Below are 57,671 nucleotides of genomic sequence, written 5' to 3'. Positions count from 1 at the left end.
AGCCAGGCAAGTAAATCTTGCCAGAGAGTGTCCATGTCCCACTCGTAGCGGCGTGCCAGCACTGTGAGATCCCCCTCGCCCTGCTCAAGAAGTTTCAGCAGCCAGTGCTCTGGCAAAATTTCCGCATGCGCGCGAATCTGACAGAGTGAAGCCGCGCCTTCCATCGCACGGGCGCAATAAGGATTCAGACGTCGCAGCAAAATGGCTGGATTTTCCATGAATATCTCTCTTTGTCGGTTTCTGAACACACTACCGCCCCTCGCTGTTTTCCGTGAGGAAGACCAAAGCGCATACGGTCGTGCTGACAGATTGTGGAGTTTTTGCTGAAAGCCCGTTGGCTTCAGACGTTCAGCAAAAACAAAAAACGGACAGAGAAACTCTGTCCGCTCGTGGCTTAGGCGGTGGCGCGTTCGTTCCAGGAATCGGAATGAATGATGTTGCCGTCTTTGTAGGTCCAGGTGATTTTTTCGTAACGCAGTTCAATGCGCTCAAGGTGGTTGTGCTTCTCTTTAGAAGGATCCTTGATGTCATACATTTCAGGATTCACCTTCACCACTTTCACGTTCTCAAGTTTGGTGTTGAAGTACTCCACTTCCTGGCCTGCGTCGTTGATTTTGTACCACTTGAATTCGGCAGACTTGAGGGTCTGACCGGTGGTCACTGCCTTGTACAAGTACGGGCTGGAGGAGTCGATTTCCTTGGTGAACAGGAACGGGGTATGGATACGGGTGCCGGTCAGTTTGCCTGTGTTGTTATCAGTCGGGATGTACAGGTTGTGTTCCTGAGCCACGACTTCGATGCTGCCTTCACGATCCTGAACGTCAACAGACCCTTTGATGTCCGCGCCGCCATCGTCCTTCAGCCAAAGATAAACAGGTATTGCCATGGAATTACTCTCCATTATGTTGTGATGCGCCATCATCCTGCGATGACGCCAGGGTGTGTCCAGGTATCTGACAGGCATTAGCCTGCGGTACCAGACTGATTTCGACACGCCGGTTGAGCGCACGGCCCTCTGGGGTGTCATTGGTTGCGACCGGACGGCTTTCGCCATAGCCCTGTACCGCAAAACAGCTTTCCGGTACGTCACCGGTTTCATGCATCCAGACGCGCACCGCTTCGGCACGTTTCTGAGAAAGCGTCTGGTTTAGTTGTGCGTTCCCGGTGTTATCCGTGTGGCCAGCGACCACAATCAACCAGCCCGGTTTTGCTCTGACTCCCACCAGTGAATTAACCAACATTCTGGTGGACCCGGCCTTCAGCACCGATTTGCCGGAATCAAATAGCGACATACTGTCGAGGCGGATAATCTTCTGCCCCGGGACGATTTTTTGGATAACAGGTGAAGAGAACGACGGTGGTGCCAGGTCATCCATGACGGCTTCAATAACAGGTACAAGACGCAGTCCCTGATACAGTCCGAGGCGATAACGCACAGGCTCACCGCGACGATGCCAGTCATCCAGCAGTGCACCATCAGCGCGCAGACGCTGTTGGGCCTGGAGTTTAGGTTCTGCCGGTGTGTCAGTAAGATGGTGGTATAAGGCAAGGTGGTCGCCGACATTGCGACGGATAAATCACAAACCGGAGGAAGATTATCCGCCAGGTCGGTATCAACGATCGTGCCATCCTGGAAACGTACCACCAGACGGGTAGCATTTAGCCGTGACAGCGCCAGGGCGGCGGTGTCAAATTCAGCATTCACCACGCCCCAGGGATGGGAAATCCCCATCCTTGCAACGGTATCGGCAATGTGCGCATTCCAGCGGGCCTGCTGCTGGAACTGTTGCGGGGCCAGCGCAGCCCCGTCCTCCCAAAGTGGGCGAAAAATTTTCATCCTTGATTTCCCCTCGCCTTACGACTTGGCTTTTGGCATCTGGGAAACCAGTGATAGGTTGATGTCCATCCCTTCCACCTGGAAGTGGGGGATAGCAAAGAGTTTCACGCGGAAGAAGCCTGGGTTATCCCCGATATCTTCCACCAGCACTTTCGCGTCACGCAGCGGGTGAGAAGCCTGCAAGTCATCGCCCGGATCGGTCATTTCTGTCACAAGACCACGAACCCAGGTATTAAGCTCCAGTTCCAGCAGACGACGATCCTTGGTTGTACCAATGTTTTCCCGTTGAATCAGCTTCAGGTAATGAGCGATTCGCGACAGCAGGAAGATGTACGGCAAACGCGCATTGATGCGGCTATTAGCAGTGGCATCAGCAGTGTCGTAGAGCGCAGGTTTTTGCGTGGAGTTCGCCGAGAAGAAACAGGCATAATCGCGGTTTTTGTAGTACGACAGGGGAATAAATCCAAGATTTGCGAATTCAAATTCGCGGGTTTCCGGGATCATCACCTCTGACGGAATTTTGACCTGATTACCCGTGCCGAGATCATACAGATGAATGGGCAAGTCCTGCACTGCACCACCGGCCTGTGGGCCACGGATTTGCACGCACCAGCCGTTGTTGATGAAGCTTTTCACCATGTTGGCCGCAAAAGCGAAGGAGGCATTGGTCCACAGGTATTTATCGTGATCCGGGCCTTTCACTTCTTCAACATAGTTAAAACTACGTACCGGTACTGTGTCCGGGCCATACGGCAAACGGCCGAGCACGCGAGGCATGACCAGCCCCATGTATCGGGAGTCGTCCGTATCCCTGAAACTTTTCCATTTAATGTACTCGGCGCGGTCAAAGTAGTTACCAATATCTTTGATGGCTGCGACCTCTTCCATTGACTCTTTCAGGAAAAATTTCGGCCCCGCAGAACCGATAAAGGGCATATGTGCCGCAGCAGACACTTTTGACAAATTACGCATCAGCGCCACGTCCTGCGCAGAAGCATCAAACTCGTAAGAGGAAATCAGCGCGGCAATCGGCTCGCCGCCCGGCGTGTCATACTCATCGATGTATGTGTGTTTGTACAAACCACTCTGGATAATTTCCGGGCTATCTTCAAAATCCTGGCGCAGGTCTTCTTTAGAGATATCCAGCAGTTCAACTTTCACGTTCTGGCGGAAATCGGTTTTATCAACCAACGATTTCACGCCCCGCCACAGGCTTTCTACCGCCTGAAAGGCCTCGTGATGCATAACTGCATCAAGTTGACGACTTATCTGGAAATCCAGTTCAGCGATATGGTGGTCAATCAAATTTTTGTCGAGCTTTTCAACTTTAGAGCCGGATTTAGTCAGACATTCCAGGAACACTTGCATCCCGGCCGTTAAACGTTCATCCGCGGTTGCATCCGACATCGCCTGTGCATCCTGCCAGATATCCAGTGCACTCAACTCTGAGACTGGGCTCAGATTAATTTTTTCAAACAGGGACGCATAAACTCCATTTGCCACAGGACGTTCAAGGACCACACTCTCGCCAGCAGTGGCATTCTCATTATTTACAGACATCAACATATTCCTTATTAATCCGTTAAATCGTCATGATCGTTATGGCTGTTTTGGGGCCAGGGCTGAGAGTTCGGCTCTGAGTTCTGCGCTTAATGCCGGGTCCAGCAGAATATTTTCCAGTTCTTTGCGGAAAGCCTGGTTATCCAGAAGATTTGCTTTTAAATCACGAAGTAAATTACGCATGGAAAGCATGGCCTTCAGCTGTGGTATTTGCCGGGAGACTTGTTCCGGGGAAAAATCCTTTATACTGCGGAATGTCAGTTTGATGCTGTCTTCGCTATCGTCATCAGCAAGCGTATTTTTAACGATAAGATTTACTTTTGGGGAATAATCAAAAAGGACTGCGTCAAAGTTATTTTTGTTAAGATTAACTTTTTTACGCTCTGATAATGGCGCGGATTCCTGACCATTACTAAAATCACCCGCAATAAGTAGCTTAAGGGGTAATTCCATTTTTTTGCTTGCGCCACCTGTATGCAGTTCTAATTTTAGATTAATACGGGCCTTCGGGATCTCCCGCTGGAAGCTGTCACTCATAGTTCCCTCACGTAATTCAGTTAAAGTCAAATTAACAACAATATTTCCTTAACCGAATACTAGGGCAATATCAATTTCAAAAAAACAATATAGATCAATAAATTGAATATAAAAAACAATAAGAAATATGCCAAAAAACAAGAATAATTTTAGACATATCAAGCAATTAAAAAACGACTTTATACATGTTCTGAATTATATTTTCATTACGTAACTACATTATTTTTTATACCCTAACCCAGATTATACGAAGTGCGAAATGCTGACTTATTATATAACAACATTCTTCATGATCCTCAGGCGGCAGCCCTGAGTGTTTTTGCGATGTAATATCGAAGTAATTCGTTTGTATATAAAATCTATTACTATAGTAAACCGTGAATATTCACCATGCACTGGCATTTCCTCTTTGCACGCTCCAGCTTAAAGTCAAACCAGTTTCTATTATGTTAAATACCGTAGAAAGAAGATTTACTTATTAATATTTTTATTTCAGGTAATCGGAATTTTGCATTTTTGCATGCAGAAGCACCTTCAGGAATACTCTGATTAAGCATAAACATTGATGCAGCGCAGCAAATTATTTATTTTCACCACTTATATTCACATAGACATTGTAATTGCACAGTAAAAGTAGGTACTTATGCGTAATGGAGTATTTCGGATTAGTAAGTATTTGGTTGTTATTACTGCGATATCCTGTATGTATACCGGATTTGCATTTGCAACGAACGTCACATTGAACTCTGTCCAGGTAAAACATCTGAATAGCGTTATCAATCGTGAGGTAAAAGGGAAGAATGACCGTAATTTTGTCAATAACAACTGGACTGAAGCTCAGCGCGTAGCCGAATTTATTTGCCGACCGCTCGCACTAAAAGAGCTGCAGAAGCAGTACCCCGACGTAGATAAGGTTATTTTCGATCAGGGAAAACATAATATGCAGCGACTGCTCTCACCTGCACTACTGACAGGCAATGGCCAGTACCGCAGGGGGATTAGCTGGACGCCGTTTCACTACGAATGTCAACTGTCAGTAAAAACCGGGGAAGCAACAGGATTCAGGCTGACGAGAAACAGAGCCCTGACCATGGCTCCTGGGCCAGTTATCCGATCTGAAGGAGCCAACCAGTGAAAAATATACTTACGGCATTTCTCATCATTACGTTGCCTGTTTTCTCTGTCACGGCAGCCAGTTTTGACTGTCGGCTGGCCCGCAGTGCGGATGAAAAAGCGATTTGTGCATCGCGTACCCTCAATGATATGGATGTGGAGATGAGCGTTAAATACAAATTTCTCCACGGGCTTTACGCAATGGGTGCCGCCGGGGAACTAAAAGAATCACAGGCACAGTGGCTGGCAGAACGACGCCGTTGTGGCAGTGACAAACCCTGCCTGAGAGAAATATACAGAAAGCGATTAACAACGTTGAACCATCTTTATGACGCGATTAACAAACCACTCTGAATCCAGAGTGGGCTCGTTGGTTGTTGGAAGTGCCTTCATGCGAGGCACTTCCTTATCAGTCTGCACAGTTATTGGTTAGCGAATGATAATCCCCGTCATTATTTTTTAATTTAATAATAGTTTCCACGGAAAATATATACGGTGATAAATGCGTCTCTGTTTGATTTAAAAACATATTTATCGCCATAAATAATCAAGCGCAAAACTATCATGCTAGTCAATATTCACCGCAAAAAATTTGTCATTCTCTTCTGCTTTACAGGGGGATTGTCAATCTGTTTATTAACTCAACTTAAATAGTTAATCACAAAATATCATCGCCATTACTGACGTGTTTTATTTATTGATAACAGTGACATACGTTCTTTTTTTATAAGCAAACAATCAATCACTAAATTGTTTTTCGACTTAATAGTTAATCGCGAAACATTTTAATGATTGATAAAAATCCTAAATTCCTTGTTCATAATGTAGGTGTGTGTTAAATAGGTGGGCAAAATTTGGTTCCCCCTTCTCGCCTGTAATATTGCAGCATCTTCGCACTTCCACGAGACATTGCGACTTAATAAGAAGGTGATAAGCCCTACATAAGCACATGGGCTGACCATGGTTTTATATTCATTAAAACACTTTGTTATAACCAATTGATTTAACATCAATAATTTATTGTTGGTTCGGGTTTGTTGTGACTATGGCATTATTTCCGAGCAAAGGAGTTGATATGTCTGAAAGACATTTACCTGATGACCAGAGCAGTACTATCGATCCATATTTAATTACCTCGGTTTGCCAGACTCTGGCAGAACAAGGTGCTGCATTACAAAATTTGTCCAAACAGCTGGATTCCACTCAATACCAACGTGCTCTTGAATTGATAATTAATTGTAAAGGACACGTTATTCTTTCGGGAATGGGTAAATCAGGGCATGTTGGTCGAAAAATGTCTGCGACTCTGGCCTCTACGGGTACGCCGAGTTTCTTTATTCATCCCGCAGAAGCTTTCCATGGCGATCTGGGCATGATTACGCCTTACGATCTTCTGATCCTTATTTCTGCCAGCGGTGAAACAGACGAAATCCTGAAGCTCGTCCCGTCACTGAAGAATTTCGGCAACCGAATTATCGCCATTACCAATAATGGAAATTCCACGCTGGCGAAAAATGCCGATGCCGTGCTGGAACTCCACATGGCGAATGAAACCTGCCCGAATAATCTTGCACCAACAACGTCTACCACGCTGACTATGGCGATCGGCGATGCGTTGGCGATTGCCATGATCCACCAACGCAAATTTATGCCGAATGATTTTGCACGCTATCACCCGGGCGGTTCATTAGGCCGTCGCCTGCTGACCCGCGTTGCGGATGTCATGCAACATGATGTCCCTTCGGTTCATCTGGATGCACCCTTTAAAACGGTGATTCAACGTATCACCAGCGGTTGCCAGGGAATGGTGATGGTAGAAGACGCAGAAGGCGAGCTGGCGGGCATTATCACCGACGGTGACCTGCGTCGCTTTATGGAAAAAGAAGATTCTCTGACATCCGCCACGGCGGCGCAGATGATGACGCGTGAACCGCTGACGTTGCCAGAAGAAACCATGATCATCGAAGCGGAAGAAAAGATGCAAAAACACCGCGTCTCGACGTTATTGGTGACCAACAAGGCGAACAAAGTCACTGGTCTTGTGCGCATTTTCGACTAATTAAGCAACAGGGCGCGAGAGTTAACTCTCTCATTGAATTTGCGCCCCACTGAAACTCTGATAATCGTTACATGTTGATGAAAGTGAAGTCTGCCGTATCCTGGATGCGTGCTCGTTTGTCTGCCATCTCACTGGCAGATATCCAAAAACACCTGGCGAAAATCATCATTCTGGCACCGATGGCAGTGCTGCTGATCTATCTGGCTATTTTCAGCCAGCCTCGCTATATGAGCGAGTCGAAAGTCGCCATTAAACGCTCAGATGATTTAAACAGTGGCAGCTTAAATTTTGGTCTGCTATTGGGTGCCTCTAACCCGAGTTCCGCAGAGGATGCGTTATATCTGAAAGAGTACATCAACTCTCCAGATATGCTGGCAGCGTTAGATAAGCAACTGAATTTTCGCGAAGCGTTTAGCCACAGCGGGCTCGATTTTCTTAATCATCTTAGCAAGGATGAAACCGCAGAAGGCTTCCTGAAGTACTACAAGGACCGTATCAACGTCTCGTATGACGATAAAACCGGATTGCTCAATATTCAGACGCAGGGCTTTAGCCCGGAGTTTGCGCTTAAGTTTAACCAGACCGTGCTGAAAGAGTCAGAGCGCTTTATCAATGAGATGTCACATCGCATCGCGCGTGACCAGCTTGCCTTTGCGGAAACGGAAATGGAAAAGGCACGCCAGCGTCTGGACGCCAGCAAAGCGGAACTGCTCTCTTATCAGGACAACAACAACGTTCTGGATCCACAGGCACAGGCACAGGCAGCGAGCACGTTAGTGAATACGCTGATGGGCCAGAAGATCCAGATGGAAGCGGACCTGCGGAACTTGCTGACGTATCTGCGCGAGGACGCCCCGCAAGTTGTGAGTGCGCGTAATGCGATTCAGTCATTGCAGGCACAAATCGATGAAGAAAAAAGCAAAATCACAGCGCCACAGGGTGACAAGCTAAACCGTATGGCGGTGGATTTTGAGGAAATTAAATCAAAAGTAGAGTTCAACACCGAGCTCTACAAACTGACGCTGACCTCCATTGAAAAGACCCGTGTAGAAGCGGCTCGTAAGCTCAAGGTGCTGTCTGTGATCAGTTCGCCACAGTTGCCGCAGGAATCCTCTTTTCCAAACATCCCTTATTTGATCGCCTGTTGGTTACTGGTGTGCTGCCTGCTGTTCGGCACCCTGAAACTGTTGCTGGCTGTTATTGAAGATCACCGAGATTAACGCTGTCGCTGAATGAGTTTGTGATGAAATTATTTAAATCAATTTTACTGATTGCCGCCTGTCACGCGGCGCAGGCCAGCGCGGCCATTGATATTAACGCTGACCCAAACCTGACAGGAGCCGCACCACTGCCCGGTATTCTGAGCGGACAAAAGTCGGATACGCAAAACATGAGCGGCTTCGACAATACCCCGCCGCCCGCACCGCCGGTGGTAATGAGCCGTATGTTTGGTGCTCAACTTTTCAACGGCACCAGCGCGGATAGCGGTGCGACGGTAGGATTCAACCCTGACTATATTCTGAATCCGGGCGATAGCATTCAGGTTCGCTTGTGGGGTGCGTTCACCTTTGATGGTGCGTTACAGGTTGATCCCAAAGGTAATATTTTCCTGCCGAACGTTGGTCCGGTGAAAGTTGCTGGCGTCAGTAACAGTCAGTTAAATACCCTGGTCACATCCAAAGTGAAGGAAGTGTACCAGTCCAACGTCAACGTCTACGCCTCCTTATTACAGGCGCAGCCAGTAAAAGTGTACGTGACCGGATTTGTGCGTAATCCTGGTCTGTATGGCGGTGTGACGTCTGATTCGTTACTCAATTATCTGATCAAGGCTGGCGGCGTTGATCCAGAGCGCGGAAGTTACGTTGATATTGTGGTCAAGCGCGGCAACCGCGTGCGTTCCAATGTCAACCTGTATGACTTCCTGCTGAACGGTAAACTGGGGCTTTCGCAGTTCGCCGATGGTGACACCATCATCGTTGGGCCTCGTCAACATACGTTCAGCGTCCAGGGCGATGTCTTTAACAGCTACGACTTTGAGTTCCGCGAAAGCAGCATTCCCGTAACGGAAGCGTTGAGCTGGGCGCGCCCTAAGCCTGGGGCGACTCACATTACGATTATGCGTAAACAGGGACTGCAAAAACGTAGCGAATACTATCCGATAAGCTCAGCGCCAGGCCGTATGTTGCAAAATGGCGATACCTTAATCGTCAGCACTGACCGCTATGCCGGCACCATTCAGGTGCGGGTTGAAGGCGCGCACTCTGGCGAACATGCCATGGTGCTGCCATATGGCTCCACCATGCGTGCGGTTCTGGAAAAAGTCCGTCCGAACAGTATGTCGCAGATGAACGCGGTTCAGCTTTATCGCCCATCAGTGGCCCAGCGTCAGAAAGAGATGCTGAATCTCTCGCTGCAAAAGCTGGAGGAAGCATCTCTTTCCGCCCAGTCCTCCACCAAAGAAGAAGCCAGCCTGCGAATGCAGGAAGCGCAACTGATCAGCCGCTTTGTGGCGAAAGCGCGCACCGTGGTTCCGAAAGGTGAAGTGATCCTCAACGAATCCAATATTGATTCTGTTCTGCTTGAAGATGGCGACGTCATCAATATTCCGGAGAAAACATCGCTGGTTATGGTTCATGGCGAGGTGCTGTTCCCGAACGCGGTGAGCTGGCAGAAGGGAATGACCACCGAGGATTACATCGAGAAATGTGGTGGCCTGACGCAAAAATCGGGTAACGCCAGAATTATCGTCATTCGTCAGAACGGTGCGGCAGTCAACGCTGAAGATGTGGATTCACTCAAGCCGGGCGATGAGATTATGGTTCTGCCGAAATATGAATCGAAAAACATTGAAGTTACCCGTGGTATTTCCACCATCCTCTATCAGCTGGCGGTGGGTGCAAAAGTGATTCTGTCTTTGTAAGGAATTGAAATGAGCAAAGCAGTTATTGTCATTCCGGCCCGCTACGGCTCCTCGCGCCTGCCGGGTAAGCCACTGCTCGATATTGTTGGCAAACCGATGATCCAGCATGTTTACGAGCGTGCGTTACAGGTGGCGGGCGTTGCGGAAGTTTGGGTGGCAACAGACGACCCGCGCGTTGAACAGGCCGTGCAGGCGTTTGGCGGGAAAGCCATCATGACGCGCAACGATCATGAATCCGGCACCGATCGGCTGGTCGAGGTAATGCATACGGTGGAAGCAGATATCTACATTAACTTGCAGGGCGATGAACCCATGATTCGCCCACGGGATGTAGAAACGCTGCTACAAGGAATGCGTGACGATCCCGCGTTGCCAGTGGCAACGCTATGCCACACGATTTCTGCCGAAGAAGCGACCGAGCCAAGCACGGTAAAAGTGGTGGTAAATACCCGCCAGGATGCACTTTATTTCAGCCGTTCGCCGATTCCGTATCCGCGTAATGCTGAAAAAGCGCGCTACCTGAAACACGTCGGTATTTACGCTTATCGTCGCGATGTGCTGCAAAACTACAGTCAATTGCCAGAGTCCATGCCGGAACAGACGGAATCACTGGAGCAGCTACGGTTGATGAACGCGGGGATCAACATTCGCACATTTGAGGTTGCCGCAACCGGTCCGGGCGTCGACACCCCGGCATGCCTTGAAAAGGTGCGCGCTCTGATGGCGCAGGAACTGGCCGAAAACGCATGATTGGCATTTACTCGTCTGGCATCTGGCGTATTCCGCATCTGGAGAAATTTCTGGCGCAACCGTGCCAGAAACTTTCTCTGCTGCGTCCTGTTCCGCAAAACGTCGATGCTATCGCCGTGTGGGGGCATCGCCCCAGCGCGGCGAAACCAGTCGCCATCGCCAAAGCCGCGGGAAAACCCATCATTCGTCTGGAAGATGGATTTGTGCGTTCGCTGGATCTTGGCGTCAATGGCGCGCCGCCGCTTTCTTTGGTGGTGGATGATTGCGGCATTTACTACGATGCCAGCAAGCCTTCGGCGCTGGAGAAACTGGTACAGGATAAAGCCGGAAATGCGGCATTGGCTGATCAGGCCAGAGAAGCGATGCACACCATCGTGACCGATGATTTGTCGAAATATAACCTGGCGCCTGCGTTTGTGGCTGATGAGTCAGAACGTACAAACATCGTTCTGGTTGTCGATCAGACATTTAATGATATGTCAGTGACGTATGGTAATGCGGGTCAGAATGAGTTTGCCGCCATGCTGGAAGCCGCGATTACGGAAAATCCTCAAGCCGAAATTTGGGTGAAGGTGCACCCAGATGTACTTGAAGGAAAGAAAACAGGTTATTTCGCCGATCTGCGCGCCACGCAACGAGTACGTTTGATTGCCGAGAATGTCAGCCCGCAGTCGCTGTTGCGACACGTTTCCCGGGTTTACGTCGTGACCTCCCAATACGGCTTTGAAGCCTTGCTGGCAGGAAAACCAGTGACATGCTTCGGTCAGCCCTGGTATGCAGGCTGGGGCTTAACCGACGATCGTCATCCGCAATCCGCTTTGTTATCTGCCCGACGCGGTTCTGCCACGCGGGAAGAACTTTTTGCCGCAGCATACCTGCGTTACTGTCGCTATATCGACCCGCAAACGGGGGCCGCGAGCGATCTGTTTACCGTGCTGCAATGGCTACAATTACAACGTCGACATCTGCAACAGCGTAACGGCAATTTATGGGCGCCAGGCTTAACGCTGTGGAAGTCGGCAATCCTGAAACCTTTCTTGCGAACGGCGACAAACCGGCTGAGTTTTTCACGTCGCTGTACTGCGGCCACCGCTTGCGTGGTATGGGGTGTAAAGGGAGAACAGCAATGGCAAGCCGAAGCGCAACAAAAATCACTGCCGTTATGGCGAATGGAAGATGGTTTTCTGCGTTCATCCGGGCTTGGCTCTGACCTGTTGCCGCCGCTATCGTTGGTGCTGGATAAACGCGGGATCTACTATGACGCCACGCGCCCCAGCGATCTGGAAGTGCTGCTGAATCATAGCCAGCTAACGCTGGCGCAGCAGATGCGAGCTGAGAAGTTGCGGCAACGACTGGTTGAAAGCAAACTGAGCAAGTACAACCTGGGGGCCGATTTCTCTCTGCCTGCCGAGTCCAAAGGTAAAAAAATCATCCTGGTACCGGGTCAGGTAGAGGACGATGCCTCTATTAAAACAGGCACTGTCTCGATTAAGAGCAACCTTGAGTTATTACGCACCGTACGTGAACGTAATCCGCACGCCTACATTATTTATAAACCGCACCCGGATGTACTGGTGGGGAATCGTAAGGGCAATATTCCGGCTAAATTGATCGCTGAACTTGCTGATTATCAGGCACTGGACGCAGATATTATTCAATGCATCCAGCGCGCAGATGAAGTGCACACCATGACATCATTGTCCGGGTTTGAAGCGTTATTACATGGCAAGCAAGTTCATTGTTACGGCCTGCCCTTCTATGCCGGTTGGGGGTTAACCGTTGATGAACATCACTGCCCGCGCCGCGAGCGCAGATTAACGATAGCAGACTTGATCTATCAGGCGTTGATTGTTTATCCAACCTATATCCACCCAACACGGCTACAACCTATTACGGTTGAAGAAGCTGCGGAATATTTAATCCAGACGCCGCGCAAGCCGATGTTTATTACCCGAAAAAAAACGGGGCGAGTCATACGCTATTACCGCAAATTAATTATGTTCTGCAAAGTCAGATTTGGCTAAACAATTTCATAGTTGACTATTATGCAAATTATTTATGCAAGACAACGCACTAACCATTTTATTATCGGGTAAAAAATATCTGCTTTTGCAGGGACCGATGGGACCTTTTTTCAATGACGTCGCCGAATGCTTAGAGTCATTAGGCCGTAACGCTGTGAATGTTGTGTTCAACGGCGGGGATCGTTTTTACTGCCGCAATCGACAATACCTGGCTTACTACCAGACGCCGAAAGAGTTTCCCGGTTGGTTGCGAGATCTCCACCGACAATATGACTTTGATACCATCCTCTGCTTTGGTGACTGCCGCCCATTGCACAAAGAAGCAAAACGCTGGGCAAAGTCGAAAGGGATCCGCTTTCTGGCATTTGAAGAAGGATATTTACGCCCGCAATTTATAACCGTGGAAGAAGGCGGTGTAAACGCATATTCATCGCTACCGCGCGACCCAGATTTTTATCGTAAGTTGCCAGATATGCCTGCGCCGCACGTTGAGAACTTAAAACCTTCAACGATGAAACGTATTGGCCATGCGATGTGGTATTACCTGATGGGCTGGCATTACCGTCATGAGTTCCCTCGCTACCGCCACCACAAATCGTTTTCCCCCTGGTATGAGGCTCGTTGCTGGGTTCGTGCATACTGGCGCAAGCAACTTTACAAGGTAACACAGCGTAAGGTATTGCCGAGGTTAATGAACGAGCTGGACCAGCGTTATTATCTTGCCGTTTTGCAGGTGTATAACGATAGCCAGATTCGCAACCACAGCAATTATAACGATGTGCGTGACTATATTAATGAAGTCATGTACTCATTTTCGCGTAAAGCGCCGAAAGAGAGTTATTTGGTGATCAAACATCATCCGATGGATCGTGGTCACAGACTCTATCGACCATTAATTAAGCGGTTGAGTAAGGAATATGGCTTAGGTGAGAGAGTCATATACGTGCACGATCTCCCGATGCCGGAATTATTACGCCACGCAAAAGCGGTGGTGACAATTAACAGTACGGCGGGGATCTCTGCGCTGATTCATAACAAACCACTCAAAGTGATGGGCAATGCCCTGTACGACATCAAAGGCTTGACGTATCAAGGGCATTTGCACCAGTTCTGGCTGGCCGATTTTAAACCGGATATGAAACTGTTTGAGAAGTTTCGTGGGTATTTATTGGTGAAGACGCAGGTTAATGGGGTTTATTATGGGAAATGGGTTTTTAATAAGATAAAAACAGAAAAAAAAGATTGTATTATGATATCAAAAAGAACATTACAATGAGTTGTATTAACATAAATACTTATTAATACTCACCCATAGTATAAGGCTCAATAAGTTATAATTAGAAAATGCAGGTGATTATAAAAAATAAATGGCATAGGTTATACATGAAGTAATAGGTTATATACTGGCAAGATTAATATGAGCACATCGTAATGCAGACTTGATGGCATTAGTATCAACTAATATTGAGTCAGGTGCAGGGAATGGTCTGTTATCATTAGTAAAATAAGAATTTCCTATGTAAAGACTTTCTTTATTTCTTAACGAGTTTATGTGCCATCGTGACCAGGAATCCCAATATTTCTGGCGATCCGGTGAAATTCCCTGAGAGGAATAACCTGTTGTAGGTGAATTCATTAACGAGTCGGTACGATGACTTCCTAGTGTCAAAGGCAATTTAATACGATGTATAGAGGAGGCACCAAAAATTAGCTGAAGTCGAGCAATAAATTCACTATCAGCACCCGTTTTAACGCAGTCCCAAACGCCCGCTTTTTGCAATACCTCCGCCCTTCTAAACAGCAAAGAAGAAGGATTCAGTCGTTTTAGTGGATAAACCGCACGCGCATAGAAAATCCCATTATCTTGTAACCTTACCCAATCAGAAATTGAACAAATTAGTTTAGGGTTTAACAATAAAGGTGATATCTGTCTAAATAATTTTTCAGGATGGGACCAGTCATCTGAGTCATGGCATGTCACAAACTCTCCCTTAGCTTGTATTAAACCTATTCGTTTTGCAGCATATGTTCCAACATTTTGTGGCAGGCTAATAATTTTTATTCGACTATCTTTGAGTGCTAATCTCTGAAGACGAAATAGCGTATCATCAGTGCTGGCATCATCAACAATAATTAGTTCAAATGAACGATATGTTTGATTAAGCAATGATATTACTGCATTTTCTACCCGCCTGTCGGTATTGTATGTTGTCATTAAAATAGAAACCAGGGGGCCCGTTTGGACAGTATAAGGAACCGATGTAACAATATTACAAGGTGACAAAGGAGATGAGTTATCTGCAAGTGCGACCTGAGATAAACCAAAGTACGTATAGTATGCGTTAAGTCTATTTAAAGAGGTTTTTGGTGTTTCTCTCAAAGCATTATTTTGTAAGAGCAATATATCAGGGGAAGAAATAAGACTACTGGAATCAATCTGAGAAAGTGTTGATATGGCTTTTTGAGTTAACCCAACTCTTAACTGAAGAGCTGCATATAAATCTAAAGGATAATTATCTATATTATCTAATAATGATAATGAAAACGTAGGAGAGTATGATGCCAGGGCCTTTGCCAACTCAATCTTTTGATGTGTGTCCGTGAACTCATCTTTGAACTCCGTAAGTAATTCTGGAGTTAAACTTATGTCACCACAAGCAATTTTAGCTATTTTAATCGCTAATTTACACCGCCAATCTGGCGGTGTATCAGTGAGATTACACAATGACCAATACATATTAAGCTTATACATTGCCAATATACGTTTTGACTGCCAAAATCGGCAGTCATCTTGTATTGCAGCTAAAGCATGTACATATCTATTTTTCTTTAATAGCCATAAAAATTTTAAATTATTGAACATAATTAAGAGTCGACACCAAATAAATCTCGCGTATAAACCTTTTCACTTACATCTTCTAATTCTGACGTGCGGCGATTGGCTACTATAACATCAACACGTTCTTTAAAAGCATTAATATCGCGCTCAACATAAGAACCAAAGAAATAAGGCTCTTTTAGTACAGGTTCATATACAATTATCTCAATTCCTTTGGCTTTGAGTCGTTTCATTACACCCTGAATACTACTTGCTCTAAAGTTATCACTACCTGCTTTCATTATGAGGCGATAGATTCCTACAACTTTTGGCTTAAGACTTAATATATCCTCCGCAACAAAGTCTTTTCGGGTAGTATTGGCATCGACAATAGCCTGGATTAAGTTCTGCGGAACATCACGATAATTTGCGAGTAATTGCTTGGTATCCTTAGGTAAGCAATAACCTCCATAACCAAAAGAAGGATTATTATAATGTTGACCAATTCTAGGATCTAAACCAACACCCTCTATAATTTGCTTTGTATCTAAACCATGAACGGAGGCATAAGTATCCAATTCATTGAAATAAGCAATCCGCATTGCAAGGTAAGTATTTGCAAAAAGTTTAATGGCTTCAGCTTCAGTGCTATCCGTTAACAATATTGGAATATCTTTTTTTATAGCACCTTCACAGAGAAGCTCAGCGAACTTTCTTGCTCGTTCGCTACGCTCTCCGACAACTATGCGAGATGGATATAGATTGTCATAAAGAGCTTTACCTTCACGTAAAAATTCTGGGGAAAAGATAATATTATTCGTGTTTAGATCGCGTTTTAGTCGTTCAGTAAATCCGACGGGGACTGTAGATTTAATTATGATAGTTGCATTAGGATTTATACTTAGTACGTCACATGCTACTGATTCTACTGAGAGTGTATCGAAGTTATTATTAATGGGATCATAATTGGTTGGTGTTGCGATTATAACATAATCAGCATCTCTATAGGCTTCGTATTTTTCTGTTGTAGCATATAGGTTTAATTTTCTATTTGATAAAAAATTTTGTATTTCAGGATCACATATTGGTGACAACCTTTCATTAATTAATGAAACTTTATCAAGATCTATATCTAGAGCAATAACATCGTGTTTTTGTGAAAGCAATGTAGCAATTGACATGCCAACATAACCAACACCGGAGATTGTAATTTTCACAATTAACTCACAATTTTATTATTTATATTGCCTTTTGTTGACATTATATCAAGAAAAAGCTTAGGATTATGATAAATAATAGAATAATATACGTCAATTTTACCAAAACAAAAACATAATTTTTATATCTTACATTAAACTTCTTGAAATGTTTTGATTTTTGGCAATCCATTGACTTCAAGATACTCGTTGAAATTATTAAATAATTTATTTATGTTCTTGAAAAATTTGTCATAACTTATATATGACTTAATTTGACTTAATGACATGGAATTAATAGCATCTAAGTCAATACTTGGCAGATTAAAAAACTCAGTCAATTCTAGCGTTCTCGCATCGTGTGTTAGCCATAATGCAGGAACACCACTAAGAACAGAGGCCATATTCACATGGAATCTAGTTCCGAATGTATAATCTACACATTCTCGATTGAACTCATACCACGTTTTTGTATTTCTAAATAATCTATATTTTGTTTTTATATACAAATCTAATTGTTCTTTATTAAGTGAAGACTCATTATTATTAACCATTGATTTAAAGTAATATGGTAACTCAGCGTCTTTTTTCTCTTTAATGAGATCAATATAATATTGATGAGTGCGTTTATTTACTGGCTCAATAAAAAATGAATTGCTTAGTACTGCTCTTTCAAAAAGTTGTCTCTCTGATACTCGTGACAAATTTGTCACATTTATAGACGCTACATTAAAATCTCTTTTAGAATATTTTTCATAAAGGACGCGTAATGCTATTGGATCAGAAAATAAAGATGGACAGCCGGTAACAAACACATTTTTTATATTGGTGCACTTTTCTATTACTTTCTTTGTAAACTCACCTCTTACGCCCAGATACATTGATTTAAAAGACAAAAAATCCAATAATTCAATAGCCTCCTTACAAAGTTCTGCTTTATTTATATCCCGAACACTTGATTGAATACCAAGTCCAAAAACAATAATAGGCACATCATACTGCTTAAGAGAGTCAAGAAGCCTTTTGTATTTATCTGGACTTGGTTTTTCTAATGAAAGAGAGTTAGCAAGGGTAATAATCAAATGAGAGCATGTTTTATTTACAAAATCCTTAAAATTTGTTTCACCTGATAAAATAAAACTACTATCTTTGTAATGTACTGCCCTTGAAAACATCCTTAATGGTGCTTCAGCATGAACCATGTTCCCAGAGTTTTCTGGAATTAAAAGTGGAAAATCGACAGGAAGTTCAGGTAAGCAGCCTATAACGCCTATATTTTTCATTCTAACTTATCCGCCATATTAATTTTTACAATTGAATATTCCCTACTTGAATCATCACTATTAACGGGCTTAAAGAAATATGAATTTATACCTTGACGAGTCAAAGATTCATTTATAACTTTAAAGTGATTATTTTTTTGTGCACCTATTTTTTTTATAGATGTATTATCTCCATGCAATACCCTGTTATAACATATTTTATTTATATGTTTGAATGGCCCCACCTCGCTAAGTTTTAGATAAATATCATAATCAACAGCATTGCTAATCTGCTCATTAAATCCATCCGTTAAATTCCATGCCCTGGCTGTAAACATTCTAAAATGATGGCAAATCATTGCCGTAGTAAATTTCTCTCGCGAGAATTCTGGCCAGTTATAACCATTTTCAATCAACTTTCCTTGACTATCAACATTTCTGTTCGTTGTGTAGACACATACCAAGGATAGATCTCTTTTAAATTCATTTAAACAAAGTTCCACAGCATCAGGTTCGAGGTAGTCATCGGAGTCAAGTTGACCAATATAAAAACCACGGCACAATTTTACTGCTGCGTTGGAAGCAGCTCCAATTCCTTTATTTTTTTGTGTAATAAAACGTACTCGAGGATGATTTCCATAATGTTCTTCTAGAATTCTTAACGTGTTATCCGTAGAACCATCATTACAAATGCATACTTCCAGGTCAGTGATTGTTTGATTCAATGCACTATCGACACAACGTACAATATGGTCCGCACAGTTATAGGCTGGAATATAAATTGATACTAAAGGAACCTTCTTGAGTGTTGAGTTTTCTATTTTGTCCAGTTTTCTATAATAATATGGAACTTTTTCTTGTATTAATTGAATAGTGATAGATTTTCCAGTTGCTCGGTCTGTTTCATTTTCTTTACCTGGCGGTTCCTGATGATATGCCATTGCACCATCCACAGAACGGAAATAACATCCTTCTCTGTACAGACGGTATCCAAACTCGTTATCCTCACCTCCCCAGTGTGTGAATTCTTCATCAAACCAACCTGCACGCTCAAGCCATTTTTTTGCAAATGCTACATTGCCACCGCTGAAATATCGAAATGGAGTATTACAGAGTCTTAAATTATCTGTTTTCTCAAAATGTTCTAATCGCCAATCAACTGATTTACTTCGTTCAATTTTTCCCGCAACTTGGTTATTTGTAATAATTTCGGGTAGTTTCTCAAGCAAGCTTTCGTCTTCAAGGAACTCTAAATAATTATATTTAGTAGTGTCAATGTATTTTCTTGGACCGATCAGAGCTACATCATCATCTAATTCAAGTAACTCCATATAAGATTGTACCCAAAGAGGGTTTGGAGCCATATCGCAATCAAGTATAGCAACGAAGTTGTATCGCGCGGTTCTAAGCCCTAAATTTCTTACTGCACACAATTGATAGCCATAATCCTTCTGGCGTACATACTTAATATCAATTAGTTGCTCAAATTTTCTGATTATTTGTTCTATATTTTCTTTACTTCCATCGTCGGCAACAATTACTTCATAATTAAATTTTGTTTTTTGGTTACAAAGGCAAGCTAACGTTATTTCCAATATTTTTGAACGATTGAAGGTCGGTACGACAATACTGAGACCATCCATATTTTCATTCTTACCCTTCCCCTCTTTTACTGATTTTTTTTTGGATAGCCATTTAAAATCATTAGTACTTTCTGGTAATTGGAATAAGTTCAAATCTTTTGGCCAATCAGAAGGTACAGGATTTATAGTTTTCGTTTCTGCTGTTTCTGATTTTCTTATAGTTTCTTTATGATATTTTATTATTAATTCACTAATCTCCTTTTCATTTAATTTTTTAATATTAGAGTTTGAATACATGATCTGGGTTGCGGGGTCCCACTCAATATTTTTTTTTGCTTCGATAGTGTTAATGTCACCAAAGGCCTGCAATGCATTTTTACATAAAATTATATTTGCCTTAACCCAACTAGCATCATATATTTCACCTGCCTTCTCAAATAATGACAATGATTTATGATATTCACCATTCTTATACAATTTAATTGCTTCGTTTAAAATACTCATATCTTTATAACCACCTTAATTTCAGTATATCTATTGCAATTATTTTTTAACTATTGAGTTATTGTAATATTTTATCGATATGGTTGGTAAATTCATAAAGTGTATATTATTTTGAAAGATTTGAAACATATGAATAGGCCGAATAATATCATTTGCAATGGTATACATTAAAAAATAGTCATAAACAGCAGCGTAGATTTAAGCTTGTCTTTTGCGTTAACAATGTTCTGCCATAATTAATACCTCGGACAAAACAACGCCATGTCATTCTTTTTAGTATTAACTCAATTGATATTGAGTATCATTGTGGGCTTTGGCGACTGTTTAACTAATTAATAGTTATGTTTGCAATAATATACGTTACTAAATCATCACAAAAGAAATCATTATGCATAATGATTTTTTATATTTTACTTTATAACTTTATTCTTTTTGGCTTTCTTGAATTGGCGAACAGTTCTGTATATAGAAAATGGAAGAGTTATGAATCCGAAAATTGATCCTTTTTTCTGTACTAGTATTTTCCCCAACATATAAGATAAATGCTGTTTAACTCTATTCGCTTCATGAGCATCGCGGTACATGCACAGTGGTGGAAGATCACTTTGTTTTTCAGAAATATACTGCTTATGCCATATTTTTCGCTCCTTTACTATAGCTATTGGCATACTAATTACACCAAATATAGATTTAGAATGTTGAATCATGATAGCGCCGAGACGATATTCCAGTCCTTCTTTAATTCGCTCAGCTGCTCCATATAGTTCTGGAAATTGCTGTTGTTTCAGCTTTTGATTTTCCAAATAATATTGTTCTAGTTTTTCCTGAACTAGATGCAACTGCGTTAGCATCAAGTTTTTTTCTTTAGTAATTCTATCTAATTGTTGTTTTTGTAGATCTTGATTAGATTTTTCTTTCGCCAACTGATTATTAAGATCATCTAAATGTTTTTTTAATTCTTTAACATCAGAACTATCTTTCTCTTTAGTATTTTGGTTATATTCAATTTTATTTTTTAAATTATGGAATTCATTCTCAATAAATCGTAACTCTTTCTCTTTTTTACAAATAAAAGAAGTTTGTTTTTTTAATTTGCTTTTTAATTTTCGGTTTTTTGCATGCAGTTCTTTTTTTCGCGCATAATAATGTTCAAACTTTTCTTTCATCTGATTTAATTGTGATGAAAGTAGATAATGTGCCTCTGTTTGTTGAGCAAGGTCAATTTTATAGTCAATAAGAGAAGTTTTATAAAGTTGGTGCAGTTTTGAAATTATTTCTATTGTAATCAATCTTTGTTGAACCAAACCGGTCCAAATAGTATTGGGATTAAGTTTTTCCTCGTTACCTGAAAGTGCAGGGATATCTGCTTCTAATTGAAGCTTTCTGTAGAGACATTGACTCTCCGGATATTGAGTTAGTAGCATTTTTAATAAATAATCTTCAGCAATATTTTTATTGAAGAATTTATCACCTATTTTAATATCAATACCAGAAAGGGCCATAATTTCTTGTTTTGCCTCTTCATCTATTAATAAAGGTGATGCGGATGCTTGTTCGCTATAAGAATGAATACTTGTATTTATACACTCTTGAAAAGAGCATATATTTAGCGTTTTTTTTAGTACTGATTGTAATTTTTCTAGAAAACCTTCTGTGTTATTTTTAATTTGACCTGTGCTGATTAATAAACAGCGCTCCCGGTTTTTAGAATAAAAATCAAGCAAAGCAGTATTATAAGCTATCCAGTTATCAATTAAATGCTCTATCGTGTTATTAATAAATGACTCTTGACTATTAGCTGCTTGCTCCAGGACTGATCTTGGGTGATCATAAACCAGAATGAAAGTTAGGTTTTCATCGAGTGATGCCCAGTAATCTAACGTATAAATAGCATACGGATCTGACCATCCCCAGAAATTCCGCTCTAAATTATTAAGAAATAAGTCTAGAGCCATACCATGCCAGACAGCAGAGACCTGTAAAGGAGAAAATTCAGATATATTGGTAACTTCACTGATCTTGGGAGCATTATATGCTTTACAAATAATTTTAGTTATGTCTTGTGGACTTAGATTTTCTCGTTTTGATAAGCGCGGAATCCCCATTCCATATTGAAGAGAAATTTTTTCGACAATATCTAAATTTGAATTTGGGTGCCCAACTATAATTATTTTGTTCATCAACTTACTCTGCTTAATAAATTATGTGCATTTAATATATTTTTAATAGCAAATATTATATATCATTATAACCATTGGGATTTTTCAATTGCCATTGCCATGCGTCAGCTAACATTTGCTCTAAACTTCGTTTCGCTTGCCATTTTAAACATTTATTGGCTCTCAACGGAGATGACCAAGATTCAGCAATATCCCCCTCTCTCCTTTCCGTTATTTCATAAGGAATGGTTATACCTGATATTTTTTCAAAGCAAGAGATTAGTTCTAATACAGAATACCCTTTCCCTGTCCCCAAATTGAATGCATGGTAATTAGTTTGATGATTATTAGAAATATACGACAGAGCGGCTTCATGTCCCTCTGCCAAATCCATTACATGTATATAATCCCGTACACCTGTCCCATCTTTTGTAGGATAATCCCCCCCAAAAATCATAAGTTTTTCTAGTTTACCGATTGCAACTTGTGTTATATAAGGAACTAAATTACTCGGTATATCAGATGGGCTTTCTCCAATCATTCCTGATTCATGAGCACCTATTGGATTAAAATATCTCAGGCAAATGAAATTCATATTTCGGTATGTTCTTGCAATATCCCTAATCATTAACTCTGATATATATTTCGATGTGCCGTAAGGATTTAAAGTACCACCTATAGCACAATTTTCAGTAATAGGTATTATATTACCATTACCGTAAACTGTTGCAGAAGAACTAAAAATAAAGTTAGCAACGTTATTCTTGATGGCGAGATTAATTAGATGTAATGTTCCTAATACATTATTATTATAATAAAAATCTGGTTTTTTTAATGATTCTGCAACAGACTTTGCTCCAGCAAAATGCATTATACATTCAATCTTATGTTTTTTTATTATTTCAGAAACACTGTCTTCATTATTTATATTTAGCTCATATAATATAACTTTTTTTTTAGTGATAGCTTCAACCCGTACAATGGACTCTTTGGATGAATTACTAAGATTATCAATTATTATAACATTATGCCCTTTATTTAACAGGCATAAAGTCGTATGTGAGCCAATGTAGCCGGCCCCACCTGTAACTAATATATTCATTATTACCTCGAAATTAAATATCAGTGCTTATTTCTTTCTTTTTTATATTCCTCTATCCCGCCCTGAACATCTTCATGAAAACTAACCGCGTTATCATTTTTAAACACAATGGCCACATCACAAAAATCTTTCAATAAATTCATACTATGCGATACCATTAAAAAACTAGATTCTTTATGCCTTTCTTTAAACAATTGAGCGCACTTTTCTTTAAACCTGGCATCACCGACTGCGGTTACTTCATCGACGATATAATAATCAAACTTAAATGCCATACTTAAACCAAAGCCCAGGCGAGATCGCATACCTGAGGAGTAAGTTTTAATCGGCATATCAAAGTACTTACCGAGCTCGGCAAATTCTTCAACAAACTCAATTTTCTCTTTCAGTTCTTCTTGCTTCGCGTATAACCGCGCAACAAATTTTACGTTTTCGCGTCCGGTTAAACTTCCCTGAAATCCACCAGCAAGGCCGACTGGCCATGATATTGTTTTATTGGTGATGATCTTTCCACTGTCGGGGCGGTCAATGCCGCCAATCATTCTCAGTAACGTAGATTTACCCGCTCCGTTGCGACCAATAAAGGCAACGCTTTTTCCTGAAGGGATTTCAATATTTAAATCCTTAAAGACATAGTGTCGCCCCGTTGGCGTGCGATATGACTTCGTCAAATTCTCAATCTTAATCATGATGTCAGCATTGCCTCTTCACGCGTTCGGTATAACGCCAGACCGATGAACAGGGTGACCAGAGTAAACATTGCCAGGTAGTTCAGACTCACACCTTCGCTGATATAGCCAGGCATAACTGCCTCGCGGCTTAACTCCACGACATGCACTAATGGGTTCCAGAGTAGATATGACCAGTATTGCTTTGGAATCGAGTGTAGAGGGAACATGATGCAGGAGATGAAATACAGCGGCTTAAGCAGTATCGGCAGGACCTTTTGCATTTCAGGGAAGGTTTTGCCAACGACCATGAATATTAAGCCGACGCCACATGAAAGAATGATCAGCAGACTCCAGGTAAGCACAAGTTGTAAAAAGTTTGTTATTTCGAAATATTCGCCTGCCATCCAGACGATAAGCATGAGCAAAATATAAACAGTAACGTAAATCAGTGTCTCAAGCAGTGCGCGTGCAATGATCGTATCGATAGGTTTTACTGGTCGATAATTAAACAACCCCTGGTTCGCTTCAATAGCACCTACAGAACGTTTGCTGATACTGCTAAAGATAAAAAAGGGAATCAGGCCATTAAGTAAAAACACCGGGAATGAGATGTCTGGCATCGTGCGGTGCATAATGTAACCAAAAATGCCCAACAGTATCAGCAAATGCGCAGAGGGTTCGAGAATCGCCCACAGATATCCCAGACGGAACTTACCAAAGCGTGTTCGTATTTCTCGTAGAAATAATGCCTCTACGGTGACTTTCTGGACTTCAAATCCACTTCTTGCCATTTGGTGATGTGATCCTATTCTCTTCAGGTATGCTACCGCCCCTGGCTTAACAGCTACCAATACACTGGAGGTAATACTTGTTTGTGACTGGATAAAATTCACTCAGACGGTTTGACCTTTTTAATAGCCGCAAACAATTTCAGCAGAAATTATTTCCGCAGGGATAAATAGATCTATTTCCGTCTCGTTTCTTCTAATCCATTCTTCAGGCATGAATGTATTCGGTCTTCTGGTAATTTCAGAAAACTTGCCGTTTCAGAATGTAGAGTTAATTTCTCAGGAAATTATTTCTACCTCTTTTTGCTTAACCAATATGGCTTGAAAAAGACGTAAAGCAGCATGCGTTCTGGATTACTCCGGAACACACTTATTCAAAATGGGCCACTAATTTCGCAAGAAATTATTTTTTACTATTACTGTTAACTACTTGATTATAATACCACCTATGAATTTTATGCGTAACAACACCTGCAATCTGTCTCAAACCAGAACGCATGCGATTGATTACCAATAAATTGTTTAGCGAGAAACTATTTCCCTATTTAAAATTCACTCATGTACTTCTTATTTATATCTACAGCACCCTCTTCACAGCCATACTTGTGATTTATATCACATTTAAATGGTGTTATTTAAGTCGCATCAATAATCCCAGAGGTAATTATTTTCGTCGATTAAAATATACATCTTGATTATTTTGTGTATTTATTTTAACCAATGTCACAACCAACATCATCCCTCAGTAGATATACCTGAGCAGACTTTTCTTAAAATCGACGAATAGTTTCTTTGGAAATTATTATGCTTATTTGAAATTCCCTTTCTGATTATCTCCAGGAATTTTACTAATTTCCAGGCTACACAAAATACAGATCACACAAGAATTATCCTATATGTTTTGGCCTATCAATTGTTACCCAATGATTTATTGCAGCTATTAATAATCATAATGTGTCAAAACACTTAAGCAACTTTACAGTCTGAGAAAGGTGTCGATTCACAAGAACTACATGGTGAAAAACGAATTCCTACAGTATTGTCGAACATTCCGTGGTGGTCTGGAGGGAGATAATTCTTGCTACATCGGAACTCAGCCCGGTGAGCGGGTTTGACAGTTCCGCACTCACCATTGGGCTAAGGGTTATCAGGTGGGGTTAAGGAAATGGCAATACCTACCCCCGCCCAAACTCCAGTCGCTGCACATTCACCATCCCTGGCTTCTCTCCTGCGCTGACGTCAATTTGTGTCACCCGCAGCGCATACTTTTCATCCAGCGCGTTTAACCAGTTCAGCAGGTCATGAAACACCACAGGTTCTATCCAGACCTGAATATTCTCCCCGCGCTCGGCTATCCGCTTGATGACCACGGAGTGCGCGGAAGCACTGTCACTGATGACCCTCGATACCTGCGCAGGCGTTGTTGTAGCAGATTTTCGCGCCGCAATAATATCCGGCGCGGTGCTCTTCATCCGGGCGTTCATCGCCACCAGTTGCTGCAACATCGTCTCCTGTTGCTCAATCCGTTCGCTCAACGGCTGCCAGATGAGGACGTAATATCCGGCGCAAAACAGGAACACTGCCGCAGCCAGTAACATGCCTTTTTCACGCGGCGAACGCCCCGCCAGGTGTTGTGCCAGCCAGTGTTCGCCACGGCTTAACTGGCGTTCACGCCATTGCTGAAAATGGTGAATGATTTTATCGCGTAACATGTTATTTCCTCCGCAACGTTACGCCGCCGGAAACCGCATCACCCTCTTTCTGTAACACGTCCTGCTGCACCACAAAATCTGCCGCCAGCGCGGTACGCAGTTTGTCGAAGCTGGCAAAGTTCGCGGCCCGTAGCTGGAGGTGAAGTGTCTGGCGTTTTTGATCAAAGGTGAAACCGCGCATCTCAATGTCGGAAAGTGACGCTGATTTCAGGGTACTGGCAACCGCAGACAACCCGGCGAGCAGATCGGTATCGTCGCTCTGTGGGCGATATTTTTTCAGCGCCATCGTCACCTGAGAGCGCAAATTAACAATCCGTTTTTGCTCCGGGAACAGCGTTAAGAACTGTTTCTCCGCCTGGGCGTGACTTTGCGCCACCTGCTCGCTGACGCTCCATAATGTCACGCCCCGCTCCATTGCCAGCGCAACCAGAATCAGCAATACCGGCAGAATCATCACCCGCCAGCGCGCCCACTGTTTTCGGTAACTTACGCGAGGCTGCCACGGTCCTGTCAGCAGGTTCCCTTCTGGTTCGCTATAAGTGGTAATGGCTGACTGAGCCGTAACCGTCAGACGTCCGGCGTCTGCGCCAGCCCATGCAGATAGCTCTTCCGGCGCGATCCCGACCACGGTTAGTGAAATCGGTAAATCCTGCTTATTGAGCTGGGCGCGGAACATGACCGGAGCCAGCGCCAGCCCGGCGCTCCATCCCCGGCATTCATCGATGCGGCAAATAACACGTTGCGCATCGCCAGCCATATAGCCACAAGGAATGGACATCCAGTCCGGTGCAACGGTGGCGCGGGTAATGCCGTTTGCCTGCAACCACTGCGCAATGTTGCGCATATGCTGCTGGTGAATCACTGCCACGGTTGCCTGTTGTTGGTCGATTTTCAACGCGGCAAAATGCAGTTCGTCGATATCCTGGTTCAGCTCTTCTTCCAGTAAGGCGGGCAGAATAGTTGGTATCTGCTTGCGGGGGATATCAGGCAATTCAGCCTGCCAGACGCTGATCCATTCGCCGGGAATGTAGAGTCGAATCGCATCAGTTTGCAGCCATTGCTGAAGCTGTTCGTTAGCGACGTCAGGCCAGATGCCGTACTCCACATCGGCGGTACGGTGCTGCCAGCGGATGGGATCAGTGGCGCAAAGCGGGAAAAAAATCTCAAGCATGGAACTCACTCACTTTCTCCTGTCTGATGCCAGAGAACCGAAAAATGTTGTGGCCCCATGCGGACAATTAACGAGTTCATCGTCAGTTCAGTCTCATTCACGGTGATATCTGAACGCAGCCAGAAGTAATTGCTGTCCACGCTCAGGACGGTTTTTAGCTGTTTTTTAGTACGCTCATCGACGTCAGCGAGTAGCGGCTGTGCGAGAAACTGATCGACATCTTCCCAGCCCTTCGCCGGACGTTGTTGTAATAATGCCCGCGCCTGAACAGGGCTTAACCACGGGTCAAACAGTGCCTCAAGAATCACGCTTTGCGCGACGTCTAAGGTGTTGATGTTAATTTGCTGGCGGGTCATCGGCAGTGCACAGACCAGCGGTTGCAGTTTTTGATAGAGTCCAGCATCCATTCCCTGCACAACGCGCATTTCGCTGATATCGGCCAGCGGTTGATTGGCGGCGTAGAACGGCACCGAACGGGCGAGATACTCGCTGTCTTCACGGCCCAGACGCGTCTGCACGCTGCGGTCTTCGTCAATAAACTCCCACAGGCTTTCGGCTATCAGTTCGGCCCGATAAGCAGGCACATCCAGGCGCGAGATCAGGGCAATCAGTTGTTGTACCGCGAGCGGACGCGACGCCGTCGTCGGCTGAGCAAGGGCATTCAGGTTAAAGCAGGCCTGTGCGTCACGCAGAGTGACGGCGATTTGCCCCTGCGGCAGTGGGAATAAACGAGGGCCAGAAGCCCACGGTTGTGCCAGATGCACGCGCTTTTCATTTTTCAGGCTCAGACTGAGTGCGCTCAGCGCCAGGCTTTCTGCACTGGCGCTGTACCACAGCGCCTGCTGATACTCCTGCTGGCTGCGCGTTCGCCCAAGTTGTTGCTGCATCCGCCCGGAAAGTGTGATGGTTACCAGCATCATAACTGCCAGCAATACCAGCACCACGACCAGTGCCATTCCGCGTTTTGGTGGTGAGATGATCATGATAATTGCGGCCCGCGTAACAACCAGATGCGTTCAATATCGCCCCATTGCGGCGAATGCAGGGTCATACGCACCGCCACGGGGATCGCCTGAAGTGATGACCAGGTTTCCTGCCAGCGCGTGCCGTCGTAGAACTGCAAACGGAGCGAATCCGCCGGAATCAATTTTTGCATTGTCGGCTTCACACTGCCTGCTGCGTCGGTCAGCGGCCAGGATAACCGTTCGAGATAACCGTCATGAATGCGGTAACCGACGGTGAGCAGATTACTGCGCGGCAGACGCATCAACGGATTGACCACGCCGCCGCGCACAAAGCGCATCCCTTCACTCTCAGACGCCAGCACGCCAGCGCCAGCCAGTAACGCTGGTTCACGCTGGCCCTGCTCGCCTCTTACCGGACGCGGCATCATTTGTGTCAGATCGTGGGTCAGAAAACTCATCGTTTGCTGCATGAGGTTTAGTTTTTGATCGTGTCCGGCGACGGCACTATTCACGCGTGTGACGCCGTTTGTCACCTGCTGCGCCATCAGTGCCAGCGAGGCAAAAATGGCAATTGCCACCAGCATTTCCAGTAACGTGAAACCAGCGCGAGTCCTTCTCACTGTTGGCCTCCCACGGCGCTAAACCAGGCGCGTCGTGACTGAATCACCGACGAAAAGTCTTCGTGACGGCTGACTTCAATATCCACTGCCTGGAGCAGCGCGTTACCTGTATTCAGCGGTGTGGTTCGCCAGTACCAGCGGCTTCCAGCCATATCGCTCTCGCCCTGATGCCTGACAGCACGTTGTTCGCGGGTCATCAGGTAGAGCAATGCGGTCTGGTTTTCAGCTACCCAGCCCGCTACCGTTTTCTCCTCAAGCACCTGCTGACTGTTCAGCGCGCCGCTGGCAATCTGTAACACCGCCGTGGCAGCCAGCGCAAAAATCGCCAGCGCGAGCATCACTTCCAGCAAGGTAAATCCGCGCTTCATGGCATCCTCTCATCACATTGATTGAGGGATAACGCGCCATCGTGCGCCAGTTTTACCGCCCAACATGCGTTTTGCGCCGCCGAGTAGAAGCGCAGCGTAAACGGCGTACCGGGTTCAAAAGGCGAAAAACGGATCTGCGGCGTCTTCTTTTTCGCCTCTTTTTGCAGCTCCAGTTCAATATCGTGCAGCGTCAGGCGGCGACGTTGCAGCTCCAGCGTATATTCCTTCTGCCAGATATCACTTCCGGGTTGTAACAGCATCTGCACCTGTTTCGGCACCGTAACCTGTGCCGATAAGCGGGTCGCAGAAACGGGCAACCACTGCCCCTGACGACGCTGCATAAACTGGTATCCCGGCGGGTCGATTAGCACACCGAGTGTTTGCCCTTCGATCACTGCCCTGTCCTTAAACTGCGCAAAGCGAGTCAGAAAATCCTGCGCCGCTTTTTTCGCAGGCGGCTCCGAATCGGTCGCAAACGTCTGTACCACGCCCGCACTGGCAAGGCCGATAAGGAAAATCACCAACATGATTTCCAGAAGTGTGAATCCGCGTTCAGGCACTGCTTACTGAAACTCCTGCAAATTCCAGTTACCGATATCTGCGCCAGCGCCTTCCCCGTTTTCCTGACCATCCGCCCCCAGGGTATAAACATCAAACAGTCCTTTTTCACCCGGGCTGAGATACTGATAATCATTGCCCCACGGATCCTTTGGCAGTCGTTTGATGTATCCACCGGTACGGTAGTTGCGGGAATCCGCCATATTGGCTGGCTGCTGGATCAGCGCCTCAAGCCCCTGCTCGGTAGTCGGATAACGCCCGTTATCCAGTCGGTACATATCCAGCGCGTTTTCCAGCGCCACGATATCGCTGATGGCTTTTTGCCGATCCGCTTTCTCTTTGTTGCCCAACAGGTTAGGCACCACCAGACTTGCCAGGACGCCAAGAATAACAATCACTACCATCACTTCCAGCAGGGTAAAACCTGCCCGTGGTTTTTGTGTGCGGGATAACGAATTCATGTGATAACTCCGTAAATTACATTCCAACCATATTGTTCAGTTGCAGCATCGGCTCGAGGATGGCGATGACGATAAACAGCACCACGCCCGCCATCATCACCACCAGCGCAGGCTCAAACAGCCCCAACGCCAGCCCCACCTGGGTATCAAATTCCCGCTCCTGGTTAACTGCGGCCTGTTCAAGCATGGTTTCCAGCTCGCCGCTCTGTTCGCCGGAGGCGATCATGTACAGCATCATCGGCGGGAACAGGCGCAACTCCGCCAGCGCAGCGCGCAGACTGCTTCCTTCGCGGACGCGATCTGCCGCCAGCAGCAGTTGTTGCTCGACATAGCGATTTGCCGACACAGCGGCAGCGGTCTGAATGCCTTCCAGTAGCGGAACACTGCTGGCGGTGAGGATGCTTAATGTGCGGGAAAACCGCGCCGTATTCAGCCCGCGCGCAACACGCCCCGTCACGGGCAGGCGCAGCACGGTTTTGTCCCAGCGCAGGCGCATAGCAGGATTTTTGAGTAGCCGTTGCCCCAGCACCAGAAGCCCCAGCAATCCCGCCAGCCAGTAAACGCCGCTGGCCTGTAACGCGTCGCTCATAGCGATGAGCATTCGGGTGGAGGCGGGTAGCGCGTGTCCGAGATGATCAAACTGTTCGATAATTTTCGGCACTACCGCCGTCAGCAAAATAGTGACCACGCCCGTTGCCACCACCAGCAATACCAGCGGATAGAGCATGGCCTGCAACAATCGTGATTTCAGGCGCTGGCGCTGTTCGGTGTAATCCGCAAGGCGATTGAGCACCACGTCGAGATGCCCGGATTTTTCTCCGGCAGCCACCATCGAACAAAACAGGGAATCAAAGACGCGGGGATGTTCGCGCAGGCTGTCCGACAGGGTATAACCTTCCTGAATCCGGCTGCGCAGCGCCATACCGAGGCTTTTTACATGCAGTTTTTCACTTTGCTCACTGACCGCCTGTAAGCAGGTTTCCAGCGGCATTGCTGCCTGTACTAACGTTGCCAGTTGACGAGTGAACAGCGCCAGATCTGCCGCCGCCACGCGACGATGTGCGTGCCGCCGACGCTGCAACATTCCCCCTGCCGATGCATTCATCCGGGCTTCAATGTGCACGGGAATGAGGTCTTTACCGCGCAACAACTGGCGGGCATGACGCGCGGAATCCGCCTCAATCATGCCTTTGGTCTTGCGACCATTACGCTCCAGCGCCTGATAGTAAAACAGTGCCATTACGCCTCCATGGTTACCCGCAGAACTTCATCGAGAGAGGTTTCTCCGGCGAGCACTTTCTCAATGCCGTTGCTGCGGATACCCGCAGAGTGTTGCCGGACATAACGTTCCAGCTCCAGTTCCCCGGCCTGACGGTGGATCAAATCACGCAATGTGGCGTCCACCACGATCAGCTCATGGATGGCAGTACGTCCGCGAAAACCTTTGTGATTACAGGCGGGGCAGCCCTGCGGATGGTACAGCGTGACGGTTCGCGCATCGGTAATCCCCAGCAGGCGTTTTTCTTCGTCAGTGGCAGGCGCGGCCTGGCGGCAGTCGGTGCACAGCGTGCGAACCAGTCGCTGCGCCATCACGCCCGTCAAACTGGAAGAGAGCAGGAAAGGCTCAACGCCCATATCCTGCAAACGCGTGATCGCCCCCACCGCCGTGTTGGTATGCAGCGTGGAAAGTACCAGGTGTCCGGTCAATGACGCCTGAACGGCGATTTCTGCGGTTTCGGTATCGCGGATTTCACCGACCATCACCACATCCGGGTCCTGACGCAAAATCGCGCGCAGCCCACGGGCGAAGGTCATCCCGACGCGGGTGTTGACCTGCGTCTGACCGATCCCTTCAATCATGTATTCGATGGGATCTTCAACCGTGAGAATGTTGCGCGAATGGTTGTTCAGCTCCTGCAATCCGGCGTACAGCGTGGTGCTTTTGCCGGAACCCGTCGGCCCCGTAACCAGAAAGATACCGTGCGGTTTATGCAGTAGCTGGCGCAACTGCGCGGTCAGTTCGTAACTTAAACCCAGACGCTCCAGCGTCAGGCGGGCCTGGTTTTTGTCCAGCAGTCGCAGCACCACGCGCTCGCCCCAGGCGGAAGGCATGGTGGAGACACGCACATCAATCGCCCGACCGCCCAGCAGCAGCGCAATACGTCCATCCTGCGGTACGCGCTTTTCGGCGATATCCAGCCGCGCCATCACCTTGATACGCGATACCAGCAGCGAGGCCAGTTTGCGCCCCGGGCGCAGCATTTCATGTAATGTGCCGTCAACGCGAAAACGGATCACCAGACTCTTTTCAAACGTCTCGATGTGGATATCCGAAGCGCCTTCTTTAATCGCCTCTGCCAGCATGGCGTTGATCAGTTTGATGATCGGCGCATCGTCGTCGCTTTCCAGCAGATCTTCCGTTTCCGGCAGTTCTTCAGCAAGTGTAAAAAAATCCTCGGTGGAACCGAGATCTTCCATCAGCTGCCGAGCCTCGGAAGAGTCACGCTGCCAGACCGCATTCAGCCGCTGTTCAAATTCGGCTTCGTCGATTTGCCGCAGCGTAAAGGGCGCGTTCAGCCCCCGCTGCAGCTCCTGCAAAACAGAGAGCGACAACGGATGCACATGGAGGATCTCCAGCGACGCTTCGCACCACGCCACCAGGCTAAACCGACGGCTGAAACTGTAGGGCAGACGCACGGTGTTAGCGGTGGTTTCCTGTGCTTCAGGCACCATTAACGCGTTCTCCCGGCATTGAGGAACGCGCGTACTTCCGGCGGCAATGCCTGGTTTTGCGCTGGCAGTACCGGCTGCGCAGTGTGCGGCATCAGGCTTAAGCCTTGCTCATCACGATAGATCTGTTCGGCACGCATATAGTTATATTTACGCTGCGACACACCGTCTGCCGCCATACCGTCACGCAGAATGGTTGGACGGATAAACACCATCAGGTTACGTTTTTCTTTTTTATCCGCAGTGGATTTAAACAGGTTACCAATCAATGGGATATCGCCCAGCAGCGGCACTTTCGCCACGCTTTCTCCCGCCTGGTCGTCCATCAGACCGCCAAGCACAATCAGCTCACCATCGTTAGCCAGCACGGTGGTTTTCAGTTTGCGCTCACCAAACACGACGTCGAGGCTGGTCTGCCCTTCCACCTTCGAGACTTCCTGCTCAATCACCATCTGTACCGCGTTACCTTCGTTAATCTGCGGCGTGACTTTCAGCATGATGCCGACTTTTTTCCTCTCTACTGTGTTGAAAGGATTGCTGTTATTGGAACCAACGGTAGATCCGGTTAATACCGGAACATCCTGGCCCACCATGAAGAAGGCTTCCTGGTTGTCCAGCGTGGTGATGCTCGGCGTGGAGAGCACGTTCGAGCTGGAGTCGTTTTTAACCGCCTGTACCAGCGCCATCCAGTCGCCTTTCACCACGCCAACCGCCGTACCGCTAAAGCCAGAAAGAAGCTGGGCGAGCGTGGAGAGATCGCCGTTAGTATCCGGGTTAATGGTGGTGGCGCCGTTTTCACTGATCACCGTCGAGCCTTTCTGCGGTTTCGCCTGAGAAATGGCTGCCCCCAGCGTACCGATAGGGATCTGCGTACCGTTAGCAAACTGCATTAATCCGGCATCTTTCGACGCCCACTGCACGCCGAAGTTGATATTGCTGCCTTCGGCAACTTCCACGATCAACGCCTCGACATGCACCTGAGCACGGCGAATATCCAGTTGTTCAATCACGCTTTGCAGCGACTGCATGATGTCCTGCGGCGCAGTAACAATCAGGGCATTACTGTGTTTGCTGGCGGCGATGGAGACAACCTCACGCCCGCTACCGACCGTGCCTTCCGCCTCTTCTTTAGCCGCCGTGAGCGTGCCGCTGACCTGCTTCAGCACATCGACCAGATCTTCCGCTTTGCTGTATTTGAGATAGAACACCTGGCTGTTGCCGCTACGCTCCATTTCTGAATCCAGGCGACGGATCAGGCGGCGCATTTTGTCTCGCGTGGCGGGGTCACCACTGACAATCACGCTGTTGGTGCGTTCGTCGGCGACAATTTGAGATTTCAGCGTCGCAGGCTGGTTCTCGCCGCTATTTTTGGTCAGGCTTTCCAGCACGCGGGCGATTTCCGAAGCCGAGGCGTTATCCAGCGGGATCACCTCTTCGGTGCGATTACCCGCGTGATCCACGCGCTGGATCACTTCCGTCAGGCGCTCCACGACTGAGGCGCGTCCGGTGAGCATAATTACGTTGGAGGGATCGTAATTGACGACGTTGCCTGAGCCTGCGCTGTCGATCATCTGGCGCAGAATCGGTGCCAGTTCGCGTACTGACACATTGCGTACTGGCACCACTTTGGTGACCATTTCATCGCCCGCATAATTGTCGCTGCCTTCACCGACCAGCGGCAACGGCTCGACTTTTGCGGCGCTGGATTTCACCACCTTCAGCACGTCGTTTTCCATCGGTACGACGGCATACCCCTGTGCTTCCAGCAGGTTAAGGAATAGCTGGTAATACTGGCGTTCATTGAGGGGGGTCATGGTGCGAATACTCACTTTCCCCTGTACGCCCGGCCCCATAATGATGGTCTTATTAAGGTTAGCGCCGACGGTTTCGATGAACGATTTCAGGTCGGTATCTTTAAAATTGGCGGTGAAAGTGGCTTCTTCCGCCCAGACCGGTGAACTACATAATGCCGCTGCCAGCACCAGCGGCAGTAAACGCTTTTTTGTTTTGAGGCCAGTTGTCTTCTTACGCCAGACCGACAACGTAATATCACGCCAAAACACGATGAATGATTCTCCTGGATTAAATGCGGTTAGCGCAGCGCGATGGAAATGTCGTAGCGCGCACCCTTGCGTAAAACCGTAAGTTGAATGGAATCCATTGAAGGTAACTGCCGCATTAGAGCAATCATTGCTCGTGGATCAGTGAAATCCTGCTGATTTAGCGCAATGGCGATATCGCCTTCCCTGAAACCGCTGGCATCGAACAGAGAACGATCTGCCCCCGGCTTCACTGCATAACCGACAATTCCCTCCTTACGCACAGGCGTAAGCTGGATATAGTTAAAAATTTTCTGCGGATCTTTCGCCAGTGCCTGACGCACGGCAGTCGGGATCTCAACGGGCGCACTGACAGCAGGCTCAGCAACAGCTTGCTTTGCTTCGTCACTGGCGGCTTTTTTGTTGGTCGCAGCAATGGTGGAACGCTCCTCTTCTGCCAGACTCAGGCGCTCTATTTTTCCCTGATAGCGCAGCATCACATGGTCGCGGTTGATTTCCTCAATCACCGCGTTGTGAGAGCCAAGCCGTTCGCCCTGCAAATAAACCTGTTGTTTGCCGCCTTCTTCAATAACCGCGCCGGGTCTGGCACCAAAGGCGATCCCACGCAGCACCACATTAAGACGCGTTTCTGCCACAGGCGCAGGTTCGGGTTGTTTTACCGGCGCGGCGACAGGCTGATATTTGCCAAACCAGTTTTGCTGGCTGATTAATTGCGCGTCTTTTTTATCGAACGGTTTTGCATCCACACGGGTCGGTTTATTCGCCGATGGGGAAACCTCCGTATATTCCGCAGAAAAGGAGATATAACGCCAGAGTGAATACGCCATTTTTGCAGAAATAATAAGCAGCATCAGCCAGAACATCCCGCGTGCAATTTTGCGCAGATGCTCTTTGTCTGTATTAAGAGTTTGTCTCTGGCTAAGTGTGTGACGAATTTTTGTCAGCCATTGAATGAGATAAATTCGTGCGTCACGAAAAACAACCCGCGCCAATTTATATACCCGACGTTATGCTTTGACTATTCCACAGGTGGTACGATCCAGTTTCCGCTGATACTGGTTACCTGTACGTGTATCATTAATCGTTATGCTGTAATTAATTCCCTCGGTGATCATTAATTTCACCGTTGGGTCAGCGCACATTTGTCGTTGATAGCTGGTTAAAAAGGCGTCAGGCGTCTGCGTGGTCTGAGTACCCGCTTCGCTGATAATGGTCATTTTTACCGTCGTGCCGCTACTTTGCGCCAGCACTAAGGTATATCCCGCAGATTTAATCGGCAGGTTTTGGCTGATATTTTGCGCCTGTTTTTTCGCCAGTAAACTGGCGTTTTCATTATGGCTGGCGCAACCACTTAATAATCCTGTAACGCTCAACAATAGCGATATTAATACCCTCCCTGGCATTTGTTTTATCGACATGGTAAATAATCTCTAAGGTTATTAATAAGAGTTAAAATGTCACTTCGATAATGACGTGGTTATCATTAAAACAATGCCTGTAGATAAAGTGTTGCTATACCGCCCAGACTTAAACACGGTCCAAAAGGCAGTGTGGTTGATCCTCTTTTTGTAATAACGGCATATATCAGGCCGCAGCATGAGGCGATTAAAGCAACATTGGGCAGTGATAACGCCCCCACCCAGCCACCTAAGGCGGCGAACAATAATACATCGCCCATGCCTAATGCTTCTTTACGCAGAACTATTCCGGCTATCCAGCGCAGGGAGTAAAAAGCGATAAACCCCACCAGGACGCCAGTGACTGCGTCTTGTAGCGTGAGCGGACTCTGCTGCGCCCATGCCGCAATCAGCCCGGTCCACAATACGCCCTGAGTAAAAACATCGGGCAGCCATTGGTGATCGAGGTCGATGATGCTCGCGGCAATCAGCCAGGCGGATAATATCATCACCGCCAGCCCCCATCCACTTTCCGGCCACACCAGACTCGCCAGCAAAAAAGCGAGTGCCGTCAATAACTCCACCAGCGGATAACGCTTGCTGATTTTCGCCTGGCAGTCGCGGCAGCGCCCTTTGAGCATCAGCCAGGAGAGCAGCGGAATGTTGTCACGTATCCTGATGGTCTGCTGACAATGTGGGCAGTGCGAGCGTGGCAGCGCCAGGCTTATTTTTGACTGCGCACTCGGCATTTCACCATGAAACTCCGCCATTTGTTGGCGCAGCATGATGGGGTAACGCCAAATCACCACATTCAAAAAACTGCCGATGATCAATCCTCCGACGGTTGCCAGTATGGGCATCACCGCGGGGTATTGCTGAAAAACATCAAAATGCATGGTTAAAGGTTGTTTGTTGTAACTTGCCGGATGCGGCGTAAAACGCCTTATCCGGCCTACGGGTGTCTGCCAACGTAAATAATCGCGGCTTTCCCTCCAGGCCCGGTGCGCCTTATTTCATGCCGGATGCGGCGTGAACGCCTTATCCGGCCTACGGGTGTCTGCCAACGCAAATAATCGCGGCTTTCCCTCTCTGTAGGCCCGATAAGCTGGCGCATCGGGCATATGTGTTAACCCGATGCACCTTATTTCATGCCGGATGCGGCGCGAGCGCCTTATCCGGCATACAGGCTTACTCGGCTGACATCTTATGCTCGGTAACCTTATTAATGGTTTCCGGCCCTTGCTGCGGTTTCGGCAGACCAAGCGCAGCGAGCTTGTTGTAAGCCGACTGGCTCACACCGCCCTCGAAGCTCATCTCGCTAGCCCCCGGCAGCTGGTAAGCATTCGCGCCTGGATTCCATTTCTTAAAGAACTCCGAAAGATCCGTCTGAGCGACCCAGGAGGCACACAGCATCAGCGTGTCGGCAGCGTTACCGTTGGATTCGGCACAGTAATTCTTGCCACCAAAGGTCTTGTCGCCAACATCATCGCCGCGTGCTTTACGATGCATCAACTGGAACAGGTTCCAGCCTTTCATCCCTTCACGATCGCTGTAGAACTCTGGCAGCTTGCTATCTGGATACCATTTCTTGATATCAAAGTTTTTCTCTGCCCATTCCTTCAGCTGCGCGTACATCAGCAGACGGTCACCCGCACCGCCGCGCGCCCATGCCTGACCGTTGCTCTCGTCCAGATATTCCGGCGCGACGGTAATATCGTCAGCGACACGGTTCATCTTGCCGAGATAACGATCCTGCATGTACAGCGCCAGCACGTTGTTCGCCACTTCAGTTGCGCCCGGTACAGTCAGTGGTGTTTCTGCGGCGTTATGCCCTACTTCATGCCAGATCAGCCAGTCGTTCAGCGGCGTCGTCGGCAGCGTGGTGCTGTTCGTCGAGAAGCTGCTGTTCATTACCGGATAACCAGAGTGCGCATCACCGATGGAGATCTGCACATCGTTGGCGAAACGATGTTTATGTCCCGTCAATGCTTCATAGGTAAACATCCGGTGGTTACCGCTCGTTTCATCACGACCGTAGAAGTCATTCATCGAGCTGGCAAAGGTATCCAGTTCCTTAGCGAATTGTTCTACGCCATCCGTGAAATTGCTGGCCTCAAGGTTCTTCTTCGGCGTGGTATAGACGAACGACGCAGACTCCAGCTCGCCCAACGGCGCAGGGGAGTTCAGAGCGTTTTTCCATGCACCATCTTTATAGAACGGTGCTTTTACCACGCCAGTAAAGGTGAATTTGGCTGACTCATTCTGTGGGCTGTTGCCCTTGATATAAATCAGACCACCGTAAGGAACCGTAAACTTCACCGTACCATTAGCCTCCAGAGTATACGTTTTAGTCACTCTTGGCGGACGGTTCAGAGCAACTTCATGCTTCTCACGTCCGGTAAGGTCGTCGGCCAGCGCCACGGTGACAGTCACAGGAACGTCCGCATTGGACTTAATGGTGACCTCTTTTTGAGCCGGAGCCCACAGACCAGTAGACTGCATGTTACCCGCAAACCATTTGGTCGGATTCGAGTACAGGCTGATGGTTTCTGTAACCTCCTGCCCATCTGCCGATACCGCTCCCGGATACTTCTCGACATCAACTTTGATGTTCAGATCCCACCAGGAACGCCCCAGCATCAGGCGCGTCAGCGGTTTTTCCATATAGTTGAGCGGATAGCTCGGGTTCATCATGCCCGCTTTGCTGCCTTCACCGTAGATCATCTTGTTATCGATCAGCGATTGTTTCAGCTCTGCAGAACACTGCGTGCCGTTGGTGTAAGCATCGTTGGCGTAGCAGTTCAGGAACTCGGTGAACGTTTTAAAGCCCAGCTCGTCATCCTTGCTGCTGTCATAGCTATATTCAATTTCATTCCACAGCCAGACCGACATGTTCTGGTACAGACGTTCCAGATCGACGCTGCTCAGACGCTCACCTTTGCGACCATTGGTCCGGAAGTAGAGCTCATGCTGATACAGACGCTGAATGTTAGTGCCTAAATCCGCCGCCTGTAGCATCGCTTTCGCAGTGTCGGCGCTGAGATTCAGTTGCGTATAGCGCGGAACAAACATGCCAGTATTATTCTCTGGCGTTACAGGAACTCCCGTGCCCGGGCGGTATTCCAGACAGTTGACCTCATAGTGATATGCCGGGTCCTTACATTCCTTTAATCCAGGAAACGCCTCAAAGATTTTTGCCTTTGCCGCCTCCAGAGACTCTTTTGTTTTAAACTCCGCCTCATCGATAAAGGCATAGCGTTTGACCTGTTTGCCATCGACATCTTCCTGCCAGCTGGCCACTTCCAGTTTCGGTTTCTTATCAGGTTTGTTATCAATCTGATATTTCCAGGTAACTTTTCCTGTTTGGGAATCAATGGTGTACGGCAGTTCACCTTCCACAACCGGATAACGTTCATAAACCCAAATGCCAGTCGCTCGACGCTGGCGCACGCGGTCTGGATAACCCTGCGGATCGGTATTCACCACCGATTTGTTAAGCGCCATCGACAGACCTGCGGCATCAAGCAGACGTACAAAGCCTGATGCGCTCTCTTCCTTAAGATTGCTCATCACATTTTCCATGATCAGCACCGATCCGCCTTTGTTCAGATAGGCGATCAGATCCGTCACATCCTGCTGGGTCAGCTTCGGTTTGCTGGTATCTGCACGCAGAGGCACTGCATAGGGATCGCCAGACCACTGAGTCACATACTCAAAGCCATTGAGGATCAGCAGAGGAACTTCATCTGGATTCAGATTGCCATAACTGGTCAACGGTTTAACCGTGATACCTGCGAAATCCTTATGGAAAGCAAACGGAGCACTATTTCCTAATACCTGACCCGCTTTTTTGAAATAAACCGTATCCAGGTTAGTGCCCACGGTCATACTGCTCTTCGCATCCGGCAGCCAGCGTTCATTTGACAGATAGCGCAGTACGTTCTCCATGAAGTTCTTCATGTCGTCCGGATCGCTGTCGAGCGTACACTGTCCGTCTTTATTAACGCTCCCGTTCCAGCTGTAACCGTTCGGGCAACGTAAAATGCTGTTGTAGTGCGGGTTACCGATAACCATCAGTTTGCCCTCACCGACTTGCCCCAGCGAAATAAACGGCAGGTTGAAGGTCGCGGTATCGCGCGTGACGTTTTCTGGCACCACAAGAGAAGGCGCTTCAGTAATGTACGCCAGCTCGTTTTTATCCCAGGCGCGTTTTTCGCCGAAGGCCAGCCAGTAGTTTTTATCATTACGCGCCATCAGAATCGGGAAGGCCGCGTTGGAGATATTCACCACTGCCTGACCGCGCGCATTACCGGTGCTGCCATAGAAGTTGGTAGAGTCATGGAAGACGTGGAATTTCGTCACAGATTTGTAATCTTTATCCACACCCCACAGCTTGTTGATAACGCCCTGAATCTGACCTTCGTTAACATTGCGTGCTGTCAACGAGAACCAACGCTGAGAGTTGCAGCCCCCAAGGGAGTCACAAATCGCCGTATCAATCTCTTTAGCCTGCCCGGATTCAAACTGCTCAAGAAATTCGTTTGTCCGCTCAAAGGTTTGATCGCCTTCGCTCAACGCCTCGCCATTGGATAACGAGAGATTAATAATCTCGTTGATCACGTTGGGATACTCGGCAAAGACCTTACGCACTACGTCCGGCACTTCACGCTCATCATTTTTTCCGGCCTGGGAGTAACGATGAATAAGCTGATCAATATTCGCGCCGCGAACTTCGTCGCCCAGCTCAGTCAACGCAATGGTCGACTTATTGCCGCGTACTGAGCCCAGTTCAAAGGTGTCGATACCAAAGGAGATGGTTTCGCCCCAGCTGAAGTTGAATTTGCCGTTTTCGCCAGTCACGCCACGGCCTGAGCTGGTGTAGTAATTTACGCCAACCACACCATTGCCCATGCTATCTACCAGTCGGCCTTCGGAGAGAATGATTTCCGTAGGTTGATACTGATAAAACTGTTCCGCGTTAGCCGACACGAAGGAAGCGTTCAGATCCGGTTTTGTTCCCGGTGTGGTGACTGGCACGACCGGTGAAGTATGAGTGGATGGCGCTTTATCAGTCGCAGCATTGTTTTCCACCTCTTCATTGACCAGCTTTTTGAACTCTTCCGGTGCCAGATCGATTTGCTTATACAGCGAGTCGAAGCGTTTACTCTCGATCACCGAGGAGAACGTCAGACAAACCTGTTCTGTATTCGCCGGACAGCTGTTACTGGACGTTACCAGCGAAACCGCATTGCTTTTCTTGTCATCGGAGCCCGCCAGTTCTTGCGCATCCTCAAGGCTAAACGACACTTTTTCAACCGCACGCAAGCTACGCGCAGCTTCTGACTGAGTGTTGAAGGTGGCAATTGTCGTGTTACCTGCCACGCAAGTAACGTTCTCGCCAGGTGTAAAAGTAAAGCCGTCGCTGGATTCACCATTACATTTAGCACCGATTACCCGCTGGCTTCCGCCCAGGGTCAGATAACCTGTTTTCGTAGGAACAGGTTCTGGCTCCGGTTCTGGCGTTGGCTCTGGCTCAGGTGTCGGGTCCGGCGTAGGTTCAGGCTCCGGCGTCGGCTCCGGGTTTGGCGTTGGATCGGGTTTCACTTCCGGCAAAGACCCGGTTCCAGAATCTACAGGCGGGTTATCGGAGGAAGAACCTGAACCGCCGCCATCACAACCGGTTAATAAGGTTGCGCTTAAAATAGCCGCTAAAAGCGATTTTTTATATTTAAATTTCTTATTCATTAATAACGCAAGTGACAAAATATAGTTAAAAAATTCGTAACTGGGGAAATAGTTTTATGTTTTAGCTTCTCTAATAACTTCCTCCATTCTTAAAAAAACTGCATTATTGATAACGAAACAGGTGAAATTTATAAGAATATCCCCTATTCGATGTCAGACGGGGTATTTATAAAATGATTCAACAAACAAAAAAGTAACAATTATTCACAATGTAACTATCCCAAGTTGTTGATAGTTTTAACGATTGCGATTGCAAAAGCAACAGATAGCACGGTGTTTGCTCATCAAGCGAACACAATTAATACAGACTTGTTTTGCGTGACAAAAAAATAGATATTCTCACCCCCTTAATTATTTAGAGAGTTATCTGACCATGAAATATTATTTATGCCTGGATAATAAACAGCGAAATGATTTTGCAATTATTTAGCCAGGATAATGAAACGAGAATAGAAAGAAGCCGGATGATATTGACGATCATCCGGCATTATTGACTTACGAAACTAACATCCCGGTAAACACATACGCCTGCAACAGCGTGATAATGCCGATAACGCTGGCAAAAATCAGACTGTGCTTCACGGTGTAGCGGAACAGTTCAGATTCTCGGCCCACCATGCCCGTCGCGGCGCAGGCCACGGCGATAGATTGTGGGGAGATCATCTTGCCAGTTACGCCGCCGCTGGTATTTGCTGCCACCAGCAGAGTGTCAGAGACGTTGATTTGCTGCGCCGTGGTTGATTGCAGTGAACCAAACAGAGCGTTCGAGGAGGTGTCCGAGCCGGTAAGGAATACCCCCAGCCAGCCGAGGAATGGCGAAAAGAACGGGAACATCACACCAGTACCCGCCAGTACCAGCGCCAGCGTGGTGGACATACCGGAATAGTTGGTCACGAAGGCAAATGCCAGCACCATGCCAATCGACAGTATCGGCCACTTCAGGCTAATTAGCGTTTCTGCAAAGACGCCAATACCTTTCTTGATCCCCACGCCGAGGATGAAGATAGAGATAATCGCTGCAATAAAAATAGCGGTGCCGCCAGCAGAGAGCGGGTCGAATTTAAACACCGCGTCCATTGGCGTCGGCTGGGCGACAATGGGGGCCGCTTTCAAGACTTGTTGATGCAAATGAGGGATCTGGAAATTAATCACCAGCGAATAAAACGCGCCGCCCGGAGCAAATAACGCTTTAAACGGTTTCATGGTCCAGATGGTGACCAGTACCGTTAAGATTAAAAACGGTGACCACGCGCGAATGATTTGCCCCAGACTATATTCTGACGGTACCGGGCCGCCAGAAGACGGTTTATTCACCACCATCGCACCTGCGGATTGCCCCATGCTGATTGCCGTTTCGGTATTTTTCGGTCGCCAGACTTTAAGGAATAAAGAGAGTGAGACGATACTCACCAGCGCCGAAGTAATATCCGGCAGTTCCGGGCCAATGTAGTTAGAGGTAAAGAACTGAGTGACAGCGAAGCTTCCCCCTGCAACCAGCGCCGCGGGCCACGTCTCTTTCACCCCTTTCCAGCCGTCCATCATTGCTACCAGCCAGAACGGCACCAGTACCGACAGGAACGGTAACTGACGTCCCGCCATTGCGCCAATGTCGAACGGATCGATTCCCGTTACCTGACCGGCGACCAGAATTGGCACACCCAACGCACCAAACGCCACCGGCGCAGTGTTGGCAATCAGACACAGCCCCGCCGCGTATAGCGGTTTGAAGCCCAAGCCCACCAGCAGCGCACCGGTAATCGCCACCGGAGCACCAAAGCCAGCCGCCCCTTCCAGCAACGCGCCAAAGGAGAAACCAATCAGTAACACCTGCAAACGCTGATCGTCGGTGATGGAGATAACCGAGCTGCGGATAATATCAAACTGACCGCTGGCAACGGTTAATTTATACAGGAATACAGCCGCGACAATAATCCACGCAATAGGCCATAATCCATAAATAAAGCCATAGCCCGCAGCAGCAAATGCCATATCAATCGGCATTTTAAAGGCGAATATCGCAATCAGGATAGATAATATAAGGGTTATTGCTCCGGCGACATGTCCTTTCAGACGTAATACCGCAAGTGCAACGAAGAAGAATATTATTGGGATCAGGGCAACCAGAGCGGATAGCCCCAGTCCTCCCATCGGCATATACATTTGAGTCCAGGTAACCATATTGTTCAGTCTCTTATTATCTTTATATGCTTGATATGATTAAGGTTGTAATAAGCAAAAGAGGACTGAACTGTAAAATATAGGCGTTATACTTTACAGCAACAGTACGCTGCTAACGCAATTGCTACCTCTGGCATAACAAGTATATCGGGTAAGGGTTTCTGTTCCGCACACGCAGGCGCAGAGTATCGTTAAGATGTCCATATTGTTGTTTTAGGCCCGCTAGTAATGCGCTGCGGGTATTTAATTTTGTTAAACCCTGATAATCGCTCCGGTTATTTCCGGGATAAATGTACTACCGCAGTTACTATAATAGCCCCGACAATAAAACTTGCCGGGGCTTTTTTTGACGCTATTAATGACTTTCTTTTTCGCGTAAACGCCAGGCGTGTAATAACGGTTCGGTATAACCGTTTGGCTGTTTCACGCCGAGGAAGATCAAATCGCTGGCAGCTTTAAAAGCACACGAGTTAGCGAAATTCCCCGCCATCGGACGATAAGCCGGATCGCCAGCGTTTTGCTGATCAACCACCTTCGCCATGTTCTCCAGCGACGCCTGCACCTGCTCTTTGGTCAGGATGCCGTGGCGTAACCAGTTGGCAATATGCTGGCTGGAGATGCGCAGCGTTGCACGGTCTTCCATCAGCGCCACGTTGTGAATATCCGGCACTTTTGAACAACCAATCCCCTGCTCTACCCAACGCACCACGTAGCCCAGAATTCCCTGCACGTTGTTATCCAGCTCTTGTTGGATCTCTTGCGCCGACCAGTTAGCATTTTCAGCAACCGGAATGGTCAGCAGATCGTCCAGCAGCGGTTCAAATTCAGCATTGAACTCGGTCTGGGCAATGTTGGCTTGCACGCTCTGCACGTTGGTTTGGTGGTAGTGCAGCGCATGGAGCGTAGCGGCAGTTGGCGACGGAACCCAGGCCGTGTTTGCCCCGGCACGTAACTGGTCGCCCTTCTGGCTGTACATGTCTGCCATCAGGTCCGGCATTGCCCACATGCCTTTGCCGATTTGCGCTTTACCGCGCAGCCCGCAGAACAGACCGGAAAGCACGTTATTGCGCTCGTAGGCTTTGATCCACGGCGTCGATTTCATCTGGTTTTTACGCAGCATCGGGCCCGCTTCCATCACCGAATGCATTTCATCGCCGGTACGGTCGAGGAAACCGGTATTGATGAACGCCACGCGGTTGCGCGCCTGAGCGATACAGCTACGCAAGTTCAGCGAGGTCCGGCGTTCTTCATCCATAATGCCCATTTTCAGGGTATTCGGTGCCATACCGAGCATTGTCTCAACGCGGGAAAACAGTTTGTTGGCGAACGCCACTTCCTGCGGACCGTGCATTTTCGGTTTCACAATATAGACGCTGCCAGTGCGCGAGTTTTTCTGCACTTTTAAATCATAGAGGGCAATCGCGCCAGTCATGACGCCATCAAGAATGCCTTCCGGGATTTCATTGCCTTCGCTGTCCCAAATCACAGGAATGGTCATCAAATGCCCCACGTTGCGGATAAACAGCAACGAGCGTCCGTGCAGAGAAATTTCAGAGCCATCGGCGGCGGTGTACTGACGATCGTCATTCAGTTTACGCACGATTTGCCGACCGTTTTTCTCCATTTTCTCTTGCAGAGTCCCCTGCATCAGGCCCAGCAAGTTGCGGTACAGCAGGATTTTATCTTCCGCATCAACCGCAGCGACCGAATCTTCACAGTCGAGAATGGTACTGATGGCGGCTTCAACGATAACGTCGTTGATGTGCGCCGGATCGTCTTTGCCAATCCGCCCGTTGGCATCGATTTGCAGCTCAATATGCAGGCCGTTATTTTTCAGCAAAATGCAGGTCGGCGCAGCGGCATTGCCACGGTAACCGACAAACTGTGCCGAAGTACGTAACGTGGTTTCTTTACCATTTTTCAACTGGATACGTAATTGTTTGTCGACCACCTTAAACGCCACGACATCCTGATAGCTGCCGTTTTCCAGCGGTAGAGATTCATCGAGGAAACGCCGAACCCAGGCGATAACCTGCTCACCGCGCTGCGGATCGTAGCCGCTGACCATCGCCCCTTCCTGCGGGATGATGTCGCTGCCGTATAGCGCGTCGTACAGTGAGCCCCAGCGAGCATTCGCCGCGTTCAGCGCGTAGCGGGCGTTCATCGCCGGAACCACCAGCTGTGGCCCCGCCTGACTGGTGATTTCGCTATCGATGCCCGTGGTTTCCACCGTAACGTGGTCCGGCTGCGGCACGAGATAGCCCAGTTCACGCAGGAAAGATTTATAAGCCGCTTTGTCTTTTACCGGCCCCGGATTGCTGCGATGCCATTCGTCCAGCGCCGCCTGAATGCGATCGCGTTCTGCCAGTAATTGACGATTTTCTGGCGCCAGATCGTGAACGATCTCATCAAAATTGCGCCAGAACGCCGCAGCGTCCAGCCCTGTTCCCGGTAAAACTTCTTCATCCACAAAACGTTTAAAATTGGCGTCAATGCGTAAACGGCCCTGGGTTATGGTTTGATTCATTGTTTATCTCCTCGTTTTCGCTTATTTCGCCAACACCGCTGCTGCCGCTTTCGCGACCTGCGCATCCTGTGCTCCGGTTAAACCAGAAACGCCCACGGCACCAATAATTTGCCCATCAACAACAACCGGTACGCCGCCTTCCAGCGACGTCAGTAACGGCGCAGTCACGAACGCGGTACGTCCGTTGTTCACCATCTCTTCATAGCCCTTAGTTTCACGACGCCCCAGCGCGGCGGTACGCGCTTTCTCCTGGGAGATGTAAGCCGCAATCGGCGCGCAATCGTCCATGCGACTTAACGCCAGCAGATGACCGCCGTCATCGGCAACAGCAATGGAAACAGACCAGTTATTTTTCTGCGCCTCTTCCTGACCTGCGGCAATAATTGCACTCGCCATTTGCTGGCTAAGAATGACTTTAGTTTTCATTTTGTTATTCCTTTTCAAGGGCTTGTTCTACAATTTCAATCCAGTGACGCACAGAGGTTCGACCGGCGCTCGCCAGATGCGTCTGGCAACCAATGTTGGCGGTGACGATCATTTCCGGTTTGCCGCTTTCCAGCGCATTCATTTTGTTATCCCGCAGCTGGCGCGCCAGATCGGGATGCGTTAATGCATACGTTCCCGCCGACCCGCAGCACAGATGGCTGTCGGGAACGTCCGTTAAGGTAAATCCAAGACGAAGTAACACTTTTTCCACTTCGCCGTTCAGCTTTTGCGCATGTTGTAGGGTACACGGGCAGTGGAAGGCCAGCTTTTTATCGCCGCGAATTGCCAGTTTTTCCAGCGGTTCCTCGCGCAGAAGTTCGACTAAATCGACCGCCAGCTCACTGACCTGACGCGCTTTATCGGCATACAGCGCATCGTTTTTCAGCATCTGCCCGTACTCTTTGACAAACGCACCGCAGCCGCTGGCAGTCTGCAAAATTGCCTCGGCACCTGCTTCAATCGCGGGCCACCAGGCATCAATATTATTTCGCGCCCGCGCTAGCCCTTTCTCTTGCGCATTAAGATGATAGTCCACCGCGCCACAACAGCCTGCTTCATTAGCTGGCGTGACGCTGATCCCCAGACGATCCAATACTCGCGCAGTTGCCGCGTTGGTGTTGGGCGAAAGCGTAGGCTGGGCGCAGCCTTCCAGCATTAAAACCCGACGCTTATGGCGCAGCGGTGGACGCGGTTTAGCTTTCACCATTTCGGCGGGCAATTTTGCTCTTATCTGTTCTGGCAAAAACGGTCGCAGCACCAGCCCTACCTGCGTCAGCGCACGGAAGACCGCCGGACGCGGCACTACCTGGCGCAATCCTTCGCGCAGCATTCGCTCCGGCAGTGGGCGTTTCACCTTCTGCTCGACAATATCACGCCCGATATCCAGCAGAGTGTGATAGCGCACACCAGAAGGACAGGTGGTTTCACAATTGCGGCAAGTAAGACAGCGATCGAGATGCTCCTGTGTTTTAAGCGTGACTTCGTTACCTTCCAGCACCTGTTTAATCAGATAGATGCGCCCGCGCGGCCCGTCCAGTTCATCGCCCAGAAGCTGATAGGTTGGGCAGGTTGCGGTACAAAATCCGCAGTGAACACAGGCGCGCAGGATGCTGTCGGCTTCCTGCGCCCGCGCGTTCTGGCGCATCTCTTCGGTTAACCGGGTTTGCATAGTCTGCTCCTTAAAGTTCCGCGTACATGCGACCGGGGTTAAACACGCCGCAAGGGTCGAGCTGCTGTTTAAGCTGCTGGTGATAGCGGAATAAAGGAGCGGGTAGCGGGGCAAAGCCGCAATCTCCGGCACTAAAGCGGGTCGCATGACCGCCAGCGTTGCGGGCGATGCGATGGATTTGATTGTCATCGGCTGTCGATTTCAGCCAGCGTAACGCCCCGCCCCAGTCGATCAGTTGTTCGCCGGGTAAATCCATCATCGGCGCATCGGTGGGTAAGGAAATGCGCCATAAAGTGCCCGGTAATGAGAAGAACGGCAATTGTTGTTCACGCAATTGCTGCCAGAACTGACCCGCAACCTCTTCGCCACCCAGCAGTTCACGCGCTGCTTTTACCGATCCTTCGCCGCCCTCAAGGCGGATCCACAACGCATTGTCGAAGTAACATAAGCCACTAATGGGTAATGGCTGGAGTTGCCACTGGGCGATTTCGTCCATGGCTTCTTGCAGGCTGATTTCCCGACGCAGGCTCAAGGTGGCGCGCGGTCGCGGCAACACTTTCATTGAGATTTCAGTGAGCACGCCAAGACAACCGTAGCTTCCGGCCATTAATCGCGAGAGATCGTATCCGGCAACGTTTTTCATCACTTCGCCGCCAAAACGCAGATGTTTTCCTGTGCCGGTAATGATGCGCGTGCCGAGGACAAAATCGCGTACTGAACCGCTCCACGGGCGACGCGGCCCCGCCAGCCCGCAGGCGATCATCCCGCCCCAGGTGGCTTCTTCACCATAATGCGGCGGCTCGCAGGGGAGCATTTGCCCCGCACTTTCCAGCGCCGCTTCAATCGCCACCAGCGGCGTTCCGGCACGCGCGGTGATCACCAGCTCGGTCGGGTCGTAATTAACAATGCCGCGATGACAACGCACATCCAGCGTTTGCCCGGTGACAGGGCGGCCTAAAAAGGCTTTGCTATTGCTGCCCTGAATCACCAGCGGCGTTTTATTACTAATCGCCTGATTCACCTGTTCCAGCAGCGCCTGGCTGTAATCACACTCGCGTAGCATCAGAAACGCTCCAGTTCGGGGAAAGGTAAATGACCGTGATGCACGTGCATGGCACCAAATTCAGCACAGCGGTGTAGCGTGGGAATGTTTTTCCCTGGGTTCAGCAAACCATCGGGATCAAACGCCGCCTTGACTGCATGGAAGGTCGTGATTTCATCGCTGTTGAACTGAGCGCACATTTGATTGATTTTTTCGCGCCCGATGCCATGTTCTCCACTGATGCTGCCGCCAACTTCAACGCAGAGTTCGAGGATCTTCCCGCCCAGCTCTTCCGCGCGGGCAAATTCACCGGGTTCGTTGGCATCGAAAAGGATTAACGGGTGCATGTTGCCGTCTCCGGCATGAAAGACGTTGGCAACACGTAAATCATATTGCTGCGATAAACGGGCAATGCCTTCCAGTACGCCAGGCAGGGCGCGGCGCGGGATGGTGCCGTCCATGCAGTAGTAATCGGGAGAGATGCGCCCCACCGCCGGAAAGGCGTTCTTGCGGCCAGCCCAGAAACGTACGCGCTCTGCTTCATCCTGTGCCAGACGGACGTCAGTCGCACCCGCGTTCAACAAGATGTCGTTAACCCGCTCGCAGTCTTCCTGTACGTCAGACTCCACGCCGTCCAGTTCGCATAACAAAATCGCTTCGGCATCGACGGGATAACCGGCATGAATAAAATCTTCCGCCGCGCGGATCGACAGGTTATCCATCATCTCCAGCCCGCCGGGGATAATGCCATTGGCGATGATGTCACCAACCGCAAGTCCGGCTTTTTCTACCGAGTCAAAGCTGGCTAACAACACGCGCGCCACGGGCGGCTTCGGCAGCAGTTTTACCGTTACTTCGGTGGTCACGCCGAGCATACCTTCCGATCCGGTGAACAGCGCCAGCAGGTCAAAACCAGGCGAATCCAGCGCGTCCGATCCCAGCGTCAACGCCTCGCCTTCCAGCGTTTGCACTTCAATTTTCAGCAGGTTATGTACGGTCAGACCATATTTCAGGCAGTGGACGCCCCCCGCGTTTTCCGCCACATTGCCGCCAATCGAACAGGCGATTTGCGAGGAAGGGTCCGGTGCATAATAGAGATTATGCGGTGCTACGGCCTGGGAGATCGCCAGGTTACGCACGCCCGGCTGCACGCGCGCACGGCGCCCGACGGGGTTAATGTCGAGGATCTCTTTAAAGCGCGCCATCACCAACAACACACCTTTTTCCAGCGGCAGCGCGCCGCCAGAAAGCCCGGTGCCCGCGCCACGGGTCACCACCGGCACACGCAGGCGGTGGCAAACAGCCAGAATCGCCGTCACCTGTTCCATCTGCTTAGGCAGAACAACCAGTAATGGACGCGTGCGATACGCGCTCAACCCGTCACACTCGTAAGGAGTGATCTCCTCATCGGTATGCAGGATCTCCAGTCCAGGGACATGCTCACGCAGTGCCATCAGTACCGATGTGCGGTCGACATCGGGTAAAGCGCCATCAAGACGCTCTTCGTACAAGATGCTCATGAGTAGGGTTCGCTTTGTTGTGTTGTGTGGCAGCTGATTTTTGCGCGCTGCTTCTGTGAACAGTTATTAAGCGGGCTTTTCGTTTTCGTCTATCTCTTTAGCTACCGGTCAGACCATTTTTTTTCCAGCTCTGTGACTTCGCATTGGTTAACTTAATGTTAAATTGATGTAACATAATCACTTACGTGATGTGCGTGTTTTGCGAGTTAAGAACAGAAAAATTGGTCCTACCTGTGCACGAGGTCCGGGAATGAAAGATGAACGTCGCCCTATTTGCGAAGTAGTTGCTGAAAGTATCGAACGGTTAATTATCGACGGCGTGCTGAAGGTCGGGCAGCCGCTTCCTTCAGAACGTCGACTGTGTGAAAAGCTCGGCTTCTCACGCTCCGCACTGCGTGAAGGGCTGACCGTGCTGCGCGGGCGCGGGATTATTGAAACAGCGCAGGGTCGCGATTCTCGGGTCGCGCGGCTTAATCGGGTGCAGGACACCAGCCCGCTAATTCATCTGTTCAGCACGCAGCCGCGAACGCTGTACGATCTGCTTGATGTTCGCGCATTGCTGGAAGGCGAATCGGCAAGGTTGGCGGCTACGCTGGGAACCCAGGCTGATTTTGTTTTGATAACCCGCTGTTATGAAAAAATGCTCGCTGCCAGTGAGCACAACAAAGAGCTTTCGCTGATCGGACATGCACAGCTGGATCACGCTTTCCATCTCGCCATTTGTCAGGCTTCCCACAATCAGGTGCTGGTGTTTACGCTGCAATCATTGACCGATCTAATGTTTAATTCGGTGTTTGCCAGCGTGAATAATCTCTACCATCGACCACAGCAAAAAAAGCAGATCGATCGCCAGCATGCGCGGATCTATAACGCGGTGTTGCAGCGACTCCCGCATGTCGCCCAGCGCGCCGCCCGCGATCATGTGATGACCGTGAAAAAGAATCTCCACGATATCGAACTGGAAGGCCACCATTTGATTCGTTCGGCGGTGCCGCAGGAGATGAACAAAGGGGGGATGTGAGCAGCGTTTTCCCCCTATCCCCGAGGCGAGGGGGCTGTCTTGTGCGCTTAATGGGATCTGGAGTCAAATCTGCTTTTCATACAAGCGGTAACGCTTGTACGGCTCCGCCCCAATGCGTTCCAGCATGTTATTCATGCCTGTATTGGTTTCGAGGATCCATGACATTTCCAGCGCATCGATCTTCCGGCGAGCAAACGGATCATGTAAGGCTTCAATCAATAACAGAGCAATCACCGGGCCGATGCGGCTGAACTGATACTCGTCGCGAACCCCCATTAGCGGCACTCGCGCGGTCCGCACACCGCTGACTTTCAAGCGCCACAGCAATTTTGCCCAGCCGAAGGGAAAGAGCGATCCGTTCAGATCGGCAATCGCCTCGTTGATGTTCGGCAAGCCGACAATAAACGCGCAGGGTGCAGAATCAATCTCGGCGATGTAGATCATATCGTCCGGCACCAGATACTTAAGTTGATCGCCCATGGTCGCGAATTCATGTTCGGTAAACGGCACAAATCCCCAGTTGTGCTGCCAGCCGGAGTTGAAAATCTCACGCAGGATCTGCATCTCTTCGGCAAACCGCTGACGATTGATGCAGCGAATGGTCACCTTTTTGCGCACCTGATCCATCAGTTTCTTTAGCGCCGGAGAGAAAGTGAGATCGGTTCGCTGCATCCACCACGCCAGTAAATCAATGCCTTTGTGATAACCCAGTTGTTCAATATGCGCGGCATACCACGGTTTACCGTGCGGCATCATCGCACAGGGCGGTGTATCGAAACCTTCAATCAGTAATCCACTTTCCTGATTGATATTCAGGCTAAAAGGTCCGCTGATCTTGCTTGCACCTTGTGACTTCAACCACGCTTCCGCTGCGCCAAACAACGCGGCAAAAACCTGCGAGTCATCAATGGCGTCAATCATGCCGAAATGACCGGTATCTTCGCCGTAACGCTCGCGGTGTAAGGTATCGATTTGCGCGGTAATGCGCCCTACTACCTGCCCTTCTTTTTTCGCCACCCATGCCTGCCAGATGATATGGTCCGTCCCCGGATTTTTCGCTGACAGATGCTCGCTGCGTTCAATGAATAAAGGAGGGATCCAGTTCGGATCATCGGGATAAAGTGACGACGGAAAAGCGATAAATGCTTTTAAGTCGTTTTTATTTATTACTTTTTCAATTTTAATCATCAGCAGATCGCATTCCATATCTTAGTGGATAACAAATAATTAATGCTGAAAATAAACAGCAACGGACGGCACCTTAAAAATCCATTCGGTGAATACAAGAAATAATAAAATAATATTTATGAATAATTACAATAAACCAGAGCTACCATTAGCCGATCAACATGACTATTGTGGACTTAATGCGACCCGCCAGAGCATTATCTTAATATATTCATCAATTAAATATTATTCACAATAAACAGAATTAAGATTTAAAGCATTATTTAAATCAATGTTCAATATCACACCAATGAAAATACTATCTCATTTATCTTTTATGCATATATAATCCACCGCATTATTGTCACTTTATTTTTGATATCCAATTTTTTCGTGGTGTATATGTCCAATAAAATTTTTACGCATTCCCTGCCTATGCGCTATGCCGATTTTCCAACGCTTGTTGATGCTTTGGACTATGCCGCGCTGGGAAGCGCCGGAATGAGTTTTTATGACAGGCGTTGCCAACTTGAAGAAAAATTGGAATATCAGACACTAAAAGTGCGCGCCGAAACAGGAGCAAAGCGGCTGCTATCGCTGAACCTGAAAAAAGGCGATCGCGTGGCGCTGATTGCCGAAACCAGTAGCGGGTTTGTCGAGGCATTTTTTGCCTGCCAGTATGCTGGATTAGTTGCCGTACCATTGGCGATTCCAATGGGCGTCGGTCAGCGTGATTCCTGGAGCACCAAACTGCAAGGTTTACTGGCAAGCTGCCAACCAGCCGCGATAATCACTGGCGATGAATGGTTGCCGCTGGTCAATGCCGCGACGCATGACAACCCCAAATTACATGTTTTAAGCCACGCCTGGTTTAAGGCATTACCAGAAGCCGATGTTGCACTCCAGCGTCCAGTTCCAGACGATATCGCCTACCTCCAGTACACCTCCGGCAGCACCCGTTTTCCCCGTGGCGTTATCATCACTCACCGCGAAGTGATGGCTAATCTACGCGCCATAAGCCACGATGGCATTAAATTACGCCCTGGCGACCGCTGCGTCTCCTGGCTGCCTTTCTACCATGATATGGGGCTGGTCGGTTTTCTCCTGACACCTGTCGCCACGCAGCTTTCGGTGGATTATTTACGTACCCAGGATTTCGCCATGCGCCCGCTGCAATGGCTTAAATTGATCAGTAAAAATCATGGCACCGTTTCCGTTGCGCCGCCGTTTGGCTATGAATTGTGCCAGCGCCGCGTGAATGAAAAAGATCTCGCTGAACTGGATCTTTCCTGCTGGCGCGTCGCGGGTATTGGCGCAGAACCCATCTCAGCAGAACAGCTCCATCAGTTCGCTGAATGTTTCCGCCAGGTTAACTTTGACGATAAAACCTTTATGCCCTGCTACGGACTGGCAGAGAACGCGCTGGCCGTCAGCTTCTCCGATGAAGCCTCGGGGGTTGTGGTTAACGAAGTGGATCGCGACATCCTTGAATATCAGGGTAAAGCCGTCGCACCGGGTGCTGAGACACGCGCCGTATCGACTTTCGTCAACTGCGGTAAAACGTTGCCGGAACATGGCATTGAAATCCGCAATGAAGCAGGTATGCCAGTAGCCGAACGCGTAGTGGGCCATATTTGTATTTCTGGTCCCAGCCTGATGAGCGGCTATTTTGGCGACCAGACTTCGCAGGACGATATCGCGGCGACGGGCTGGTTAGATACCGGCGACCTCGGTTATCTGCTGGACGGTTACCTTTATGTCACTGGGCGTATTAAAGATCTGATTATTATTCGTGGCCGCAATATCTGGCCGCAAGATATTGAATACATTGCGGAACAGGAACCAGAAATTCATTCTGGCGATGCCATTGCGTTTGTTACTGCCCAGGAAAAAATCATTTTGCAGATCCAGTGCAGGATCAGCGACGAAAATCGTCGCGCCCAGCTAATCCATTCTCTGGCGGCACGGATACAAAGCGAATTTGGCGTTTCGGCGGCTATCGACTTGTTACCACCACACAGTATTCCGCGCACATCTTCCGGTAAACCTGCCCGCGCAGAAGCGAAAAAACGTTATCAGAAAGCCTATGCCGCCAATCTTCATGTGCAGGAATCCCTCGCAGGTTTTGCGCAATGAATCAAACGGTCGCGGTGACGGGCGCTACCGGGTTTATCGGTAAATATATTATCGATAATCTGCTCGCCCGCGGCTTTCACGTCCGCGCATTGACGCGTACTTCCCGTGCTCACCATAACGATAACGTTACCTGGGTGCGCGGTTCGCTGGAAGATACGCATTCACTTAGCGAGCTGGTTGCTGGTGCCGGTGCTGTGGTCCATTGCGCCGGGCAAGTACGCGGACACAAAGAGGATGTCTTTACTCGCTGTAACGTTGACGGCAGCCTGCGCCTGATGCAGGCGGCAAAAGAGAGCGGCTTTTGCCAACGTTTTCTTTTTATCTCTTCGCTGGCGGCGCGCCATCCCGAACTCTCCTGGTACGCGAAATCCAAACACGTCGCCGAACAACGACTGGCAGCAATGGCGGACGAAATTACGCTGAGCATTTTTCGCCCAACAGCAGTCTATGGCCCCGGCGATAAAGAGTTAAAACCACTGTTTGACTGGATGCTGCGTGGCCTGCTGCCACGGCTGGGCGCACCAGATACACAACTCTCTTTCCTGCACGTCACCGATTTCGCGCAAGCCGTAGGTCAGTGGTTAAGCACCGATTCCGTACAGACGCAAACGTATGAATTATGTGATGGTGTCGCCGGTGGCTATGACTGGCAGCGCGTGCAACAACTGGCCGCCGCCGCCCGTCAAGGAGCTGTACGGATGGTCGGCATTCCTCTGCCGTTGCTCACCTGCCTTGCAGATGTCAGTACCGCGTTGAGTCGCCTGGCAGGTAAAGAACCTATGCTGACCCGCTCAAAATTGGGTGAATTAACCCACGCCGACTGGTCGGCAAGTAATAACCGTATTTCTGAAGATATTAATTGGTTTCCCGGGATTAGCCTGGAACACGCATTACGCAACGGGCTATTTTGATTGTCTTGTTTAAAGGTGTGTTAACGTTTCTATGGTAAATCGTGAAATAGTAATGGATTACATCCTTTCCTGTTTACAGGATTTGGTCGAAAACGGTGTGGAAATTAAGCCTGACAGCGATCTCGTCAACGATCTCGGCCTGGAGTCGATTAAAGTGATGGATCTCTTAATGATGCTTGAAGACAGATTTGATATTTCCATTCCTATTAATATTCTGCTGGATGTCAAAACCCCTGTGCAATTAATGGAAACACTACTTCCATGGCTGGAGAATAAATAATGGGGCTATACGATAAATATGCGCGTCTTGCGGGCGAGCGACTGCAATTTAGCGATAACGGGTTAACGCCGTTTGGCACCTGTATTGATGAAGTGTATTCCGCCACCGAAGGGCGTATCGGCAATAAAAAAGTGATTCTGGCCGGGACCAATAATTATCTCGGTTTAACCTTTAATCATGATGCCATCGCCGATGGTCAGGCAGCGTTAGCGGCCCAAGGCACCGGCACCACCGGTTCTCGTATGGCAAACGGCAGTTATGCGCCGCACCTGGCGTTAGAGAAAGAGATTGCCGAGTTTTTCAATCGCCCTACCGCTATCGTTTTTTCAACCGGTTATACCGCTAATTTAGGTGTCATCAGCGCACTCGCCGACCATAACGCCGTGGTGTTGTTGGATGCCGACAGCCACGCCAGTATTTATGACGCCTGTTCTCTCGGCGGCGCGGAGATTATTCGTTTCCGCCATAATGACGCCAACGATCTGGAGCGTCGCATGGTTCGCCTCGGTGAACGGGCAAAAGAGGCGATTATCATCGTTGAAGGCATCTACAGTATGCTCGGTGA

The 57,671-nt window shown here is 48.2% G+C and carries 46 protein-coding genes and 2 pseudogenes (2 of these 48 running past the window's edge); 13 read left to right on the top strand and 35 right to left on the bottom strand.

All coding sequences use genetic code 11. The features are described 5' to 3' along the window. The 6 genes and pseudogenes from tssH to tssB form a co-directional block, all read right to left on the bottom strand. Nucleotides 1-218: the start of a type VI secretion system ATPase TssH gene (tssH, locus tag D9736_RS07260; protein ID WP_130258029.1), read on the bottom strand. It extends 2,422 nt beyond the left edge of the window; 218 of the gene's 2,640 nt are visible here — the first part of the coding sequence; its start codon is at nucleotides 216-218; the stop codon falls past the left edge of the window. Nucleotides 219-394: 176 nt separating this feature from the next. Then, entirely contained in the window at nucleotides 395-886 is a 492-nt protein-coding gene (gene hcp / locus D9736_RS07255) for a type VI secretion system effector Hcp (protein ID WP_024558534.1), read from the bottom strand. Nucleotides 887-890: 4 nt separating this feature from the next. Then, nucleotides 891-1,568, bottom strand: a pseudogene (locus tag D9736_RS07250) (OmpA family protein); the annotation flags it as partial. A 2-nt stretch (nucleotides 1,569-1,570) separates the two neighbouring features. After that, nucleotides 1,571-1,837 (bottom strand): annotated as a pseudogene (gene tssK / locus D9736_RS07245) (type VI secretion system baseplate subunit TssK); the annotation flags it as partial. Between the two features lie 18 nt (nucleotides 1,838-1,855). Next, entirely contained in the window at nucleotides 1,856-3,403 is a 1,548-nt protein-coding gene (gene tssC, locus D9736_RS07240; protein ID WP_130258028.1) for a type VI secretion system contractile sheath large subunit, read from the bottom strand. Between the two features lie 33 nt (nucleotides 3,404-3,436). After that, nucleotides 3,437-3,934, bottom strand: coding sequence for a type VI secretion system contractile sheath small subunit (gene tssB / locus D9736_RS07235; protein WP_130207941.1), 498 nt, complete (start codon nucleotides 3,932-3,934; stop codon nucleotides 3,437-3,439). 643 nt (nucleotides 3,935-4,577) lie between these two features. Here tssB and D9736_RS07230 point away from each other — a divergent pair. From D9736_RS07230 to D9736_RS07195, 8 genes are all read left to right on the top strand, one after another. Beyond that, nucleotides 4,578-5,069: a hypothetical protein gene (locus tag D9736_RS07230; RefSeq protein ID WP_130224043.1), complete on the top strand. Its 492-nt coding sequence runs from the start codon at nucleotides 4,578-4,580 to the stop codon at nucleotides 5,067-5,069. Beyond that, nucleotides 5,066-5,401, top strand: coding sequence for a lysozyme inhibitor LprI family protein (locus tag D9736_RS07225; protein WP_130224041.1), 336 nt, complete (start codon nucleotides 5,066-5,068; stop codon nucleotides 5,399-5,401). The genes D9736_RS07230 and D9736_RS07225 overlap by 4 nt, the downstream gene beginning before the upstream one ends. Before the next feature lie 721 nt (nucleotides 5,402-6,122). Further along, nucleotides 6,123-7,106, top strand: a complete 984-nt coding sequence (locus D9736_RS07220) for a KpsF/GutQ family sugar-phosphate isomerase (RefSeq protein WP_130258027.1) — start codon at nucleotides 6,123-6,125, stop codon at nucleotides 7,104-7,106. A 71-nt stretch (nucleotides 7,107-7,177) separates the two neighbouring features. Further along, nucleotides 7,178-8,326 (top strand): capsule biosynthesis protein, encoded by a 1,149-nt coding sequence (locus D9736_RS07215; RefSeq protein WP_130218061.1) that lies wholly within the window; start codon nucleotides 7,178-7,180, stop codon nucleotides 8,324-8,326. A 23-nt stretch (nucleotides 8,327-8,349) separates the two neighbouring features. Beyond that, complete coding sequence (locus tag D9736_RS07210) at nucleotides 8,350-10,026, top strand: polysaccharide biosynthesis/export family protein (protein ID WP_032226219.1); 1,677 nt, start codon at nucleotides 8,350-8,352, stop codon at nucleotides 10,024-10,026. Nucleotides 10,027-10,035: 9 nt separating this feature from the next. Further along, nucleotides 10,036-10,776 carry a 3-deoxy-manno-octulosonate cytidylyltransferase gene (gene kdsB, locus D9736_RS07205; protein WP_130258026.1) on the top strand — a complete coding sequence of 247 codons (741 nt, stop codon included), beginning with the start codon at nucleotides 10,036-10,038 and terminating at the stop codon, nucleotides 10,774-10,776. Next, the gene (locus D9736_RS07200; RefSeq protein ID WP_130258025.1) at nucleotides 10,773-12,800 is read left to right on the top strand and encodes a capsular polysaccharide biosynthesis protein; all 2,028 of its coding nucleotides are present in this window, start codon (nucleotides 10,773-10,775) and stop codon (nucleotides 12,798-12,800) included. Before kdsB ends, D9736_RS07200 begins: the two co-directional genes overlap by 4 nt. A 34-nt stretch (nucleotides 12,801-12,834) precedes the next feature. Next, nucleotides 12,835-14,076 carry a capsular biosynthesis protein gene (locus D9736_RS07195; RefSeq protein WP_130258024.1) on the top strand — a complete coding sequence of 414 codons (1,242 nt, stop codon included), beginning with the start codon at nucleotides 12,835-12,837 and terminating at the stop codon, nucleotides 14,074-14,076. A gap of 120 nt (nucleotides 14,077-14,196) precedes the next feature. Here D9736_RS07195 and D9736_RS07190 read toward each other — a convergent pair whose 3' ends face one another. From D9736_RS07190 to glcD, 28 genes are all read right to left on the bottom strand, one after another. Beyond that, complete coding sequence (locus D9736_RS07190; protein ID WP_130258133.1) at nucleotides 14,197-15,537, bottom strand: glycosyltransferase family A protein; 1,341 nt, start codon at nucleotides 15,535-15,537, stop codon at nucleotides 14,197-14,199. A 128-nt stretch (nucleotides 15,538-15,665) separates the two neighbouring features. Then, nucleotides 15,666-16,835 (bottom strand): nucleotide sugar dehydrogenase, encoded by a 1,170-nt coding sequence (locus D9736_RS07185; protein ID WP_130258023.1) that lies wholly within the window; start codon nucleotides 16,833-16,835, stop codon nucleotides 15,666-15,668. Between the two features lie 134 nt (nucleotides 16,836-16,969). Further along, nucleotides 16,970-18,097, bottom strand: coding sequence for a polysaccharide pyruvyl transferase family protein (locus tag D9736_RS07180; RefSeq protein WP_130258022.1), 1,128 nt, complete (start codon nucleotides 18,095-18,097; stop codon nucleotides 16,970-16,972). Next, complete coding sequence (locus D9736_RS07175) at nucleotides 18,094-20,163, bottom strand: glycosyltransferase (protein ID WP_130258021.1); 2,070 nt, start codon at nucleotides 20,161-20,163, stop codon at nucleotides 18,094-18,096. Before D9736_RS07175 ends, D9736_RS07180 begins: the two co-directional genes overlap by 4 nt. Nucleotides 20,164-20,573: 410 nt before the next feature. Continuing rightward, nucleotides 20,574-22,343, bottom strand: a complete 1,770-nt coding sequence (locus D9736_RS23565; protein ID WP_240779329.1) for a sulfotransferase family protein — start codon at nucleotides 22,341-22,343, stop codon at nucleotides 20,574-20,576. A 55-nt stretch (nucleotides 22,344-22,398) separates the two neighbouring features. Next, complete coding sequence (gene galE / locus D9736_RS07165) at nucleotides 22,399-23,424, bottom strand: UDP-glucose 4-epimerase GalE (RefSeq protein WP_130258020.1); 1,026 nt, start codon at nucleotides 23,422-23,424, stop codon at nucleotides 22,399-22,401. Between the two features lie 20 nt (nucleotides 23,425-23,444). After that, nucleotides 23,445-24,113, bottom strand: a complete 669-nt coding sequence (locus D9736_RS07160) for an ABC transporter ATP-binding protein (RefSeq protein ID WP_130258019.1) — start codon at nucleotides 24,111-24,113, stop codon at nucleotides 23,445-23,447. Next, entirely contained in the window at nucleotides 24,110-24,886 is a 777-nt protein-coding gene (locus D9736_RS07155) for an ABC transporter permease (RefSeq protein ID WP_130258018.1), read from the bottom strand. Before D9736_RS07155 ends, D9736_RS07160 begins: the two co-directional genes overlap by 4 nt. Before the next feature lie 1,172 nt (nucleotides 24,887-26,058). Next, the gene (yghD, locus tag D9736_RS07150) at nucleotides 26,059-26,595 is read right to left on the bottom strand and encodes a GspM family type II secretion system protein YghD (RefSeq protein WP_130258017.1); all 537 of its coding nucleotides are present in this window, start codon (nucleotides 26,593-26,595) and stop codon (nucleotides 26,059-26,061) included. A gap of 1 nt (nucleotide 26,596) precedes the next feature. Further along, the gene (gene gspL / locus D9736_RS07145) at nucleotides 26,597-27,775 is read right to left on the bottom strand and encodes a type II secretion system protein GspL (protein ID WP_130258016.1); all 1,179 of its coding nucleotides are present in this window, start codon (nucleotides 27,773-27,775) and stop codon (nucleotides 26,597-26,599) included. Beyond that, the gene (gene gspK / locus D9736_RS07140) at nucleotides 27,772-28,749 is read right to left on the bottom strand and encodes a type II secretion system minor pseudopilin GspK (protein ID WP_130258015.1); all 978 of its coding nucleotides are present in this window, start codon (nucleotides 28,747-28,749) and stop codon (nucleotides 27,772-27,774) included. Before gspK ends, gspL begins: the two co-directional genes overlap by 4 nt. Beyond that, nucleotides 28,746-29,351 carry a type II secretion system minor pseudopilin GspJ gene (gene gspJ, locus D9736_RS07135; protein ID WP_130258014.1) on the bottom strand — a complete coding sequence of 202 codons (606 nt, stop codon included), beginning with the start codon at nucleotides 29,349-29,351 and terminating at the stop codon, nucleotides 28,746-28,748. The genes gspK and gspJ overlap by 4 nt, the downstream gene beginning before the upstream one ends. Continuing rightward, nucleotides 29,348-29,719 carry a type II secretion system minor pseudopilin GspI gene (gene gspI, locus D9736_RS07130; protein ID WP_130258013.1) on the bottom strand — a complete coding sequence of 124 codons (372 nt, stop codon included), beginning with the start codon at nucleotides 29,717-29,719 and terminating at the stop codon, nucleotides 29,348-29,350. The genes gspJ and gspI overlap by 4 nt, the downstream gene beginning before the upstream one ends. Then, nucleotides 29,716-30,279 (bottom strand): type II secretion system minor pseudopilin GspH, encoded by a 564-nt coding sequence (gene gspH / locus D9736_RS07125; RefSeq protein ID WP_130258012.1) that lies wholly within the window; start codon nucleotides 30,277-30,279, stop codon nucleotides 29,716-29,718. Before gspH ends, gspI begins: the two co-directional genes overlap by 4 nt. 3 nt (nucleotides 30,280-30,282) lie before the next feature. Beyond that, on the bottom strand, nucleotides 30,283-30,738 hold the full coding sequence (gene gspG / locus D9736_RS07120; RefSeq protein WP_001087296.1) for a type II secretion system major pseudopilin GspG: 456 nt from the start codon (nucleotides 30,736-30,738) through the stop codon (nucleotides 30,283-30,285). 16 nt (nucleotides 30,739-30,754) lie between these two features. Beyond that, nucleotides 30,755-31,978, bottom strand: coding sequence for a type II secretion system inner membrane protein GspF (gene gspF, locus D9736_RS07115; protein WP_097339440.1), 1,224 nt, complete (start codon nucleotides 31,976-31,978; stop codon nucleotides 30,755-30,757). Next, entirely contained in the window at nucleotides 31,978-33,471 is a 1,494-nt protein-coding gene (gene gspE, locus D9736_RS07110) for a type II secretion system ATPase GspE (protein WP_130258011.1), read from the bottom strand. The genes gspF and gspE overlap by 1 nt, the downstream gene beginning before the upstream one ends. Then, nucleotides 33,471-35,531, bottom strand: a complete 2,061-nt coding sequence (gene gspD / locus D9736_RS07105; protein WP_000498829.1) for a type II secretion system secretin GspD — start codon at nucleotides 35,529-35,531, stop codon at nucleotides 33,471-33,473. Before gspD ends, gspE begins: the two co-directional genes overlap by 1 nt. 29 nt (nucleotides 35,532-35,560) lie before the next feature. Further along, nucleotides 35,561-36,520 carry a type II secretion system protein GspC gene (gene gspC, locus D9736_RS07100; RefSeq protein WP_130258010.1) on the bottom strand — a complete coding sequence of 320 codons (960 nt, stop codon included), beginning with the start codon at nucleotides 36,518-36,520 and terminating at the stop codon, nucleotides 35,561-35,563. A 15-nt stretch (nucleotides 36,521-36,535) separates the two neighbouring features. Beyond that, on the bottom strand, nucleotides 36,536-36,946 hold the full coding sequence (gspS2, locus tag D9736_RS07095; protein WP_001324279.1) for a type II secretion system pilot lipoprotein GspS-beta: 411 nt from the start codon (nucleotides 36,944-36,946) through the stop codon (nucleotides 36,536-36,538). 65 nt (nucleotides 36,947-37,011) lie between these two features. After that, the gene (gene pppA / locus D9736_RS07090) at nucleotides 37,012-37,821 is read right to left on the bottom strand and encodes a prepilin peptidase PppA (RefSeq protein WP_130258009.1); all 810 of its coding nucleotides are present in this window, start codon (nucleotides 37,819-37,821) and stop codon (nucleotides 37,012-37,014) included. Between the two features lie 292 nt (nucleotides 37,822-38,113). Then, nucleotides 38,114-42,670 (bottom strand): lipoprotein metalloprotease SslE, encoded by a 4,557-nt coding sequence (gene sslE / locus D9736_RS07075; RefSeq protein ID WP_130258008.1) that lies wholly within the window; start codon nucleotides 42,668-42,670, stop codon nucleotides 38,114-38,116. A 495-nt stretch (nucleotides 42,671-43,165) separates the two neighbouring features. Continuing rightward, complete coding sequence (gene glcA, locus D9736_RS07070) at nucleotides 43,166-44,848, bottom strand: glycolate permease GlcA (protein ID WP_000259282.1); 1,683 nt, start codon at nucleotides 44,846-44,848, stop codon at nucleotides 43,166-43,168. Between the two features lie 355 nt (nucleotides 44,849-45,203). Next, on the bottom strand, nucleotides 45,204-47,375 hold the full coding sequence (gene glcB, locus D9736_RS07065) for a malate synthase G (protein ID WP_130258007.1): 2,172 nt from the start codon (nucleotides 47,373-47,375) through the stop codon (nucleotides 45,204-45,206). 21 nt (nucleotides 47,376-47,396) lie between these two features. Further along, nucleotides 47,397-47,801: a GlcG family protein gene (locus D9736_RS07060; protein WP_000853256.1), complete on the bottom strand. Its 405-nt coding sequence runs from the start codon at nucleotides 47,799-47,801 to the stop codon at nucleotides 47,397-47,399. Between the two features lie 4 nt (nucleotides 47,802-47,805). Then, entirely contained in the window at nucleotides 47,806-49,029 is a 1,224-nt protein-coding gene (gene glcF, locus D9736_RS07055) for a glycolate oxidase subunit GlcF (protein WP_130258006.1), read from the bottom strand. A gap of 10 nt (nucleotides 49,030-49,039) precedes the next feature. After that, nucleotides 49,040-50,092, bottom strand: coding sequence for a glycolate oxidase subunit GlcE (gene glcE, locus D9736_RS07050; protein WP_130258005.1), 1,053 nt, complete (start codon nucleotides 50,090-50,092; stop codon nucleotides 49,040-49,042). After that, nucleotides 50,092-51,591 carry a glycolate oxidase subunit GlcD gene (gene glcD, locus D9736_RS07045; protein WP_130258004.1) on the bottom strand — a complete coding sequence of 500 codons (1,500 nt, stop codon included), beginning with the start codon at nucleotides 51,589-51,591 and terminating at the stop codon, nucleotides 50,092-50,094. The genes glcE and glcD overlap by 1 nt, the downstream gene beginning before the upstream one ends. 250 nt (nucleotides 51,592-51,841) lie before the next feature. Between glcD and glcC the strand changes: the two genes are divergently transcribed. After that, nucleotides 51,842-52,612, top strand: coding sequence for a transcriptional regulator GlcC (gene glcC / locus D9736_RS07040; RefSeq protein ID WP_130258003.1), 771 nt, complete (start codon nucleotides 51,842-51,844; stop codon nucleotides 52,610-52,612). 63 nt (nucleotides 52,613-52,675) lie between these two features. On the opposite strand, the gene yghO is transcribed toward glcC, so the two are convergent. Beyond that, nucleotides 52,676-53,818: a protein YghO gene (yghO, locus tag D9736_RS07035; protein WP_205712857.1), complete on the bottom strand. Its 1,143-nt coding sequence runs from the start codon at nucleotides 53,816-53,818 to the stop codon at nucleotides 52,676-52,678. A 363-nt stretch (nucleotides 53,819-54,181) separates the two neighbouring features. Between yghO and D9736_RS07030 the strand changes: the two genes are divergently transcribed. The 4 genes in view from D9736_RS07030 to D9736_RS07015 are tightly spaced (at most 31 nt apart) and all read left to right on the top strand, a layout consistent with a single transcriptional unit that may run on beyond the window. Next, nucleotides 54,182-55,915, top strand: a complete 1,734-nt coding sequence (locus D9736_RS07030) for a fatty acyl-AMP ligase (RefSeq protein WP_240779328.1) — start codon at nucleotides 54,182-54,184, stop codon at nucleotides 55,913-55,915. Beyond that, the gene (locus D9736_RS07025) at nucleotides 55,912-56,826 is read left to right on the top strand and encodes an NAD-dependent epimerase/dehydratase family protein (protein ID WP_130258002.1); all 915 of its coding nucleotides are present in this window, start codon (nucleotides 55,912-55,914) and stop codon (nucleotides 56,824-56,826) included. Before D9736_RS07030 ends, D9736_RS07025 begins: the two co-directional genes overlap by 4 nt. Nucleotides 56,827-56,857: 31 nt before the next feature. Further along, nucleotides 56,858-57,106: an acyl carrier protein gene (locus D9736_RS07020; protein WP_001697422.1), complete on the top strand. Its 249-nt coding sequence runs from the start codon at nucleotides 56,858-56,860 to the stop codon at nucleotides 57,104-57,106. Next, nucleotides 57,106-57,671: the 5' end (the start) of an aminotransferase class I/II-fold pyridoxal phosphate-dependent enzyme gene (locus tag D9736_RS07015; protein ID WP_130258001.1), read on the top strand. 607 nt of this gene lie beyond the right edge of the window; 566 of the gene's 1,173 nt are visible here — the first part of the coding sequence; it begins with the start codon at nucleotides 57,106-57,108; its stop codon lies beyond the right edge, outside the window. The genes D9736_RS07020 and D9736_RS07015 overlap by 1 nt, the downstream gene beginning before the upstream one ends.

It is taken from the genome of Escherichia sp. E10V10 (assembly GCF_004211985.1).
Classification (GTDB): Bacteria; Pseudomonadota; Gammaproteobacteria; order Enterobacterales; family Enterobacteriaceae; genus Escherichia.
Note: the sequence above shows the minus strand (reverse complement) of the source record. Positions and strands in the feature narration are given on the sequence as shown.

What these genes read in the sequence shown, in the direction of transcription:
- D9736_RS07220 (WP_130258027.1), top strand. Translation starts at nt 6,123, where the DNA reads ATGTCTGAAAGACATTTACCTGATGACCAGAGCAGTACTATCGATCCA.
- glcB (WP_130258007.1), bottom strand. Translation starts at nt 47,375, where the DNA reads ATGAATCAAACCATAACCCAGGGCCGTTTACGCATTGACGCCAATTTT.
- pppA (WP_130258009.1), bottom strand. Translation starts at nt 37,821, where the DNA reads ATGCATTTTGATGTTTTTCAGCAATACCCCGCGGTGATGCCCATACTG.
- glcE (WP_130258005.1), bottom strand. Translation starts at nt 50,092, where the DNA reads ATGCTACGCGAGTGTGATTACAGCCAGGCGCTGCTGGAACAGGTGAAT.
- D9736_RS07215 (WP_130218061.1), top strand. Translation starts at nt 7,178, where the DNA reads ATGTTGATGAAAGTGAAGTCTGCCGTATCCTGGATGCGTGCTCGTTTG.
- sslE (WP_130258008.1), bottom strand. Translation starts at nt 42,670, where the DNA reads ATGAATAAGAAATTTAAATATAAAAAATCGCTTTTAGCGGCTATTTTA.
- gspK (WP_130258015.1), bottom strand. Translation starts at nt 28,749, where the DNA reads ATGATCATCTCACCACCAAAACGCGGAATGGCACTGGTCGTGGTGCTG.
- D9736_RS07200 (WP_130258025.1), top strand. Translation starts at nt 10,773, where the DNA reads ATGATTGGCATTTACTCGTCTGGCATCTGGCGTATTCCGCATCTGGAG.
- D9736_RS07025 (WP_130258002.1), top strand. Translation starts at nt 55,912, where the DNA reads ATGAATCAAACGGTCGCGGTGACGGGCGCTACCGGGTTTATCGGTAAA.
- glcC (WP_130258003.1), top strand. Translation starts at nt 51,842, where the DNA reads ATGAAAGATGAACGTCGCCCTATTTGCGAAGTAGTTGCTGAAAGTATC.
- glcD (WP_130258004.1), bottom strand. Translation starts at nt 51,591, where the DNA reads ATGAGCATCTTGTACGAAGAGCGTCTTGATGGCGCTTTACCCGATGTC.
- hcp (WP_024558534.1), bottom strand. Translation starts at nt 886, where the DNA reads ATGGCAATACCTGTTTATCTTTGGCTGAAGGACGATGGCGGCGCGGAC.
- glcF (WP_130258006.1), bottom strand. Translation starts at nt 49,029, where the DNA reads ATGCAAACCCGGTTAACCGAAGAGATGCGCCAGAACGCGCGGGCGCAG.
- yghD (WP_130258017.1), bottom strand. Translation starts at nt 26,595, where the DNA reads ATGTTACGCGATAAAATCATTCACCATTTTCAGCAATGGCGTGAACGC.
- D9736_RS07155 (WP_130258018.1), bottom strand. Translation starts at nt 24,886, where the DNA reads ATGGCAAGAAGTGGATTTGAAGTCCAGAAAGTCACCGTAGAGGCATTA.
- D9736_RS07175 (WP_130258021.1), bottom strand. Translation starts at nt 20,163, where the DNA reads ATGAGTATTTTAAACGAAGCAATTAAATTGTATAAGAATGGTGAATAT.
- tssC (WP_130258028.1), bottom strand. Translation starts at nt 3,403, where the DNA reads ATGTTGATGTCTGTAAATAATGAGAATGCCACTGCTGGCGAGAGTGTG.
- D9736_RS07190 (WP_130258133.1), bottom strand. Translation starts at nt 15,537, where the DNA reads ATGTATTGGTCATTGTGTAATCTCACTGATACACCGCCAGATTGGCGG.
- galE (WP_130258020.1), bottom strand. Translation starts at nt 23,424, where the DNA reads ATGAATATATTAGTTACAGGTGGGGCCGGCTACATTGGCTCACATACG.
- gspE (WP_130258011.1), bottom strand. Translation starts at nt 33,471, where the DNA reads ATGGTGCCTGAAGCACAGGAAACCACCGCTAACACCGTGCGTCTGCCC.
- D9736_RS07230 (WP_130224043.1), top strand. Translation starts at nt 4,578, where the DNA reads ATGCGTAATGGAGTATTTCGGATTAGTAAGTATTTGGTTGTTATTACT.
- D9736_RS07195 (WP_130258024.1), top strand. Translation starts at nt 12,835, where the DNA reads ATGCAAGACAACGCACTAACCATTTTATTATCGGGTAAAAAATATCTG.
- D9736_RS07210 (WP_032226219.1), top strand. Translation starts at nt 8,350, where the DNA reads ATGAAATTATTTAAATCAATTTTACTGATTGCCGCCTGTCACGCGGCG.
- D9736_RS07030 (WP_240779328.1), top strand. Translation starts at nt 54,182, where the DNA reads ATGTCCAATAAAATTTTTACGCATTCCCTGCCTATGCGCTATGCCGAT.
- D9736_RS07180 (WP_130258022.1), bottom strand. Translation starts at nt 18,097, where the DNA reads ATGAAAAATATAGGCGTTATAGGCTGCTTACCTGAACTTCCTGTCGAT.
- yghO (WP_205712857.1), bottom strand. Translation starts at nt 53,818, where the DNA reads ATGGAATGCGATCTGCTGATGATTAAAATTGAAAAAGTAATAAATAAA.
- kdsB (WP_130258026.1), top strand. Translation starts at nt 10,036, where the DNA reads ATGAGCAAAGCAGTTATTGTCATTCCGGCCCGCTACGGCTCCTCGCGC.
- gspI (WP_130258013.1), bottom strand. Translation starts at nt 29,719, where the DNA reads ATGAAGCGCGGATTTACCTTGCTGGAAGTGATGCTCGCGCTGGCGATT.
- gspS2 (WP_001324279.1), bottom strand. Translation starts at nt 36,946, where the DNA reads ATGTCGATAAAACAAATGCCAGGGAGGGTATTAATATCGCTATTGTTG.
- D9736_RS23565 (WP_240779329.1), bottom strand. Translation starts at nt 22,343, where the DNA reads ATGAACAAAATAATTATAGTTGGGCACCCAAATTCAAATTTAGATATT.
- tssB (WP_130207941.1), bottom strand. Translation starts at nt 3,934, where the DNA reads ATGAGTGACAGCTTCCAGCGGGAGATCCCGAAGGCCCGTATTAATCTA.
- D9736_RS07060 (WP_000853256.1), bottom strand. Translation starts at nt 47,801, where the DNA reads ATGAAAACTAAAGTCATTCTTAGCCAGCAAATGGCGAGTGCAATTATT.
- glcA (WP_000259282.1), bottom strand. Translation starts at nt 44,848, where the DNA reads ATGGTTACCTGGACTCAAATGTATATGCCGATGGGAGGACTGGGGCTA.
- gspG (WP_001087296.1), bottom strand. Translation starts at nt 30,738, where the DNA reads ATGAATTCGTTATCCCGCACACAAAAACCACGGGCAGGTTTTACCCTG.
- gspF (WP_097339440.1), bottom strand. Translation starts at nt 31,978, where the DNA reads ATGGCACTGTTTTACTATCAGGCGCTGGAGCGTAATGGTCGCAAGACC.
- D9736_RS07160 (WP_130258019.1), bottom strand. Translation starts at nt 24,113, where the DNA reads ATGATTAAGATTGAGAATTTGACGAAGTCATATCGCACGCCAACGGGG.
- D9736_RS07020 (WP_001697422.1), top strand. Translation starts at nt 56,858, where the DNA reads ATGGTAAATCGTGAAATAGTAATGGATTACATCCTTTCCTGTTTACAG.